We start from the raw sequence: 41,339 nt of genomic DNA, 5'->3' as shown, positions 1-41,339 counted from the left end.
AATTGCTTAGTAAGCTGCTTTGCCGTGTCAGTGGGTGCGCATTATAGGGAGATTTGAGATTAGCGCAAGGGCTTTTTAAAGAAAAAAAGCATTTATTTTCACTTTATTTATTAAGCACAACTTCCTAACGATTTACCCCCTAAGTTATCCACAAAGCGCCCTGTAAACGCAGATTTAATCGACAATTGGGAATAATCACTATATACAGATTTGCAGATAGATACCTTTTAATAGCGATTTGATTAAAATAGGTGGTCATTCAATAGAAAATCACAATACGATATACAAACCATAAAGTGATAATTCATTCAGGATCAAAAAAGCCAACCTAAATGAGGTTGGCTTTTTCATTATATCAACACAAGCTAAATGTCTATTTAGGTCAATTTGCCATGACACTGTTTGTATTTACGGCCTGATCCGCAAGGACAAGGATCATTACGACCCACCTTATCACCAGAACGAACAATAGGCGTATGAGCAGCATCCGCTTCAGTTTCATTACTACCAACCAATGCATCTGCAGCCGCATGTTGGTAATCACGCTGAATTTTCGCTTCTTCTTGTCTACGCTGGGCTTCCATTTCTTCAACATCAGCTTGCGCTTGCACCTGAACTTTAGACAAAATAGCAATCACGTCTTGTTTTAAAGATTCCAACATATCTTGAAACAGCTGAAATGATTCACGCTTATATTCTTGCTTAGGGTTCTTTTGAGCATAACCACGTAAATGAATACCTTGACGTAAATGATCCATGGCAGACAAATGCTCTTTCCAAAGACCATCAAGCGTCTGCAACATCACTGCCTTCTCAAACTGACGTAATACTTGCTCACCGACCATCTCTTCTTTTGCTTTATAAGCAGTCACCCAAGAATCAACAATGCGCTCACGTAATGTTTCTTCATGAAGATCATCTTCTTTATCTAGCCATTCTTGTACTGGTAAAGATAAACCATATTCATGATCTAAGCGTTTTTCAAGACCTGGTACATCCCATAGCTCTTCGACAGATTGTGGTGGAATATATTGATCAACAATATCATTAACAACATCACCTTGAATGTTCGTAATAGTGTCTTGAATACTTTCTGCATCCATTAATGCGTTACGTTGGTTATAAACGACTTGGCGTTGATCATTAGCCACATCATCAAACTCAAGTAATTGCTTACGAATATCGAAGTTTCTCGCTTCCACTTTACGTTGCGCATTTTCAATTGCACGAGACACCCAAGGATGTTCAATCGCTTCACCTTCTTCCATACCAAGTTTTTTCATCATTGAAGAAACACGTTCTGAAGCGAAAATACGCATCAAGCTATCTTCCATAGAAAGATAAAAACGAGAAGAACCGGCATCACCTTGACGACCAGAACGACCTCGTAACTGGTTATCAATACGACGTGATTCGTGACGCTCAGTACCTAAAATATGCAATCCGCCTAACCCAACAACTTCATCATGACGTACTTGCCAATCCGCTTTCACCTTGGCTTTTTGCTCGTCACTTGGATCTTTGAGTGCATCAATTTCCATATTCCAGTTACCGCCGAGCACAATATCCGTTCCTCGACCTGCCATATTAGTTGCAATGGTCACAGCCCCTTTACGGCCTGCTTGAGCAACAATATCCGCTTCACGTTCATGGAATTTCGCATTGAGTACTTCATGAGGAATTTTTTCTTTCTTCATTAAGCTATGCAATAATTCTGACTGCTCAATCGATACCGTACCCACCAACACAGGTTGCCCTCTTTCACGGCAATCTCGAATGTCGTCAATAATGGCAGTGTATTTTTCAGCAGCCGTTAGATAGACTAAATCAGCTTTGTCTGCACGAACCATTGGTTTATTTGTTGGTACAACAACGGTATCTAAACTATAGATATGTTGAAATTCAAACGCCTCGGTATCCGCCGTCCCTGTCATTCCCGCCAACTTTTCGTATTGGCGGAAGAAATTTTGAAAGGTAATCGATGCCAGTGTTTGGTTTTCATTCTGAATTTTGGCGTTTTCTTTCGCCTCTACCGCTTGATGTAAACCTTCTGACCAACGACGACCCGGCATGGTCCTGCCGGTATGCTCATCAACAATGATAACTTCATCGTCTTGTACAATATAATCGACATCTTTCTCAAAAAGAGTGTGCGCACGTAAAGCCGCATTAACATGATGAAGTAAAGAAATGTTAGTTGCAGAATACAAGGAATCGCCTTCAGCTAACATGCCACGCTCAGTCAGCAATAACTCCACTTTTTCTTGACCACGCTCAGTCATATGAACTTGCTTGGCTTTCTCATCAATCGAATAATCACCAGTACCGGTATATTCATCACTGTCTTCTTTATCTTGACGAACAAGATTAGGAATTAAGGTATTAATCTTAATATAGAGCTCTGAACTATCTTCAGCTGCACCAGAAATAATAAGGGGGGTTCGAGCTTCATCAATTAAAATGGAATCGACTTCATCAATAAGAGCATAATGTAATGGACGTTGAACGCGCTCAGCAGGCGAAAAAGCCATGTTGTCACGCAAATAATCAAAGCCAAATTCATTATTTGTCCCGTAGGTGATGTCTGCATCATAAGCCGCTTTCTTTTCTGCTTGAGCAAGACCGGCCACATTGATCCCAACACTTAAACCTAAAAATTCAAATAAAGGACGATTGAATTCAGCATCACGAGCAGCAAGGTAATCATTCACAGTAATAACATGAACACCTTTTCCCGTTAAGCCATTAAGGTATGCGGGCAATGTCGCGGTGAGCGTTTTACCTTCACCGGTCCGCATTTCAGCAATACGATTACTGTTTAAAATCATGCCACCAATAAGCTGAACATCAAAATGGCGCATTTCAAACACACGTACAGAGGCTTCACGAACAACAGCAAACGCTTCAGGCATGATACTTTCTAAACTTTCATCTTTCTCTAAGCGCTCACGAAAGGAAGCCGTCTTCGCCTTGAGCTCAGCATCGGTCAGCTTTTGATACGCTTCTTCTAGCTCATTCACTTGCGAAGCTATTTTTTTGAACCCTTTGAGCGTACGCTCATTTCGACTACCAAATATTTTTGTCAGTAATTTACCAAACATCTGAACCACTTATTATGTTGTTGGCCAAGTCCCTTTGCGAGTCTGAAAGCCTATTGATATGATTAACCCGCTTTGCGATAAACAAATGTTTTTGGGTCGATTTGTTTTCCATCACGTAGCACTTCATAATGCACATGGGGCCCAGTTGAACGACCAGTACTCCCCATTACAGCTATATCCTCGCCTTTCGCGACAACATCACCAACATGAACAAGTAACGCTTTATTATGACCGTATCGAGTGCGTAAACCATTGCCATGATCTATCTCGACTAATTCTCCATAACCAAACCGCGGACCTGCCCATGTGACAACACCACCACCGGTTGAGACAACTTCGGATCCATCCTTACCGGCAAAATCAATTCCTTTATGAAACGCTCTACGCCCATTAAAGGGATCAGTTCTAAATCCGAAATGGGATGATAACCAACCTTTGGTGATTGGTCGACCTGAAATATAACGTTCTTTATCTATATGGAGATTCGATGACACAGTTTCAAGTAATGAAAGCTGAACATTGTTCTTATCAATACGTGATACCAAACTATCCATATCGGCAAGCAGCTGCTCTATCTCAATATTCGCGCCAATATCACTTAATCCACCTACGCCCACTTCATCTGAGAAATCAAATTGATCGTCTAATTTATTATTCTGTGCGACTTGCTGGCCCAACGCTTCTAAACGGGTTAATTTAGCCTGCATTCGAGCAACATGGGTTGCCAACATAGAAAGTTGGGATGCGGTAGCATTTTTAAGTTCGACTAATTCTTTTTGTTGTTCTTGTCGAGCGGCTTTTTCGCCATCAACATTCACTTGCTGCTGCCGGTATTGCTGTTCATTATGTTCATAAACACCAATACCGGCAGCAATTAAAAGTGCAGGTAATAATAACCAACGCTTTCCGGGCTGCCAACGTTTCGCACCATTTCGACTTTGAATAAAAACTGTTACACTCATAACCTAACCAAGCCATTTTATTATCATATGAAAAAGCTCCCTCTGGATCTTAGCCAACTGCTTCATCAACAAGGCGGCATGCCACAATTAGCTGAAAAAGCAGAACTCCTATTGCATCTAAATCATCATGTAAAATGTGTACTTAAAGGCCCAGTTGCAGAACAATTAAAAGTCGCAAACTTACGTCAAGGGACACTCGTGATTGAAACGAGTACTTCAGTCTGGGCTACTAGAATTAACTTCCAAAAAATACAAATATTACAACAATTGCAAGCAGAAATGTTGCCTATGCTTACTGCTATTGAAGTTAAAGTCAACCCAAGGTTGCACTCTCAACCTTCAACAGTCACATCAAAAAAGAGACAGATAAGCCAGACTGCTGCATCACATATTGAAGCGATTGCGGAGCAAACCGATGGTTCTCTTGCTCAGAAACTAAAACGGCTGGCTGCATTAGCCAGCCGTTCAAGGCAATCTTAACATCAATAATTAAGCGAAAACGGCTCCGGCGGGTACCGTAAAGTTAACAGGGGCGTCAGCTTCTTCAAAGCTCACAATCTCCCAAGCTTCCTGCTGTGCTAACATTGCTCTAACCAATTGGTTATTTAATGCATGGCCCGTTTTATATGCGCTAAACTCACCCACAATTGCGTGTCCTGCTACATATAAATCACCAAATGCATCTAAAATCTTATGTTTTACAAACTCGTCATCATAACGCAGTCCGTCTGGGTTCAATACTCGATATTCATCTAATACTACGGCATTTTCCATGCTGCCACCCAAAGCTAAATTATTGGCTCTTAAATATTCAATATCGCGCATAAAACCAAACGTTCTAGCTCGGCTAATTTCTTTAATGAAAGCAGCCGAAGAGAAATCCATTATCACGTGTTGTTGGCTACGAGCAATTTCAGGATGATTAAAATCAATAGCAAAATTAACTCTAAAACCTTTGAAAGGTTTTAGTTCAGCCCATTTTTCACCATCTTCCACACGGATAGGTTTGGTAATTCGAATATATTTTTTTACAGCACTTTGATCCGCAATGCCAACTGATTGCAATAAAAAAACAAAAGGACTAGCACTGCCATCCATAATTGGGATCTCAGGTGCATCGACCTCAATGATGGCGTTATCAATTCCTAGACCCGCGAGCGCTGCAAATAAATGCTCAATCGTTGAAATACGCACACCATCATCATTCACTAATGCTGTACACATTGTCGTTTCACGAACCTGATCAGCGACAGCCGGGATCTCAACTGCTGGCGTTAAATCTGTGCGCACAAGCACTATCCCTGTATTGATCGGGGCAGGCCTGATGATCAAAGTGACCTTGTTGCCAGAATGTAATCCAACACCAGTGGTTTTTACCATTTCTTTGACTGTTCTTTGAAAAATCATTTAAACACCTGTCATTTCGCCACAAAAGCATGTACAAAACACAAAAATAGTCCTACTGAGCCAAATAGACTCGGCGAATGATTCTAGCATAGCTTTACCAATTAACCAAAATAAGTAGACATACCTAGCCTCACCAAGTATAGGCGACAATTATTCCAATTAACTTCAGCCAGTTAAAATATTAGTCAGCTTGCTTACGTAAAAAAGCTGGAATATCGAGATAATCTAACTCGTTTTTCTTCTCAGGAGTTGGTACGACAACTTGCTGTTGAGGTACTGGTGCAGCATTTCCTTGAGGAATATTTGGCGTTATCATATCTTCAGCAACAAAGCTTTCTGTACGAGGCTGCTCTGTGGTTGTCACAGCAGGCTCAGCACGTGGTGTAGGCTTAGTCACTAATTGAATATCAGGCTTTTTCTCTGCCCCAATACCTGTGGCAACAACGGTAACACGTAGCTCATCACTCATTTCAGGATCAATAACAGCACCAACAACAACAGTGGCATTATCAGAAGCATAAGCCTTGACATGGTTACCCACAGTCTCAAATTCTTCAATGCTCATGTCCATACCGGCAGTAATATTAACCAACACGCCACGAGCACCTGCTAAGTCAATATCTTCCAGTAATGGGCTTGCAACTGCCGCTTCTGCTGCTTCTTCAGCTCGATCTTCGCCGCTGGCAACACCAGTACCCATCATTGCATTGCCCATTTCGGACATGACGGTTTTCACATCCGCGAAATCGACGTTAATCAGACCTGGACGAGTGATCAGCTCAGCAATACCTTGCACTGCACCTAAAAGCACATTATTTGCCGCAGCAAATGCATCCAGTAGTGAGGTACCACGACCTAACACTTTAAGCAGCTTTTCATTTGGAATAGTGATCAGTGAATCAACATGTTTAGCAAGCTGCTCTATACCAAGCTCAGCAAACCCCATGCGCTTTTTCCCTTCAAAAGGAAAAGGCTTAGTCACTACTGCGACCGTTAAAATACCTTCTTCACGAGCCACTTCAGCAACAACCGGCGCTGCGCCTGTTCCTGTGCCTCCGCCCATACCTGCAGCAATAAAGATCATGTCCGACCCTTTAATTGCATTACGGATACTTTCTTTATCTTCTTCGGCAGCTAAACGGCCAATTTCAGGATTTGCTCCTGCACCCAATCCTTTGGTGACATCTCGTCCCAATTGAATTGTCGTACTCGCAGCCGATTTACGTAATGCTTGTGCATCCGTATTTGTTGCAACAAACTCAACACCTTCGATGTTGTGTTTCACCATATGTTCTACGGCATTACCACCGCCACCACCAACGCCGATGACCTTAATCACCGCTTCGTCTGTATGACTGTCCATGATCTCAAACATGGCCTTCTCTCCGTTATGCATGCGTTAAAAACTAAAACTCACCTTTAAACCAGCTTTGGATTCGAGCCCAAAAACTGGAAACCCCTTGGCGTTCTGGACGCTCGAACTGACGTTCAATTATCCGACGTGCGCCATAATGCAACAAACCAACTCCAGTTGAATAGATAGGGTCATCAACATATTCATACAAGCCTTTTACCGGTAATGGCTGCGCCATGCGCACCGGCATACCAAATGTGGCTTCAGCAATGTCTACCGCCCCTTCTATTGATGCCGTCCCTCCTGTTAACACGATCCCCGCTGCAACCTGATCTTCCAGGCCTGAGTCTCGTAACTGTGTTAATACCAATTCAAACAACTCTTGGTATCTCGGCTCTACTACTTCTGCTAAGGTATGTCTCGACATACTGCGTGAAGGACGTCCTCCCACTGAAGGGACTTCAATGCTGTCTTCTCGACTCACCATGGAACTTCTTGCACTTGCATGTTTAACTTTAATTTGTTCGGCATGAGATAAAGGTGTTCTAAATATTTTAGCGATATCATTGGTCACTTGATTTCCTGCAACAGGAACCACAGCACAGTGACGTAGGGCGCCATTAGTGTAAACCGCAATATCGGTTGTTCCGCCCCCCATATCGACTAAACATACCCCTAAATCTTTCTCATCATCCGTTAATACCGCATCAGCTGAAGCGATTGCAGTAAAGACTAAATCATCGACTTTTAATCCACAGCGTTCGACACTTTTTATAATGTTCTTTGCCATATCGTTAGCACAAGTCACAATATGCACTTTGGCTTCCATCCGCATTCCAGACATGCCAATGGGGCTTCTTATTCCGTCTTGTACGTCAATGGCATACTCCTGGGGAAGCACATGTAAAATACGCCTTTCTGTGGGAATTTTGACAGAACGAGCGGTATGGATCACATTGTCAACATCGTCTTGTGTCACTTCTTCATCATTAATAGACACCATGCCATTTTCATTTTGGCATTCAATATGCTTACCTGAGATGCCTAAATAAACTGAAGAAACCTGGCAATCAGCCATTAATTCAGCTTGATCGAGCGCTCTTTGTACACTACGCACAATAGAGTCAAGATCATTCACACCTCCTTTGTCCATTCCTCTGGAAACATGACTTCCTAGACCCACAATGCTAATTTCACCATCAGGTAAGACTTCGCCGATAATAACTGCGACCTTTGATGTCCCTATGTCTAATCCAACGATCAGATTTCTATCTTGATTTTTGGTCATTAATTCACGGCTCTCTTATGTGCATCTTCCCACCCCACGGCCAGTCCTGTGTCGTAACGTAAATCAACAGTTGCCACTTGCTTAACTTTCTCAGCTAATTTCGGAAATACATCAATAAACCTTTGTATTCTCGCCATTTTATCTTCTCTTCCCAGCTCTAGCTTTATACCGTTATCTAACACAGCATGCCAAGCATGCCTTGGATTCAAGCTCAAATCTGTTAAAAAAAAGCCATTAATACTTAATAATTTACTAACTTGTTGATACGCTTCTAACACTTCTTTAGCTTCATCATTTGGGCCAGTTAATTGCGGTAATGCTGTCATTCCATCCTTTTTAGGAGCTTCAAACACATCACCTTGACTATTCAGCCAAGCCGTTTTATTCCAATGTGCGACGGCTTTTTGTTCAATAAGATATACCTTCAATTTTGAAGGCCACTCTCGCCTAACAGATGCTTGGTAAACCCAAGGTAACGCCTCTAATGCACTCTGAACTTGATTCACATCAGCAGAAAAAAAACTTCGCTGCATTAAATTCTCCAAAGCGGTTTGGATCTCCTTATCACTGGTAAAATGCCGCTCACCTTTAATCGCCACCGCCTCAATAGGCAACGCACTTGCATCATGGATAACAGTATTTAATTTTACTGCTGCAATGCCTAATCCGACCAAAATACTGAATAGAAAAAATACGCCAAATGTGAAATACCAATTGACTTGTTTTACATATTGATCAAATGCTTGCTTTTTATTTATCCATGACACTGAAAATAATCCTTTTTCACTGTGCTAGTATAAAACCGCTTATTATATAGTCCCTTAAGAATGAATCAAAGGGTGATCGATAAGCGGCGCCTCTAAACATGTCCTGAAACATTAACTCATCGTCTTCATTGTTTCAGCAGACGCTAATAATTGATGTACTAAATCTCGAGAAATCGCACCAATATTACCTGCACCTTGTGTTAATAACAGATCCCCATCTGCTAACATTTCGAGTAACAAAGTCTCTAGCATGGCTTTATCTGAAATAAAAACCGGTTCTAATTGCCCACGTTGGCGTATCGAGCGGCAAAGAGAACGACTATCGGCCCCTGCAATGGGGGATTCACCAGCACTGTACACATCAAGTAATAATAAACAGTCGACTTGCGATAACACATCCACAAAATCTTCATACAAATCACGGGTCCGACTAAACCTATGAGGTTGATAAATCATGACAATTCTTTTTTCTGGCCAACCTAGTTTCGCGGCTTTAATTGTTGCTGCAACTTCACTAGGATGATGACCATAATCATCAACCAACTTAATCAAACCTTTATTCGTTTCAAATTCACCGACTTGTTCAAAACGCCTGCCAATACCTTGAAACTCAGCAAGCGCCTTATGAATTGCACTATCTTCAATATCATCCTCACAAGCCACAGCTATTGTAGCTAATGCATTAAGGACATTATGCTGGCCTGGCAAATTGACACTTAAAGACACATCATTATAACCTTGCCTACGTACAGTGAATTGACTTTGATAGCCTTTCTGGCTAAAGTTAATTCCCTGAACATCCGCATCCTCACTAAACCCATAAGTCACCACTTTACGACCAAATCTAGGTAAGAGATCTCGCACGATAGGATCATCGATACACGCCACAACCACACCGTAAAAAGGTAAATTATGAACAAATTCAACGAATGTATTTTTCAATTTTTCTACATCTCCGTCATAAGTATCCATATGATCGGCTTCAATATTGGTAATAACACTCACCATAGGTTGAAGGTGTAAAAAACTGGCATCGCTTTCATCGGCTTCAGCGATAAGATAGCGACTACTGCCTAATCGCGCATTCGTTCCAGCACTATTGAGCAATCCACCAATAACAAAAGTCGGATCACGCTGAGCCTGAGCATACACACTGGCAATCAAACTTGTCGTAGTGGTTTTTCCATGGGTACCTGCAACCGCAACACCATGACGATAACGCATCAACTCAGCCAGCATTTCTGCACGTCGTACAATGGGGATCCTTAATGCCTTAGCCGCAATAATTTCAGGATTTTCCATATCAATTGCAGTAGAAACCACGACAACGTCAGCACCTTCAACTTGCTTGGCCGCATGACCAATATGTACAATCACGCCAAGTGATTCTAATCGAGTCGTTACTGGATTTTTAGCAATATCCGACCCACTCAATTGGTAACCTTCATTCACTAAGACTTCTGCAATCCCTCCCATTCCAGCACCGCCAATACCAACGAAATAAATATGCTTAACTCGTCGCATTTCAGGGATCATGCTTCTTAATTGTGAAGACTTCTGTTCTTTACTACTCATATCAAACCTTTTCCGCCAGCTTAATGCACACATTCGCCACTTGCTCTGTTGCATCAACAACCGCGACATCTCTCGCTCTTTGCCCCATTTGATTTAAGGCTTGTCTTTGCGTCGCGAGTAATACTAATTTACTGGTTAATTTTTCAACTGTCACTATCGGTTGAGGCAATAAAAACGCTGCCCCCGCTTTAACCAACACTTGGGCATTTTTTGTTTGATGATCGTCAACAGCATGGGGGTAAGGAACTAACAAACTCGGTAACCCAACGGCCGCAAGCTCTGACACCGTTAATGCCCCTGCTCGACAAACCACGACATCGGCCCAAGCATAAGCTGCTTCCATATCATCAATAAACTCAGTAACTTTAACGCTACCTTCTAACCCTAGTTGCTGGTATTCATGATGAACGGTTTTTAAATTATTACGTCCTACTTGATGCCACAATGTCATCGAGTGTGTTTTACCTATGTTATCCAGTACACTCGGCATGACATCATTAAACACTTTTGCACCTAGGCTGCCACCGACCACTAGTAACTTCAATGAATCATCTGATGCATATTGTTTATTTTCACCCAATACCACTAATTCACGTCGAATGGGATTACCCACAGTCATCGCTTCAGTCGTTTTAAATGTCCCTTCAAAAGCACAAAGCACTTGGGTAGCAATTTTTGACAATAGTTTATTTGTCATACCCGCTATAGCATTTTGTTCATGTAACACTAAAGGAATACCTGACAACTTTGCCGCTATGCCACCGGGACCACTTGCAAACCCTCCCATACCTAACACAACATCAGGTTTAAAGTGACGAATAACTCTGTGAGCCTGTAAAATAGAACGCATAATTTTAAATGGTGCCGCTAACTTGCGAATAATACCATTGCCTCTTACACCTTTAATATCAATAAACTCAATATCGAATCCATGTTGGGGCACTAATTGCGCCTCCATACGCTCAGCTGTCCCTAACCACTTCACTTGCCAGCCTTGCAAAGCCAGATACTTCGCAACAGCAAGCGCAGGAAAAACATGGCCCCCAGTTCCACCGGCCATGATCAAAATACGCTTTATCGATGTTGCCGACATCACCCTTTTCTCCCTTGTACAGCTTGAATCGAACTCAAACGTCTTTCATAATCAATACGAATTAATATCATCGCGGCGGCTGTCATGACCCAAAGGCTACTGCCTCCATAGCTAATAAAAGGCAAAGTTAACCCTTTCGTTGGTAATATGCCGATACTCGCGCCCACATTGACTACGGTTTGAAAACAAAACCAGATCCCAATCCCATAAGCCAAATAACCATCAAATGCTCTATCTATCATTAGGCATAAATTACCTAATTTAATGGCCTTCAACGCCACAAATAACAACACAGATAAAACAATAACTATGCCAATAAATCCTAACTCTTCCCCGATGACTGCAAAAATAAAATCGGTATGTGCTTCGGGTAAATATTCCAGCTTCTGAATACTGTTACCTAAACCTTGCCCTAACCAATCTCCACGCCCATAAGCCATAAGAGATTGAGTTAACTGGTAACCACTACCAAAAGGATCTTGCCAAGGATCTAAAAATGACGTTACTCGCCTCATACGGTACGGCTCTAATAAAACTAATGCCACAAACGCTAAGATCCCAGTTAAAATAAGGGCGAAAAAGTCCAATAGTCGCGCGCCCGCGAGAAATAATAGGCCAACTGTCCCCACAAATAACACAACAACAGTTCCCAAATCGGGCTGCATTAATATTAAAAAAGCATAAACGGCAAAGACTGCAATGGGCTTATAAAAACCCTTCGCATTTTCTCTTATTTCTTGGTGCCGTCTAACTAGGTAACCCGCCATGTAAATGGCAAAAGCTAACTTTGCTAACTCCGCAACTTGAATTCTTATAGGGCCTACTGATAACCAGCGAGTTGCCCCATTAACCGTTGTGCCTACCACTAGCACTGACACCAGCATGATCCCAACAAGCATCAACAACCAAGGGCTCACACGTTGCCAATACTGCATTTCAATTTGCAATATTACCGTAGCAATAATCACACAACCCAATAGATAAATCATTTGTCTCACGACAAAATGAAATGGATCACCTGTGAGTGTCCTTGCTTCTGGCATTGAAGCTGACATCACCATGACAAAACCAAACCCTAATAACCCAATAATGGCGAACAGCAAACCTCTATCGTATAAACAGTTATTATCATTATTGTCACGCAATAAATTCCATTTAGGCCAATGGAGATTTTGCCCCAATAAATGCATACCTTTAACGACGCTACGCATCTTGCTTCTCTGTAAAAAGTGCACTGTTTGTCATACTTTGCTCATCCAAATTAAGCACTCGCTCTTTAAAATCATCCCCTCGAGCCATAAAATTTTCATACATATCCAAACTCGCACACGCAGGCGATAACAAAACAATATCACCCGGCTGGGCAAGTTCACTGGCTTTTGTAACGGCTTCTTGCATCGATGAACAGGAATGATAACCCGCTTTTAATCGACCAATTTCATCTCCATCTCGGCCTAAGGTAATAAGGCTTTTCACCCTCGCCAACCCTTTCGATAAAGGCGTAAAGTCAGCGCCTTTCCCCTCTCCACCAGCAATCAAAATAACATGGCCATCAAGAGACACTAACCCTTCTAATGCAGCTAATGTTGCTCCCACATTCGTCGCTTTAGAATCATTGATATAGCGCACACCATTAATAAGGCCGACTTGCTCACAGCGATGAGTCACCCCTAAAAATGTTTTCGCAACCTGTTTCATTGCACCATATTCAATTCCAGCCCTATCAGCTAATGCCATGGCTGCAATAATATTTGCTTGATTGTGCTTTCCCACTAACGCAAAATCGCTCACTGGTATAATGGGTGTGTCGCCTTTAACCACATATCCTTCTCTCAATCCCCAATTATCACCTTGTGGTTTATCTAAGCCAAAACTGTTGAGGTCGCCCCATTCATTAGTGAATGTTAATATATCATTTCGATTAAAAAAAGCAGCTTTACTTTGTGCATACAAACTCAGCTTCACTTGTCTATATGCTTCAATCGATGAATATCTATCCATATGATCTTCAGATATATTTAAACAAGTCGCAGCAATGCATCGTAAACTATGGGTGGTTTCTAATTGGAAACTTGAAAGTTCTAAAATATATAAATCAGCAGGCTCAATGAGTAAATCCAGCACTGGAATGCCAATATTCCCCCCAACACAGTAACTCATCCCCGCTGCTCTAGCCATTTCAGCGACTAAGGTCGTCACCGTTGTTTTCCCGTTTGAGCCAGTAATGCCAATGACGCAAGCAGGTTGATGATTAAGCGCTCGAGCAAAGAGTTCGACATCCCCCACCACCTCAACACCAGCCTTAATAGCGCGAGCGATTGCAGGTGTACTTAAGGCAATGCCAGGGCTAATAATAATTTGCTCAGCTTGCATGAGCACCCCAGCATCAAATTCACCTGTGATCAAATCCACATTGGGATACTCTTTAGCGAGTACACTCTCACTGGGCGGTGTTAAACGAGAATCCATGACTAAGGGCACCACACCTTGCGTGCACAAGTAACGCACAACCGATAACCCTGTTGCGCCTAACCCTAATACTATGTGTGAATACGGCTTACTCATATTGTCATGTTTACCTTAACTTTAATGTCGCTAAACCCAGTAAGACTAAAAACAAGGAAATAATCCAAAAGCGCACGATCACTCTCGGTTCTGGCCAACCTTTCAATTCATAATGATGGTGAATAGGCGCCATACGGAAAATACGCTGCCCACGTAATTTATAAGAGCCCACTTGCAAAATGACAGAAATGGTTTCAACAACAAATACTCCCCCCATAATAACAAGTAAAATTTCCTGACGGACCAAAATGGCAATCACACCTAATGCCGCACCCAAAGCGAGTGAACCAACATCCCCCATAAAGACTTGTGCGGGATAGGTATTAAACCACAAGAACCCTAGACCTGCGCCCACAATTGCCGTGCATACAATCACCAACTCAGCCGAACCGGGTAAGTAAGGAATATGCAAATAATTAGCAAATTGAGCATGGCCAGATAAATAAGCAATTAACGCAAAAGCTGCAGAAACCATCACTGTAGGCATGATAGCTAAGCCGTCAAGCCCATCAGTTAAATTCACCGCATTACTGGATCCAACAATGGTAAAATAGGCGAGTAGAATGAAAAAACCACCTAATTGTGGCATCACATCTTTGAAAAAAGGCAATACGAGTTGTGTCTCACCAACAGTTTCAGCCGAGCCATATAAGTAAACTGCTACCAGTAAAGCCGCTAAAGATTGGAAAAAGTATTTCCATCTTGCAATTAGACCTTTAGGATCTTTACGAACAACTTTTCTATAATCATCCACAAAGCCAATCAGACCGAAACTGCCTAAAACAAATAATAATGTCCATACATAACGACTCGATAAATCCCCCCATAGCAGCACACTGATAAAAATACTGCCTAAAATGAGTAATCCACCCATTGTTGGCGTACCGCGTTTACTAAAGTGGGATTCTGGTCCGTCATTGCGAACAACTTGACCAATTTGCATTAACTGTAGGCGCTCGATCATTTTCGGCCCCCACCATAAACTGAATAATAATGCGGTTAACAAGCCCAATATGGCTCGAAAGGTGACATAAGAGAAAACATTGAACCCACTGTAAAACTGGGTTAAATACTCAGTCAAATAGACTAGCATTAAACAAACTCCCCGTGCCCATAGGCAACTGTTAAGGCTTCAACAACACGCTCCATTTGAGCGCTACGAGAGCCTTTAACTAATACAGTCACCTCATCTGGCAACTTATTAATATAATTGATTAAATTATGTGATAGCTGATGAATGTTCAGACAATGTTCACTACCAAACGCTCGACTCGTTTCTTGGGTGAGCTCCCCCACACATAATACGTTTTGAATTCCACGTTCTTTCGCAAGTAATCCAATTTGCTCATGTAAAGCCGATGCATTGTCCCCTAATTCAGCCAAATCGCCCAGAACTAAACACGTATTTCCACCAATTTCTTCTAGCCAGTTTACTGCAGCAGTGACCGAACTGGGGTTCGCATTATAACTGTCATCAATGACACGTACTCTTCCTAAAGTTTTTGGCTGCATTCTCCCTTTAACAGGAGAAAGCAAAAGTAACCCCTCCTTAATATCATTTAAGGATAAACCTAATGCTAAACAAATCGCACTCGCACCCAATGCATTACTGACTTGATGACGCCCCGCTAACGGCAAGGAAATATCACAGATATCTCCGTTATAATGAAGTTCAAAGCGATAACAACCTAAATGATCTGACACCAAAGATTTCGCCATCACATCTGCAGCATGTGCAATACCAAATGTCAGCTGCTGATGATTTTCTGAGGCTGTGTGCATCACCTGAGCAAAATCATCATCGGCATTGATCACCGCAATCCCATCAGGCTCAAGATGATTGAAAATTTCTGATTTCGCTGCTGCAACACCGGCTAATGAGCCAAAGCCTTCTAAATGTGCTGAAGCCACATTGTTTACCATAGCAATACTTGGCTTAACCAATGCTGAGGTATAATCAATTTCACCCTTATGATTTGCCCCTAATTCAAAAACGCCGAATTCATCTCCCATTTCAAGCCGTAACAAGGTTAAAGGTACGCCAATTTCATTATTAAAATTACCAGCTGTATACCTCACACTATGATGCTGAGATAGAATCGTTGCCACCATTTCTTTAACGCTTGTTTTACCATTTGAACCGGTAATTGCCACACTTGTCGGTCCCACAAACTCTCGAACAAAAGCCGCTATTTCCCCCATGGCCGTTTGGGTATCTGGCACCACAATTTGAGGAACATTAATGGGCAGTCTTTTCTCGACTAATAAAGCCACCGCACCATTATCAACCGCAGATTGAGCAAATTGGTGACCATCAAAATTGTCACCTTTCAAGGCGACGAACATACCATATTTAGGAATATGACGACTATCTGTGGTCAATTGATAAATATAGATATCAGAACCTTGTAGCTGAATAGCATCTAACTCATAAGGCTTACTGCAATGCGAACTTTCCCGTAAATGTTCACAAATTTGAGATAAAGTTAACACTATCATGAGGTCCCCTCCGTTAATGCATAAGCTAACTGACGCTCATCGTAATCGTATTTAATCCCTTTCACTTCTTGGTAAGTTTCATGCCCTTTACCCGCTAATAAAATTAAATCGCCTGGTTGCGCCTTCATCGCAACCTGCCTTATGGCTTGCTCTCGGTTAACTTCCACCAATACTTGAGAGGACTCACTTAATCCAGTTAACATGTCTTCGATAATATTATGAGGATCTTCACCTCGAGAATTATCACTGGTTAACATGACATGATCAGCCCCATTCTCAGCCGCTTGAGCCATTAAAGGACGCTTGCCTTTGTCTCTGTCACCCCCACAGCCGATAACGCACCATAACTTTCCATCACAATGCACACGCAGTGCTGACAATGCTTGAGTCACAGCATCGGGAGTATGAGCGTAATCAACCACCAAAGTAACACCATCATGTCGTGTAAAGCGCTCCATTCGCCCAGCGACAGGCGTCAATTGAGGCACTAATGATAACAAGGTCAACATATCCTCATTTAGCCCATATAACGCTGTGAGTGCGGCTAATAAGTTCGATAAATTAAACGCACCTAATAACGGTGATTGAAATTCCGCTTCACCTTCAGGCCATACAAGAGTAGCATTCACACCGAATGCACTAAATCTGATATGTTTTGCATACACCGCGGCATTTTCATCGCCGACTGCACTAAAGTTTAATAAATTTAGTGACTTGCTATTGTCTTGTGCTAACGCCTCTAGCCAAGTTCGACCTAATGCATCATCTTGATTAATCACTGCCGTTTGCACACTAGGAAACTGAAACAATCTCTTTTTCGCAGCGCCGTACTCATCCATACTGCCATGATAATCAAGATGATCTCGGCTTAAATTTGTAAAAATGGCTAAATCAAAAGGCACCGCTTGCACGCGTGCTTGCACTAAACCATGGCTTGACACCTCCATGGCACATAAGTCGGCTCCTTGACGATCAAAATGCTGTAATTGCTGCATTAATGTCACAGCATCTGCCGTCGTATTTTGACTTTGTACTAACTCACCAAATAATCCATTACCTAAGGTCCCCATGACCGCTGATTTTTTACCTTTCAAATGCAAAAGCTGTGCTATAAATTGGCTCACCGATGTCTTACCATTGGTGCCAGTGATCCCTACTATTCTTAATCGCTCACTAGACAGAGGATAAGCGTGAGACGCTAAAGCTGATAACTGATTATTGAGCTGAAAGAATGAAATAATCAGTTGCCCATCATTCAGTACTTTTCCGTGCTCTGTGGGATCATCTGTATGCATCAACACCGCTACAGCCCCAAGGTGAAATGCTGCTTGTATGTAATTTCGACCATCAACAACATGACCTGGGATCGCGATAAAGAGATCCCCCTTTGAAATATGACGGCTGTCTAAAGTCATATTGTTAATATTTTCCGCACCCGAATAATGAAACCAAGGCGCTAATAAATCTTGCAATAACATCTTATTAATTTGTCCTAGCTAAAGTTGCAATTTTCACTTTATCTTTTGATGTAACAGGCTCAACATTTAACATTTGTAAAGAGCCTGACATTACTTTGGCAAAAGGCGGCCCTGCAATATCACCGCCGTAATAACGATCGCCCTTTGGTTCATTAATCATCACAGCAATGGCAAGCCTAGGGTTATTAACCGGTGCAACCCCAGCAAAAGAAGCGACATAATCATCACCATAACCTCCAGCGACCGCTTTACGGCTGGTTCCCGTTTTACCTGCAACGGGGTATCCCTCAATATGGGCTCTTACGGCGGTACCTTCTGCTTGTGTCACGCCTTGTAGCATATTCATCACTTTCCTAGCGACATCTGCCGATAAGACTTGAGTCCCTTGCGGTTTTTTCTTTAATTTCACTATCGATGTGGGGTATAAAACGCCTTCACTGCCTAAGGTCGCGTACATTCTCGCGAGCTGGAGTGCAGTAATCGTCAAACCATAGCCAAAAGATAAGGTTGCCCGTTCAAAATCAGACCACCTATGACTGTCCCTCACCACACCAGTACTTTCACCAATCAAATCAATACCACTGTAAGTCCCTAATCCCAGCGCGGCATAAGTCCCCAACAATTGCTCTATCGGCATAGATAAAGCTACCTTAGAAATACCAACGTTACTTGAATGAACTAAGATATCGGTAAGTGAGATATCACCGTAATTCCTACCATCTCTAACACGCCTTCCACCAAGACGCATCCAGCCCGGTGAAGTATCAATTAATTGATTTTCTTTAATTGTGCCGGCTTCTAATGCCGCCGCCATAACAAAAGGCTTAATCACAGAGCCTGGCTCAAAGGTATCGGTCAACGCTCTGTTACGCATGCGAAATGCTTGTAATTTATCACTTGAATTAGGGTTATAAGACGGCGTATTCGCCATCGCCAGAACTTCACCCGTTCGAATATCTATCACCACGATAGAACCTGAAGTTGCACGATTAATTTCAGTGGCTTTTTTCAATTCTCGATAAGCTAACTGCTGCAAACGTTGATCGATACTCAGTACTAAATCATTTGAGTTTTCGCCTTCTTGCACCATATCAAGGCGTTCAACAACATTCCCATCGCGAGATTTACGCACTTTTTGTTTACTTGGTGTCCCCGTTAGCCAAGTATCATAGGTTTTTTCAATGCCTTCGATACCAAGGCCATCGATATTAGTAATGCCAATTAATTGAGAATCAATTTCGCCTGCGGGGTAATAACGACGTGATTCTGATTTTAAATAAACACCGGGGAGGTTTAACTGCTTGATATAATCAGCAACTGCGGGAGTCACTTGCCTCTTCAAATAGGCAAAGCGTTTTTTGGGATGATTCTGTACACGAGAAAGAATTTTACTTAACGGTTCATGTAATACATCGGCTAATGCTTGCCAACGACGCATATCCTTAAACCCATCACGATCATAAACACGCTTAGGATCCACCCATACGGCTCGAACAGGAACGCTGACTGCTAACATTTCGCCATTACGATCGGTTATCAGTCCCCGCTGAACTTCTCGACTGGTGGTGCGTAACGTCCGCATATCACTTTCATAGCGAAGTTTATCAGGTTCAATGATTTGAATGTAAGCTGCGCGACCCACCAAACTGATAAATAACAGACTCACAAAAACGACAACGACGTATAAACGCCAGTGGATCAGTTGTGGTTTTTGAACTCGCTTTGCTTGTTTATTCATTTCACCCTCACAACCACCTCTTCATTGGGTAATGGACGCTTCATATTCAGATCTTTAGTCGCAATGCGGGTAATTTTGCTATGCTCCGACTGTGACTGTTCTTCTAGTAATAAATTACGCCATTCTATATCTAGCCTATCTCTCTCTTGCAACATTTGATCCCACTGATTGGTATAGCTACGGCTCATGTAACTGGTATATACCACTGCAATAGCATTAAACATCACCAAAGTCGCTAACAATAAAACCCATTTGTACCGCCAAAGATCTTGCAAGATAATACGCGTTAAATCTGACCGTGATTGTGCCACCTTTTATCTCCTTGCATTCTCTTAAAGCACAAATAATAGTAAGCTAACTTAATAATCGTTCGGCAATTCTTAATACTGAGCTTCGCGCCCTCGTGTTTCTCTCTATTTCTTCATTCGATGGCTTTATCGCCTTTCCAATAGGCTTTAATTTACGGGTTTTATTGATTTCATCTTCTGTTATTGGCAATCCATGTGGGACACTTTCCCCTTGACTATGACGACGAATAAAACGTTTCACCATTCTGTCTTCTAAGGAATGAAAACTGATCACCGAAATGCGTCCCTTAGGCGCCAAAACAGCCAGTGCCCCTTCTAACGCTTGGTCAATTTGTTCCAATTCGCTATTGATATAAATTCTAATGGCTTGAAATACTCGAGTCGCTGGGTGTTTATTTCGCTCTTTGCTTTTACTTACTCGAGCAATTAAATCTGCCAATTCTTTTGTTCTTAAAAAAGGGGTTTTCTCTCGATCTGCTGCAATACATCGTGCAATATGGCGTGAATTTTTCTCTTCGCCATAGGTTTTAAATACCCAAGCCATATCCTCAATGTCAGCGCGAGCAATCCACTGTGCCGCTGTTTCGCCCTGAGAGTTATCCATTCTCATATCAAGAGGACCGTCCCTTAAAAAACTAAACCCACGTTCGGCATCATCCAGTTGAGGCGAAGACACACCAAAATCTAGTAGCACACCATCAATTTTGTGCGTCAATCCTAATTCATTAACATAACTGGCTAACTGACCAAAACCGCCATGCACAATTTGAAAACGAGGATCATCTTTAAATTGTTCAGCCGCTTTAATCGCTTGAGGATCCCTATCAATCGCAATTAGTCGCCCCTTAGGACCTAATTGTTTTAGCACTTCTCGAGAATGACCACCTCGGCCAAAAGTACCATCAATATAGACACCTTCGGCGTGTATATTTAATCCTGCAACCGTTTCAGTTAATAAAACGGATAAGTGTGAAAATGCTTCGTTCATTGTGCTCTTCTTCGGTTAATCTCACTATTAAAGAGAGAAATCAGCTAAACCTGGGTTTGCTGCTAAGTCTTCATTTTGAATCGCATCAAGACTGGAAGCGATTTCTTGCTCCCAAGTCACTTCATTCCACAATTCAAATTTATTTAATTGTCCCACTAACATGGCGCGCTTTTCTAAAGCAGCATATTGTCTTAAGGGAGGAGGTAATAATAATCGACCATTAGCATCAAGCTCACATTCATGGGCATAGCCCAAAAGTAAGCGCTTGATTGCTCTTTGTGGAGGCTGAGTGTCGGATAGCACCTGCAATTTTGCTTCTATTTTACGCCATTCTTGCTTGGGGTAAACTAATAAACAAGGCGACTGTATATCGACGGTAATCACTAATTCATTACTATGTTCCACATGCAAGGGCTCTCGGTATCGCTTTGGTATCGCGATCCGACCTTTCACATCAAGGTTAATAGCACTTGCTCCACAAAACACTAAATTCTTCCCTGTTTATTTATATAAGCCAATAAAGCCCACTTATATCCACAATTACCCACTAGACATAAGTTTAGGGATAGAATACAAGTCTTGTCAAGGGATCCAGTAATTTAACAAATCCAGTAACCAAGCGGGTTAGCAAGGAATTTACTCTGTGTGAATAAAATGGGAAGAAGGGGATTTTTGTGGAGATTAACCCCTAAAAACTAACAAAAACAGAAGGAAGTAAGCATTATATACTTATTGATAGTGCATAAAAGTGGAGTAATAATACCTTAGAGGGGGGTGTTTAGTCCCTAAAATGATTTTCAATTGTGGCCCTTTTGATTATTAATAACAAACAATCAAAGTCAATCGGTTTATTTTTCCATATTACCATCATATTAATGCACTAATACAAAAGTCCAGCGTGCTCATCGCCCAATGACTCGAAATGACAATACACTTTCATGAAGCTGTACTGTCATGACATAGATTATCCCTACAACTTATAACTTACCTGTAATCCCACTAACCACACATGACCACTGGCTTCAGCTTGATAATTAATTTGCGCTAAATCCAATAGTGTCATTTTCTCATTAATTGGGGCATCACCTATCGCTTTAATATAGGTTACAGCAAAATCAATCGCGAGTTTAGACGTCACTTGATATTCAGTACCGGTACTAAACCATAATCGATTCGAATCAGGGATCGTCGCCGTTCGATATTCATCATCCGCAGCCGTTTTATCCAGCGCTATTCCCGTACGTAAAGACCAAACATCATTGAATTGATAGGTACTTCCCAGAGCAAAACGCCAATTATCTTTAAAATTTTCTTCTTTCACTAAATCAGCTTCTAACTCGCCTACAGGCTTCACTTCATTGGGAAAGTAAGCAACTAATTCATCAAACACCTTCCATTGTGTCCAATTGATACTGGCCTGCAATGCCCAATTTTCACTTACCTGATGATTCGATGCCAACTCGGCTGTTGCAGGCAATTCTAATAGCAGATATCCTTCAATATTAACCTGTTGTCCACCTGTATAGCTTATTCCTGATGCATTACCTTCCAGTTTAAGATCCACACCACTGTGGTATGCTAACCCCAAACGATGATCTGTATTAAGCTGCCAACTGGCCCCGACTTTCCATCCATAGCCAATATCATCACCTTCCATTCCCTTTAATTCTCTGCCAGAAGCAGGTAATTAATGACTCATACTGGCAGGCAAAGGCAATGCCCCGAGCCAAGAGGGAGTCGATGCACTGATTTTTCCTTCACCATAAACAAGACGTAAGCCAGCTCCGACACTAAAAGTATCATTCACTTTGTAAGCGAGATTAGGATTCAACTCGACAGTTGTAATCGATGTTTCACTGCCAAAAATAGCCGCATTATGATCAACTGATATTTGTGTTTTTAACCCGTAATTAGAATTAATCGCCAGTCCCAATGTCCAATGTTCATTCAATTGACTCGATAAGTAAAAATTAGGTACCACAGCATTATCGGCGACATCAATGGCATCGGCATGAAATTGATAATCTGTTATTCCTAATGTGGGCGCAGATATAGATACATCCCCTTTAACATCCACATCAGGCATCACATAAATTGCCCCAAAAGAGATTTGAGTTCCTTTTAACATGCTCATCATCGCAGGATTTCTCCCCTGCGCTGATGCATTATTGGCCGTCACCGCCTCTCCAGCAAATGCCCGTGATAATCCTGTTGCAGAGTATTCTGCGAGTTGAAATCCTGCTGCATTGACTTGCGTAACAACTCCTGCCATAGCAGCACTCACTGCCACAGTTAACATACGCTTCTTCATTGTGATTCTCTACTGTAACGATACCGTTAACAAAAGTTGTAGAGCTAAAGCTCCATTTTATTGAGGAGCCGCAGTGTACTTATCACAAAAGACTTTACAAGCCATTCAATGAAAACAGAGTAAATAACTATAAAATTAACTTGTTACAGATAATAAATGTAGAATATATTTTTATCTCTACTGTGTTTGGCATAAAAAACAACCCATCTATTATATAGAATGAGATAATCAACTCCTGTCAAAAAGCAAAATTGATTGGTTATTCAATAAAATAAAAACACTGAAAAACAACACAAACGTAAATTTAGTATTACAAACCTTTCCAGCATAAATCACTACCAACACAGTAAATGTTAAGTTTTATCTAAGAGTATTAAATTTAATTTATATATAACAGTGTGTTACACTGGGTGTTTTTTAAGCGAGGAGAAAGAAAGGGCTCACTGGGTGAGCGACGTATTCAGGTAAATAAATGATGTCACAGGTGTACGCTAAACATTATCATTGAAACTCATATTTATTCTGAGCTCCGCCCAAATGAAGACAACTTAACATGACTACTGATATCAGCAGCCATGCTAAAACTGAGAGAAATCAACAGACCCTAGTTAACTGACTTTATGTAGCCAATCAGGCAATTTATCTTCATGGGCTTCGATATGCTCAAGTTCAGATAACGTCAACCCAATTGAATCTAAACCATTAAGTAAATTGTGACGAGAAGCGCTATTAATTTCAAAACTAAAAACAGCCCCTTTAGGTGAGGTTACCGTCAACTGCTCTAAATCAACTGACACATCCCCACCTTCAACCTCTTCTATTTCATCCATTAACTGCTGTACTTGCGCCGCAGTTAACTTAACCGGTAATAATCCATTATTGATGGAATTACCATAAAAAATATCAGCAAAACTTGGGGCGATAATCACTTTAAGACCAAAATCTGCCAATGCCCAAGGCGCATGCTCACGACTTGAACCACAACCAAAATTCTCCTGAGCCACAAGGACCGAAGCCCCATGGTAACGAGGATGATTTAACGTAAAGTCGGGATCATGTTCTTCACCAGCATCATCTAAATAACGCCAATCATGAAATAAATGAACACCAAATCCCTCTCTAGTGACTTTAGATAAAAACTGTTTTGGAATAATTTGATCTGTATCGATATTCGCACTATCGATCATGACGGCTAAGCCGGTATGTACTGTAAAAGGCTCCATGGTTTTCCCCTTAAAATGGATAGCGAATATCAACAAAATGCCCAGCTACCGCTGCAGCAGATGCCATAGCAGGACTGACTAAATGTGTACGGCTGCCTCGCCCTTGACGACCTTCGAAATTACGGTTACTCGTCGAAGCGCAGCGATCACCAACTTCTAATCTATCATCGTTCATTGCAAGGCACATAGAGCACCCAGGTAAACGCCATTCAAAACCGGCGTCAATAAAGATTTTATCTAAACCTTCCTTTTCTGCTTGCTCTTTTACCAATCCAGAACCCGGTACCACGATTGCCGTCACACCATCAGCCACTTTACGTCCTTTAGCATGGACTGCTGCAGCCCGTAAATCTTCTATACGAGAATTCGTGCAAGAACCAATAAAGACTTTATTAATGCTCACATCCGTCATGTTTGTTCCTGCCTTAAGATCAATATAATTTAAGGCTTTTTCAATACTGTCTCTCACCGTTGGGTTGGGCTCATCTTCAGGTGCAGGAACAGGTTTATCAATCGCCACTACTTGGCCAGGATTGGTTCCCCAAGTTAACTGTGGTGCTATTTCTGTCGCATCTAGGAGCACTTCAGCATCAAAAACGGCATCATCATCAGTTTTAAGCTCTTTCCAGTGACTAATGGCCTCTTCCCAAGCTTCACCTTTAGGGGCAAACTCACGTCCTTTTAGATAAGCAAAAGTCGTGTCATCCGGTGCAATCATACCGGCTTTAGCCCCCATTTCGATAGCCATATTACACACAGTCATACGCCCTTCCATAGAGAGCGCTTGAATCGCTTCACCACAAAATTCAACCACATGACCCGTACCGCCATCCATGCCTGTTTTACCGATAATCGCCAACACAATATCTTTTGCTGTGATCCCTTCCGCCACTTGACCACGAACTTCGATTTTCATGGTTTTAGCTTTCGTTTGACGTAACGTTTGTGTGGCCATGACATGCTCAACTTCTGAGGTGCCAATACCAAATGCTAGTGCACCAAACGCGCCATGCGTTGCGGTATGTGAATCACCGCAAACAATCACTGTACCTGGCACAGTAATGCCTAACTCTGGCCCCATCACATGTACAATACCTTGATTTTTGTGTGTAATATCATATAGTTTTACACCAAACTCTTCACAGTTTTCCTTAAGCGTATCCACTTGAATACGCGCCATTGGACTTAAGGCATCTAAGCTTGCACTGCGAGTCGACGTATTGTGATCCATAGTAGCAAAGGTTTTTTCCGGTGCTCTGAGTTGACGACCCGCCGTTCGCAAACCACTAAATGCCTGTGGTGAAGTCACTTCGTGAACTAAATGTCGCCCCACATAGAGAATGGGAGTTTGCCCCTCAACCTCTCTGACCACATGGCTATCCCATACTTTTTCATATAGTGTCTTACCCATTACGCACCTTCCTTTACAGCTTGAGCAATATAATCGCCCATTTCACTTGTCGATTTAGCTTGATCCCGCAGATCGCTAGCCAATAGCTCACCAGTTAAATAACCATTACGTAAAGCTTTTGAAACGGCGACTTCAATCGCAGCGGCTGCAGCTTCCTCTTTTAAACTGTGACGCAGTAGCAAAGCTGCGGATAAGATTTGCGCAACAGGGTTCGCAATACCAAGGCCTGCAATATCTGGGGCACTACCGCCTGCGGGTTCATATAAGCCAAAGCCTTCACTGTTCATGCTCACCGATGACAGTAACCCCATCGAACCCGTTAACATTGCCACTTCATCAGAAATAATATCGCCAAATAAGTTTGAACAAAGCATGACATCAAATTCATTGGGTCGACGTAAAAGCTGCATTGTCGCATTATCAATATAGATATGCTCCAGCTCAACATCAGGGTATTGTGTCGCCACCTCTTCAACAACTTCACGCCACAAAACCGAACAAGCCAATACGTTTGCCTTGTCAACTGATGTCACTTTTTTGCGGCGCCCTTGGGCGGCTTCAAAAGCAATATGCGCAATACGCTCAATCTCCTTACGGCTATAGCGCATGGTATCAAATGCTTCTTCATTCTCACCTTCACCTTGACGCCCTTTCGGTTTACCAAAGTAAATACCGCCTGTGAGTTCGCGTACACAAAGCACGTCAAAGCCTTTCTCTGAAATATCGTTACGCAGCGGTGACATATGCTCTAGGCCCTGATGTAACTTCGCAGGACGAATATTACAAAACAGCTCAAAATGTCCACGCAGTGGTAATAATGCGCCTCGCTCAGGCTGAGAATTAGGGGGTAAATGCTCCCATTTTGGGCCACCTACAGAGCCGAATAAAATCGCATCAGCAGCCTCACAACCTTTTAATGTTGCCTCTGGAAGTGGACAACCATGATTATCAATTGCAGCCCCTCCAACATCAAAAGATGTATATTCAATTGCAAGCGAGAAACGCTCTTCCACGGCACTGAGCACCTTACGTGCTTCAGCCATCACTTCTGGACCTATACCATCTCCTGCCAACACTGCTACTCGATAACTCATACGCTTTCTCGGCTCCACTTACTCTATTTTAGGGTCTTTGTCTGTCGTACTCTATTAACAACATGCTTCATTTATACTGTGGTAAAATCACGACTCTGCTGTCTTTTTTGTTTATTATCAGCCACTTTATCGGCTCTGCGCGCTAGGTTCATCACATGGATCAGCGCTTGTACCGATGCTTCAACCACATCCGTTGCCAATCCAACACCATGAAACCGTTGCTCATTGTAGCTTGCGGTGATATCGACTTGGCCTAGGGCATTTTGTCCCTCACCTTTCGCGCTCAATTGATAACTGGTAATATCAATTTTACAATCACTGGCTTGAGAAATAGCTTGATAAGCCGCATCTACAGGGCCATTTCCCGTTGCCGTTTGTGTTTTTTCCTGCCCATCAACATTTAATGTCACCGTCGCACTTGCCTTTCCAGCAACCGAATCTGACTGCACTGCCAATGCTTGCAAGTTAAAGTAATCATCTTGTTCTGATTGCGCTTCAATAAACACCAATGCTTCAAGATCATAATCAAACACTTGGCCTTTTTTATCGGCTAAATCAAGAAATGCATCATAAAGTACATCCAGATCATAATCTTGATCCGTATAACCCATTTCCATCATACGATGCTTAATAACATGCCTACCTGAACGTGATGTCATATTCAAATTATTGCGATTTAAACCAATACTTTCAGGTGTCATAATTTCATAGGTATTTTGCGATTTCAGCATACCATCTTGATGGATCCCCGATGAATGCGTAAAGGCATTCGATCCCACAATCGCTTTATTAGCTTGCACTGGCATGTTACATAAATTGCTCACCAATGCTGAAGTACGATGAATTTCTTTCGCGTTGATCCCTGTCTCAAGACCAAGCTCACTCTTACGCGTCTCCAAGATCATGGCAATTTCTTCTAGAGAACAATTACCCGCCCGCTCACCAATACCGTTGATAGTACATTCAATTTGACGTGCGCCATGCTGCACTGCCGTAATCGAATTAGCCACAGATAAACCTAAATCATCATGACAATGAACCGAGATCACCGCTTGATCGATATTAGGCACACGATTAAACAATGTTTGAATAATACTGCCAAATTCACTGGGTAAAGTGTAACCAACTGTATCAGGAATATTAATGGTTCGCGCTCCCGCTTTAATCGCTTCTTCAACCATTCTGCACAAGTGATCAATTGGCGTGCGGCCCGCATCTTCACAAGAAAACTCAACATCGTCAGTAAACCGACGTGCATACTTCACCGCGCCAACAGCCATCTCTAACACTTGATCAAAAGAGCGTTTTAGCTTGCTTTCAACATGAATGGTTGAGGTTGAAATAAAGGTATGGATCCTAAACTGTTCTGCCACCGATAATGCTTGTGCCGCCGCATCAATGTCTTTTTCTAGCGCACGGGATAATGCACACACTCGACTATTTTTCACTGTTTGCGCAATCGTTTGTACCGACTGAAAATCCCCCGGCGAGGAAACCGGAAAACCCACTTCCATCACATCTACGCCTAGACGCTCAAGTGCTAACGCAATTTGCAGCTTCTCTTTTACTGTTAAACTTGCCGCTAAAGCTTGTTCACCATCACGCAATGTGGTGTCAAATATCATCACTTGGTTAGACATTTTCATTTCTCCATCGAAAACTTAATTCGATTTATCGGCCACTCAATCAATTGAGCACGTTTAAATAGCAAAAACCCCGCGACTAAGAGCGCGGGGTTTGTGAATGTTGGGTATGCTATCTAGCATTGATGCAACACTAACGCCTCCGCGCAATAACTGCGAGAATGAGGAGGAGGTTAAGGAGTGCATTACGCTGGTTCATCATTATTTATTCAAAAATCCTAGATAACTATATTTAAAACGAGACACTATTAAAGGCGAAATTTATCGCTACAACTAGTTTTTAACCCGTCCACGCTCTGGTGTCAACTGCATTTTTTTCCATAGCCACCAGGTCGTACCAGAATAAAAACTCTCATAAAATAACGTTAAAACATACACTCACATTAATTAACATCGTTCACATTTTAATCTAATTTAATTTAAGCTTATTCAACTAAAAACCCTTCATTTTGAATTACCTTATTTTTTATGCGTTTTTTATGCAAAAGTCAGTATAATTCGCAGCAAATAGCGATAAATAGTATTAAATAAGTGCGGGCATAATAAAAATGGACTTTCGTTACATTTTGTTCAGTCTCATATGTTGGTTAATGCCCATAGAGATCAATAGTGAAGAAATCAACTCTACTCGAAATAGTGCCTTATCTTCAGAACCCGATCGTATCATTCATACCATCAATACCTTCTTGTATAATAAACCTGAAGAGCCACTCAACCGCTTTAATACCTTGCTATATCAATATCCCAATCAAGTCTTAGCAACTGTCGAACACTTAGAAAAAAAATTAAGCCAAAATAGTCTCTCCGATAATGTTCAATTGCGGATCAATTTGCTTAAATGCAATGCATACTTACAAGTCGGGGAAAATGAAGCCGCATTAAACTTAGCCAAATTAAGCGATACCAAAATTAAAAGCCTTAAACATGAGCAAGCAAAACCTTATTTTATGCTATGCATGGCTGAAGCCTATGCCAACCTCAATAACATTCAGCTAGCCTTACCCTTATTGTATTCGGCCATCACTTTAGCTCAACAAGATGAGCAACCCCAAGCACTCATCAGCGGTCTATGGTTGCGAAGTCGGCTTGATTCTCGTATTGAGAATTTCGATCCCGCAAAGGATGATTTAACACTTGCATTAGATCTTTACTCAGAAATAGAACAGCAACACAATCCATGGAGTTGGCCACCCAAAGCCTATTTATATGCCAGTATGGCTAAATTACATCAAAAAACAGGCCAGACAGAAAAAGCAGAAGCCTTCATGCTTCAAGCGCTTAATAGCCCACATGTCACCGGAAAAATAGCCCTTAATTTAGCCTTAGACATGGCTAAAATTACACTTGAAAATAAACAGGAAAAGAAACAAAGAAGTGCATTAAAACAAGCAAGGCTATTATTACCAGAGCTGGGTAGTGAATTAGAACTTGCTTATGCCTATAGCCAGATAGCGTATATTGATTTTCACACTCGCCGTTTTGACAGTGCCACTCAACTGCTCAATTTGAGTATTAAAACCTTTACTAAACGACATAAAACCATTGAAAACATGCGAGCTAAGTGTTTGCTAGCTCAAGTAAAACTCACACGAGGGATTAAAAGCGAAGGCATCAAATTGATGTTAGAGACCATTAATATGGGAATTCAACATCAATTTTACCAAGATCTCGAGCAGGCCTACCGCGTTCTGAGTCAATATTATGCAGAAAACGGCCAGTTCGAACGCGCTTTTTACTATCAAGAACAACGCTTTGAGACACAAAAAAATGAAAATGACTATATTAAACGTATTTGGTTATTACAACTCAAAACAGATGTCAGCCGACAAGAAGCACTAAATGCCAGTAAGACACCACAACCCATAAAATACCTAAAAACGTCTTTCATCTTGCCTCAATCGGGCTATATCATCACTGTCATTCTTTTATTGATACTGCTTCCGATAATAATCTATAAATACTTTTCAAAAACATCTTATATTGCACCCAATATTCAGACTCCAGAAAAATCCCTAACGGCATTATCCGTCATGGAACAAATATTAAGTCTTAGTAAACAAGATAATACACCTTTATCCTTGCTATTATTTAACCCCAGTCATATTCACAAACAACAAGCACCTAATCTAACAACCATATTAAAACAACTCTTAAGAGAACAAGATAAAGTCATTCAACACAATCATCACCAATTACTGATTATGTTACCTCATACTTCAGAAAAAGGAGCACTCAATGTGATCCAGCAATTAACCGATCTTCTCAGCCCTTGGCAAGAAAATCACAAAGTGCATATCGGTCTCAGTACTATGCAACAATTTGATAATTTGGAGTCGATGATAAAACGCGCCAGTATTAATTTACTGAGTAAAATCAAATCTAATTGATGTCCAAGGGGCTATAGAACTCATCATCAAAGCTCAATCGCCCTTACGATTGGGTCAAATACTGAGTAATTTCATCTAAAAACTCTCCCCCAAAGCGCTCTAGTTTGCGCTCCCCCACGCCATTAACAGCCAACAATTCACCAGGACTGGTGGGCAAAATAGCCGCCATTTCCGCCAAGGTTGCATCATTGAATACCAAGTACGGAGGTACATCCAGTTCTTCAGCCAATGAGCGGCGCAGTAATTTTAACTTAGCAAAAAGTTTACGATCATAATCCAGGCGAGTTTTACTCCCTGTACTTCGCCGTCTCGTCGTAGGTAACACCATTCTTGGCTCAGCCAATTGTAATGAAATGTCTCCTTTTAATACGGCTCTCGCAGATGGATTTAAGATCACTGACGACCCTCGAGTAATATCTTGACTGGCGAGTCCTAGATGGATCAATTGACGCGTTACACTCAGCCAATATTCATGACTATTATCTTTACCCACTCCCCAAGTGGATAATTTGTTGTGGCCTCTATCGAGCACATTGGCTGCTTTTGAGCCACGTAAAACATCAATCAGATGATTCACTCCAAAGCCTTGCTTTAAACGGTAAATACATGACAATACTTTTTGCGCATCTTCTATGCCATCGTAACGTTTTGGCGGATCGAGACAAATATCACAGTTCCCACAAGGTTTAAGCGCACTTTCATCAAAATAATGCAGTAACACTTGCCTGCGGCAGGTTTGCGCTTCAGCAAAAGCGGCCATGGTATTCAGTTTATGAAATTCCACTTGCTGTTGCGGCCCCGGCTCTGATTGCTCAATTAAATGCCGAACGCGCCCAATATCATTAGGATCAAACAAAAGTAACGCTTCAGAATCTAGGCCATCTCGTCCTGCTCGTCCTGTTTCTTGATAATAGGCTTCAACGCTTTTAGGAATATCATAATGCACCACATAACGGACATTTGACTTATTAATGCCCATACCAAAAGCCACCGTTGCCACCACAATATCCAACTGATCTTTCAGAAATTTATCTTGAACCTCGGCTCTTTCTTCTTGGGTTTTACCAGCATGGTAAGCTTCGGCTTTAAAGCCTTGCAAGGTTAATCGCTCCGCCACTTCATCGACTCGCCTTCGACTACTGCAATACACAATCCCGCTGTTACCGTTTTGCTGTTCAATAAACTGCCTCAATTGATTCGCAGCACTGAGTTTTTCCGCCACGGTATATCGAATGTTAGGCCTATCAAAACTGGTTAACAGTGAATACGGCGTGATTGTTAATCGCTGACAAATATCATGACGTGTCGCCTGATCCGCTGTTGCCGTCAATGCCATAATAGGAACATGAGCAAAATGCTCACGCAATTTCCCTAATGCTGCATATTCTGGTCTAAAGTCGTGTCCCCACTGAGAAATACAGTGAGCCTCATCAATAGCAAATAATGAAATAGAAAGTGATTTCAAGCGCTCTATAAACTGCCCTTGCAGTAATCGCTCCGGTGATACATAAAGTAGCTTCAATTCTCCATTGTGCATTTGCTGCAGTACTTTTGCACTTTCTTCCCAAGGTAGAGAAGAGTTCAAATAAGCCGCGGCCACTCCCATTTGTGTAAGGCTATCAACTTGATCTTTCATTAAAGAAATTAAGGGGGACACCACTAATGTCAATCCAGGCAAAAGTAAAGCCGGTAGCTGATAGCATAAACTTTTCCCTCCCCCCGTTGGCATGATCACTAAGCAATCTTGGCCGCTACAGATCTGCTCTACGACATCTCGCTGCCCCTCTCTAAAGGCACGATAACCAAAAACGGATTGAAGACAAGATAAAAATTCATCTTGGGGAGTATCGAGAAGTGCTTGTTCCATGTTCTGCCAACGTCAAAAAATGAACTGCTCATTCTAATAGAGGCGTCCGCTCTTGTCTCTGCTTCAGTTTAAAATTAACCGGAAAAATGACATTTATCATTTTACGTTTACGTCAGAAAGAGAAAATAAGTAGACTTTTTACTCTAATTTAGTCATTTTAATGATAATTAGCCAAACTGAATATGTCCCCTAAGGACAACTATGCACTCAAACATCAAAATGGAAACATTACGTCAATTAGCTGAAGTTGTTGATACTCACATCCCTTTTCATAATTTATTAGGAATGCGAGTCTCGAAATACGACTTAGACGGCCTAGAAATGACCGTCAACATGCGCACCGAGCTCGTCGGTAATATTCACCAAAATATTCTTCATGGCGGTGTCGCGGCAGCCGTTTTGGATGTGGTGGGAGGGTTTACTGCGTTTGCAGGCTTAATCGATAGCCGTGATAATTGGAGCATTGATGAACTCAAAGACAGGGTCAAAACCCTCAGTACTATCGATTTACGCATTGACTATTTGCGCCCCGGTCGAGGAGAAATATTCACGGGGACAGGCAGTGTCATCAGAGCGGGCAACCGTGTCTCTGTGTGTCGCATGGAGTTGCATAACGAAAAAGGCGATCATATTGCTTTTGGCACAGGAACTTATATGGTGGGCTAAGCATCATGTGCATTATGCATGGCCCCATGTTTCATCACATTCATCAAAAAGATCGCAAAGATAAAATCAGTAAATGATTGAGTCAACAAGAATAGAGGCATACAATCTGCGTTTCTATTCTCTTTTTGGTTAAATCATATGCATGATACTGAATACCGCAAAGGCATTTTCTATGCCATTGTGGCCTATACGTTGTGGGGAATTGCACCCCTGTATTTTAAATTACTCAGTGATGTGCCTGCCACCGAAATTCTGCTGCATCGGGTCATATGGTCATTTATTTTTGTCACGTTATTAATCAGTTTCTCTGGCAACTTTTCTCGGTTACGTGCTGTTTTAAAAAAGCCCAAGCAGCTGGGGATCTTATGCGCCACTTCAATCTTAATTGCCGCCAATTGGCTAGTGTTCATCTGGGCTGTTAATAATGATCACATGCTCGATGCCAGTTTAGGCTACTTCATTAATCCCTTGGTCAATGTGTTATTAGGCATGTTATTTCTTGGAGAACGATTACGAAAACTGCAATGGCTAGCCTTGTTATTTGCAGCCACAGGGGTATTACTACAACTGATTTCATTTGGCTCAATCCCAACAATTTCATTAGTCTTAGCCCTCACCTTTGCTTTTTATGGTTTGCTGCGCAAAAAAGTCAATGTTGACGCGCAAACTGGGTTATTGATTGAAACGGCGATCCTCGCCCCAATTGCCCTGTTTTATTTATTGCAAAATATCGATGGTTCACTCATCCATTTCATCGAGAGTGATGTCTCTCGTCAATTCCTGCTGATGAGTGCAGGCATTATCACCACAGTGCCCTTACTGTGCTTTGCCGCTTCAGCTGTTAGGATCCCTTTATCTTTATTAGGCTTTTTCCAGTATATCGGTCCTAGCATCATGTTTATTATGGCCATAAGCTTATTTAACGAACCTTTTCATTTAGAAGACGCCACGACCTTTGGCTTTATTTGGGCAGGATTAATCTTATTCACCTTAGATATTTTTTATAAGCGAAAAAAGTCACATTAACCCATTAAAAAGGCCGCAATACGCGGCCTTTAGTGGAAAATGGAAACAAAGGGTTATAATTCCAACAGCAAAATTTTAGATTTACGTTGATAATTATAAAGTTGTTTCTTTTTCTCTGGTAATTCATTCACTTCAACTATCTGAAAACCGTGCTCTAAAAACCAGTGAATACTGCGCGTTGTCAGCGCAAAAAGCCTTGAATAGCCTCTCACCCTCGCCTGACCAATAATGTTATTTAATAATAAACTGCCTCTATCGGCATCACGGTATTCAGGATGCACCACTAAACAAGCAAACTCCCCTGCATTATCTTCTTCAAAGGGATAAAATGCTGCACAGCCTATCACTAAACTGTCTCGCTCAATCAGCATGAATTGCTCAATTTCCATTTCAAGCTGTTCACGTGAACGTCTCACTAAAATACCTTGCTCTTCAAGGGGACGGATCAGATCTAGAATACCGCCGATATCTCGAATCGATGCTCGACGTAAACGTTCGGCACTTTCAGTGACAATTTGCGTCCCAACACCATCACGTGAAAACATTTCTTGTAATAGCGCACCATTATCGAGGTAACTAATAAAATGACATCGCGCCACACCATTACGGCACGCATCAATACTGGCTTGTAAGAATTTCCTTGTGCCAATGCCCATGCCACTGTCATCATCAGCATTGACTAACAGGGTATGAACATCGGTCGGCATCAATTCTGCAAGGACTTCTCCTTGTTCATTTAAAATGCCTTTTTCACCGCTAAAACCTATCATTTTATCCGCTTTTAATTTCACCGCTATTTGTGTCGCCACTTCTTCAGCTGTTAAATTAAAGCTTTCCCCTGTCACAGAAGCCGCAATCGGCCCTAATAACACTATGCCATTATGCTCAAGTTGGCGCGCTAACCCTTGCGTGTCTATGCGCCTCACTTTACCGCTTAAGCAGAAATCGACCCCATCATCGATACCCAACGGCTGGGAAATCACAAAATTTCCGCTCACAACGTTAATTTGTGCTCCTTGTAGAGGAGTATTACTTAAACTCATGGATAAACGTGCGGTAATGTCTAATTGTAATCCCCCCACCACTTGTTTAATCACTTTCAATGAGGCTTCATCCGTGATCCTGACTCCACGATGATACAAAGGCTTAATGTCATGAGTTGATAGCGCCTCATCGATTTGAGGCCGCGCACCATGCACCAGTACAATTTTAATCCCCAAACTATGCAATAAAGCAACATCATTGATAATAGAGTGGAACTGTGTTTGTGCTAAAGCTTCCCCTCCTAACATCACCACGAAAGTTTTCCCCCTATGTGCATTCACATAAGAAGCTGATTGACGAAACCCGTTCACTAATTCTGTGGTACGCACGCTAATATTTCACCTTTAAATATCTATTGCCTGATAATATTCTCAAGAGCATGTTCATTTTTAGACACTCAAATTCACTCAATATAATGAGAAGTAAATGTAATGAAAAGTATAAGACAAACTTTGTCATTCATATGCTCTTCAAAGCATAATATTGCATTTTAATTCATTTAAAAAGCATTTATTTTCACTTTCTCGCAATTAATATCAGCCATCGACATAAAACCTTATAGCGAGATCTATAATTAAAAAAATGAATAATACTGAGAAAATAATGAGGTTAGAAGATTTGAGGCAAAAAAAAAAGCCCCTTAACAAGGAGCTTTTTTCAAAACTAGATTCAAATAATTATTTGATTTTAGCTTCTTTATACATAACGTGCTGACGAATAACTGGATCAAATTTCTTGATTTCCATTTTTTCAGGCATATTACGCTTATTCTTTTCAGTCGTGTAGAAATGACCTGTTTTAGCGCTAGAAACTAGCTTGATCTTCTCACGATTACCTTTAGATTTAGCCATCGTTTATTACACCTTTTCGCCGCGGGCACGAAGTTCTGCAACAACAGTTTCGATGCCTTTTTTATCAATGATACGAATACCTTTAGTTGATACACGTAGCTGTACGAAGCGTTTTTCATCTTCTAACCAGAAACGGTGGTTCTGTAGGTTAGGTAAAAAACGACGACGAGTCGCGTTTTTCGCGTGCGAACGGTTGTTACCAACCATAGGTCGCTTGCCAGTTACTTGGCATACTCTTGACATGTCAATCTTCTCCAAAAACAGTTTTAACGCTCAAGCATTAATGTACCCCGTAAGGCCGTCGCCCGAGGCACACAAAGAGGGCGCATTTTATACAGGATCTTAAATCAAAGATCAAGGAATAGATCAATCTATCCATCCCCGTTCAGCGAAAGAAACACAGTGGTTATCACCAATAACTATATGATCTAATAAAGAAACATCGATAGTTAATAGGGCGTGTTTTAATCGCTCAGTTATTCGCCGATCTGCTTGACTTGGCTCAGCAATCCCAGAAGGATGGTTGTGGCACACAATCACGGCAGCGGCTTTCTTTTCAAGCACTAGGCTAACCACTTCTCGTGGATAGACAGACGCAGAATCTATGGTGCCACGGAATAACTCAACAAACTGAATCACTCTGTGCTGATTATCTAGCAATAAAACGCCAAAGACCTCATAGGCACGATCTGCTAATTGTCTCATTAAATAGTCTCGAGTTAAATCAGGATTTGATAAAATTTTCCCTCTTTTTAGATTTTCTTTAGAAATACGACGACTTAATTCCATAGCAGCCTGCAATTGAGCATATTTTACAGGCCCCATTCCCTTTAATTCACACATCTGTTGTTCTGAAGCAGAAAATAATGCACGTAAACTTCCAAAGTGAGACAAGACTTCGCGACTCAAAGACACTGCACTTTGTCCTTTTAGTCCCACTCTAAGCAAAACCGCCAATAATTCAGCATCAGATAAACTGCTCGCTCCTTTTAGAAGAAGTTTGTCTCTGGGCCCCTCACCCACAGGCCAATCCGATATTCCCATTCATCACTCCATTGGTTAGCCGTCTCTCCTCTCTTTAGTATGGCTGCTCGGCTAAAAATGCTCCAAAATGAAATCGATTATCCTCCCAATAGACTTTTTATGTTATCTTATCGGGTTAAGAAATTTAGTGAATGCTTGGCGATAGATCATGAGTCTGACAAATAAAAATATCCTTTTAGGCATTGGCGGAGGAATTGCCGCTTATAAATCCGCTGAATTAGTACGTCGATTAAAAGAGGACGGGGCCAATGTAAGAATTGTAATGAGCCAAGGCGCTCAGGCGTTTATTACTCCTCTCACATTACAAGCTTTATCAGGACACCCTGTGGCAACCGATTTGCTCGATCCGGCTGCTGAAGCCGCCATGGGACACATAGAACTCGCACGCTGGGCTGACTTAGTGATTATCGCCCCAGCTACCGCCAATTTGCTCGCGCGTATTAATGCGGGCATGGCAGATGAACTGATCACCACCAGCTGTTTAGCGACTAATGCCCCCGTGGTAGTATGCCCAGCCATGAATCAGCAAATGTATCAAAACCAAGCAACACAGGATAATTTACAACAATTACAACGCAAAGGGATCACTATCTGGGGACCAGACAGTGGCAGTCAAGCTTGTGGAGAAATCGGGCCCGGTCGCCTGCTAGAAGCCAATGATATTACTCAGCGAGCCAGTGATTTTTTCGCCCCTAAATTGCTTGACAATATTAACCTCTTGCTTACCGCAGGGCCCACTAGAGAAGCCATTGATCCCGTACGCTATATTTCTAATCACAGCTCAGGAAAAATGGGTTTTGCCCTTGCCAAAGCCGCACGTCACCTTGGGGCTAATGTCACTTTAGTGTCAGGACCGGTTAATCTCAGTACGCCACAAGGCATCACACGTATCGATGTCAATAGTGCAGCAGATATGCAAGCTGCTGTCATGCAGCATATCAATGAACAAGACATTTTTATTGGTTGCGCTGCTGTCGCTGATTACCGTGTCACACACGTTGCCAATGACAAAATTAAAAAAACGTCAGATTCTAATACCATGACCCTCGATTTAATCAAAAACCCCGATATTCTCGCTGCGGTAGCTCAACTGAAAAATAAACCTTTTACGGTGGGGTTCGCAGCCGAAACGCAAGATGTGATCCATTACGCTAAAGACAAACTTATCCGTAAAAAACTCGATATGATTGCAGCAAATGATGTGTCCCAAGCCGAACTAGGGTTTAATGCCGACAGCAATGCACTCAATGTACTTTGGAGTGATGGTCAGCAAAATCTTCCCGCTACAGACAAATACACGCTTGCCAAGCAGCTATTATCGCTTATCGCAAAAAGAAGGCTCAATGAATAAACGTCGAATGACTTAACCATTCTCCCTATTTTAAACATTATTTAAAGAGCTGCGATGAGGCCAATCTTAGGCCTGCAGAACTAGCGATATAATCACGACTATATCCGCTCTAATTCGTGCTCAGTTGTAATCGAGTAAAGGATATTTACATGGCTGTCAGTCCAAAAATAAACCGTCGCGAACACATATTGCAATCATTAGCGACCATGTTAGAAACCCGTCCAGGGCAACGCATTACCACAGCAAAATTAGCCGCTGAAGTGGGCGTATCCGAAGCGGCACTTTATCGACATTTCCCCAGTAAAGCACGTATGTTTGAAGGGTTAATCGAATTTATTGAAGAGTCATTACTGTCACGCATTAATCTCATCATGGAAGAAGAGAAAGATACCATGAAACGCTGCCAGCAATTATTGCAATTATTACTGGTCTTTGCGGAGCGTAACCCGGGGATCTCCAGAGTGCTCAATGGCGATGCACTATTAGGTGAAAATGAGCGCCTTAGAAGCCGAATCAGCCAACTGTTTGCCAAAATAGAAACCCATTTAAAGCAAATTTTACGGGAAAAATCGTTACGAGAAGCCTCCGGCTTCACCTTAGACGAATCCGTATTAGCTAACTTACTCCTCGCCATAGCCGAAGGTCGAATTGCCCAATTTGTTCGTAGTGAGTTTAAAATAAAACCCACTCATAATTTTACTGAGCAGTGGCACTTTATTCAGCAACAACTGCTGCGAAGTTAATGAGGATTTAAAGTAAACATATTCATCCGTATTCGATTGAATCAATATACAGAACTTACATACAAACTCACCAATACTGAAGACAAGGAAGTTGCATGAACCTACTTAAAACGTTCAGTTTTATGACGCTACTCTTATGCGTGACAGCAATTGCTGATCCCGCAGTCGATAGTACACCAATTGATCCTGCCAATCTTTTTAGCCTCTCGAGTGAATATAGCCAAGTTAAAATTTCCCCCAAAGGCGACTACATCAGCGCCATTAAAGTGTTTGAAGGGAAAAAATTACTCGTCACGCTTGACGCAAAAACAAAAAAACTCCTGCATGCAGTCCATTTTCCAGATAATGCCCAAGTCGGGGATTACGCTTGGGCTAATCACGAACGTTTAGTATTACAAAAAGAATACCTTAAAGGCTGGAGTGATACCCCTGAATATCACGGCGAACTCTACGCGGTGAACGCCGATGGAAAAAAAGCGCTCTACCTCTTTGGCTACCAAAGTAACGAAATGCAAACAGGCTCACACATTAAGAAACAAACCCCAATCCGCGCCACTGCATCCATTCTTGATCCTCTGCCTAATGATAATCGCTATATGCTTGTCTCGGCCATTCCTTGGTCTGGCTCCACAGGAAGAACATTAAATACCGAAACCAATAAAATCGTTTATAGTGTCGATATTTACAAAGGATTACGTAAAAAAATCGCACGCTCCCCTATCAATAACGCTCACTTTTTAACGGATAATGAGGGTCAGATTCGCTTCGTCACAGGCACGAAAAACTATATTGATTCCACTCTTTTTTATCGACAAGAGGGTAAGTGGATAGATACCAAACAGTTTAATTTTGGTTTACATGACTTAAAACCCGTCGCCTTTGGTGATAATAACAATCAAGTCTATGTCCTTGGACGAGAGACGGGTCAAACCCGCGGTATTTATCAGCTTAATGTGAAAACCGGTGATAAACAAAAAATCAGTCAAGATACCACGGTCGATCCCACTAACGTGTGGATCAATAATATCAATAAAAAACTCTACGCCGTAGAATATGAAAATGGTTACCCAGAGTATGAATTTGTCGATAAAAATGACATTTACGCCAAATACACCAAACAGCTATTAGCCTCGTTACCCGGCCACCAAATTCGCCTCGTCAGCCAAACCAGTGATAGTCATCTATTAATTATTGACGCGTTCAATGATAGAAATCCCGGTGATTATTATTTATTTGATACCGAAGCCGTCAAACTGGAATACTTATTCTCAAAAAAACCTTGGCTCGATCCTGAGCAAATGGCTGACGTTAAACCCATTAGCTTCACCGCCCGCGATGGAAAAACCATTCACGGTTTTTTAACCTTACCTTTCGGCGTGGATGCTAAAAGCTTACCCCTTGTGGTTAACCCTCATGGCGGCCCTCACGGCCCGAGAGATTGGTGGCGGTTTGACCCACAAAATCAACTCTTCGCTCAACAAGGTATCGCAGTATTACAAGTGAACTTTCGCGGCTCTGGTGGCTACGGCAGCGCTTTTGAAGCATTAGGCCATCA

The 41,339-nt window shown here is 41.8% G+C and carries 32 protein-coding genes and 2 pseudogenes; 7 read left to right on the top strand and 27 right to left on the bottom strand.

All coding sequences use genetic code 11. The features are described 5' to 3' along the window. Positions 1 to 377 precede the first annotated feature (377 nt). A complete protein-coding gene (secA, locus tag Q0976_RS21985; protein WP_299496559.1) occupies positions 378 to 3,101 on the bottom strand; it encodes a preprotein translocase subunit SecA in 2,724 nt (907 codons plus the stop codon). Between the two features lie 62 nt (positions 3,102 to 3,163). Then, the gene (locus Q0976_RS21980; RefSeq protein ID WP_299496557.1) at positions 3,164 to 4,063 is read right to left on the bottom strand and encodes a peptidoglycan DD-metalloendopeptidase family protein; all 900 of its coding nucleotides are present in this window, start codon (positions 4,061 to 4,063) and stop codon (positions 3,164 to 3,166) included. Positions 4,064 to 4,090: 27 nt separating this feature from the next. Between Q0976_RS21980 and Q0976_RS21975 the strand changes: the two genes are divergently transcribed. Further along, complete coding sequence (locus Q0976_RS21975) at positions 4,091 to 4,543, top strand: DciA family protein (protein WP_299496555.1); 453 nt, start codon at positions 4,091 to 4,093, stop codon at positions 4,541 to 4,543. Between the two features lie 9 nt (positions 4,544 to 4,552). On the opposite strand, the gene lpxC is transcribed toward Q0976_RS21975, so the two are convergent. The 20 genes and pseudogenes from lpxC to leuA all read right to left on the bottom strand — a co-directional run bounded on the left by lpxC (position 4,553) and on the right by leuA (position 28,802). Next, positions 4,553 to 5,470, bottom strand: coding sequence for a UDP-3-O-acyl-N-acetylglucosamine deacetylase (gene lpxC, locus Q0976_RS21970; RefSeq protein ID WP_299496553.1), 918 nt, complete (start codon positions 5,468 to 5,470; stop codon positions 4,553 to 4,555). Between the two features lie 181 nt (positions 5,471 to 5,651). Continuing rightward, complete coding sequence (gene ftsZ / locus Q0976_RS21965; protein WP_299496552.1) at positions 5,652 to 6,845, bottom strand: cell division protein FtsZ; 1,194 nt, start codon at positions 6,843 to 6,845, stop codon at positions 5,652 to 5,654. 31 nt (positions 6,846 to 6,876) lie between these two features. Further along, on the bottom strand, positions 6,877 to 8,112 hold the full coding sequence (gene ftsA, locus Q0976_RS21960; RefSeq protein WP_299496549.1) for a cell division protein FtsA: 1,236 nt from the start codon (positions 8,110 to 8,112) through the stop codon (positions 6,877 to 6,879). Between the two features lie 4 nt (positions 8,113 to 8,116). After that, positions 8,117 to 8,879 (bottom strand): annotated as a pseudogene (locus Q0976_RS21955) (cell division protein FtsQ/DivIB). A gap of 111 nt (positions 8,880 to 8,990) precedes the next feature. Then, complete coding sequence (gene murC / locus Q0976_RS21950; RefSeq protein WP_299496545.1) at positions 8,991 to 10,454, bottom strand: UDP-N-acetylmuramate--L-alanine ligase; 1,464 nt, start codon at positions 10,452 to 10,454, stop codon at positions 8,991 to 8,993. A gap of 1 nt (position 10,455) precedes the next feature. Then, positions 10,456 to 11,547: an undecaprenyldiphospho-muramoylpentapeptide beta-N-acetylglucosaminyltransferase gene (gene murG, locus Q0976_RS21945; protein ID WP_299496561.1), complete on the bottom strand. Its 1,092-nt coding sequence runs from the start codon at positions 11,545 to 11,547 to the stop codon at positions 10,456 to 10,458. Then, a complete protein-coding gene (gene ftsW / locus Q0976_RS21940) occupies positions 11,547 to 12,758 on the bottom strand; it encodes a cell division protein FtsW (protein WP_299496542.1) in 1,212 nt (403 codons plus the stop codon). The genes murG and ftsW overlap by 1 nt, the downstream gene beginning before the upstream one ends. Further along, complete coding sequence (gene murD, locus Q0976_RS21935; protein ID WP_299496539.1) at positions 12,751 to 14,112, bottom strand: UDP-N-acetylmuramoyl-L-alanine--D-glutamate ligase; 1,362 nt, start codon at positions 14,110 to 14,112, stop codon at positions 12,751 to 12,753. The genes ftsW and murD overlap by 8 nt, the downstream gene beginning before the upstream one ends. 10 nt (positions 14,113 to 14,122) lie before the next feature. Then, positions 14,123 to 15,205 (bottom strand): phospho-N-acetylmuramoyl-pentapeptide-transferase, encoded by a 1,083-nt coding sequence (gene mraY, locus Q0976_RS21930; protein WP_299496536.1) that lies wholly within the window; start codon positions 15,203 to 15,205, stop codon positions 14,123 to 14,125. Beyond that, positions 15,205 to 16,611, bottom strand: a complete 1,407-nt coding sequence (gene murF, locus Q0976_RS21925; protein WP_299496533.1) for a UDP-N-acetylmuramoyl-tripeptide--D-alanyl-D-alanine ligase — start codon at positions 16,609 to 16,611, stop codon at positions 15,205 to 15,207. The genes mraY and murF overlap by 1 nt, the downstream gene beginning before the upstream one ends. Further along, positions 16,608 to 18,089, bottom strand: a complete 1,482-nt coding sequence (murE, locus tag Q0976_RS21920; protein WP_299496530.1) for a UDP-N-acetylmuramoyl-L-alanyl-D-glutamate--2,6-diaminopimelate ligase — start codon at positions 18,087 to 18,089, stop codon at positions 16,608 to 16,610. Before murE ends, murF begins: the two co-directional genes overlap by 4 nt. A gap of 4 nt (positions 18,090 to 18,093) precedes the next feature. Next, on the bottom strand, positions 18,094 to 19,827 hold the full coding sequence (locus Q0976_RS21915) for a penicillin-binding transpeptidase domain-containing protein (RefSeq protein ID WP_299496527.1): 1,734 nt from the start codon (positions 19,825 to 19,827) through the stop codon (positions 18,094 to 18,096). Further along, positions 19,824 to 20,138 carry a cell division protein FtsL gene (ftsL, locus tag Q0976_RS21910; RefSeq protein ID WP_299496524.1) on the bottom strand — a complete coding sequence of 105 codons (315 nt, stop codon included), beginning with the start codon at positions 20,136 to 20,138 and terminating at the stop codon, positions 19,824 to 19,826. The genes Q0976_RS21915 and ftsL overlap by 4 nt, the downstream gene beginning before the upstream one ends. A gap of 43 nt (positions 20,139 to 20,181) precedes the next feature. After that, entirely contained in the window at positions 20,182 to 21,123 is a 942-nt protein-coding gene (gene rsmH / locus Q0976_RS21905) for a 16S rRNA (cytosine(1402)-N(4))-methyltransferase RsmH (RefSeq protein ID WP_299496522.1), read from the bottom strand. Between the two features lie 27 nt (positions 21,124 to 21,150). After that, positions 21,151 to 21,609: a division/cell wall cluster transcriptional repressor MraZ gene (gene mraZ / locus Q0976_RS21900; RefSeq protein WP_299496520.1), complete on the bottom strand. Its 459-nt coding sequence runs from the start codon at positions 21,607 to 21,609 to the stop codon at positions 21,151 to 21,153. A gap of 484 nt (positions 21,610 to 22,093) precedes the next feature. Further along, a pseudogene (locus Q0976_RS21895) lies at positions 22,094 to 23,434 on the bottom strand (outer membrane protein transport protein). Positions 23,435 to 24,042: 608 nt separating this feature from the next. After that, positions 24,043 to 24,657, bottom strand: coding sequence for a 3-isopropylmalate dehydratase small subunit (leuD, locus tag Q0976_RS21890; RefSeq protein WP_299496518.1), 615 nt, complete (start codon positions 24,655 to 24,657; stop codon positions 24,043 to 24,045). Positions 24,658 to 24,667: 10 nt separating this feature from the next. After that, the gene (gene leuC, locus Q0976_RS21885; RefSeq protein WP_299496516.1) at positions 24,668 to 26,068 is read right to left on the bottom strand and encodes a 3-isopropylmalate dehydratase large subunit; all 1,401 of its coding nucleotides are present in this window, start codon (positions 26,066 to 26,068) and stop codon (positions 24,668 to 24,670) included. Next, positions 26,068 to 27,162, bottom strand: a complete 1,095-nt coding sequence (gene leuB / locus Q0976_RS21880) for a 3-isopropylmalate dehydrogenase (protein WP_299496514.1) — start codon at positions 27,160 to 27,162, stop codon at positions 26,068 to 26,070. Before leuB ends, leuC begins: the two co-directional genes overlap by 1 nt. Positions 27,163 to 27,233: 71 nt before the next feature. Next, the gene (leuA, locus tag Q0976_RS21875) at positions 27,234 to 28,802 is read right to left on the bottom strand and encodes a 2-isopropylmalate synthase (protein ID WP_299496512.1); all 1,569 of its coding nucleotides are present in this window, start codon (positions 28,800 to 28,802) and stop codon (positions 27,234 to 27,236) included. 593 nt (positions 28,803 to 29,395) lie between these two features. On the opposite strand from leuA, the gene Q0976_RS21870 reads away from it, so the two are divergent. Then, positions 29,396 to 31,192 carry a histidine kinase gene (locus Q0976_RS21870; RefSeq protein WP_299496509.1) on the top strand — a complete coding sequence of 599 codons (1,797 nt, stop codon included), beginning with the start codon at positions 29,396 to 29,398 and terminating at the stop codon, positions 31,190 to 31,192. Positions 31,193 to 31,235: 43 nt separating this feature from the next. Here Q0976_RS21870 and recQ read toward each other — a convergent pair whose 3' ends face one another. Next, entirely contained in the window at positions 31,236 to 33,059 is a 1,824-nt protein-coding gene (recQ, locus tag Q0976_RS21865; protein ID WP_299496506.1) for a DNA helicase RecQ, read from the bottom strand. Between the two features lie 201 nt (positions 33,060 to 33,260). Here recQ and Q0976_RS21860 point away from each other — a divergent pair, with 201 nt between their 5' ends. Together Q0976_RS21860 and rarD are read left to right on the top strand one after the other, a co-directional pair. Then, positions 33,261 to 33,725 (top strand): thioesterase family protein, encoded by a 465-nt coding sequence (locus tag Q0976_RS21860; RefSeq protein WP_299496504.1) that lies wholly within the window; start codon positions 33,261 to 33,263, stop codon positions 33,723 to 33,725. Between the two features lie 138 nt (positions 33,726 to 33,863). Then, positions 33,864 to 34,751 carry an EamA family transporter RarD gene (gene rarD, locus Q0976_RS21855; RefSeq protein WP_299496501.1) on the top strand — a complete coding sequence of 296 codons (888 nt, stop codon included), beginning with the start codon at positions 33,864 to 33,866 and terminating at the stop codon, positions 34,749 to 34,751. Between the two features lie 53 nt (positions 34,752 to 34,804). Here the strand turns inward: rarD and argA are convergent, their stop codons facing one another. The 4 genes from argA to radC all read right to left on the bottom strand — a co-directional run bounded on the left by argA (position 34,805) and on the right by radC (position 37,690). Next, the gene (gene argA, locus Q0976_RS21850) at positions 34,805 to 36,124 is read right to left on the bottom strand and encodes an amino-acid N-acetyltransferase (protein WP_299496498.1); all 1,320 of its coding nucleotides are present in this window, start codon (positions 36,122 to 36,124) and stop codon (positions 34,805 to 34,807) included. Between the two features lie 348 nt (positions 36,125 to 36,472). Beyond that, a complete protein-coding gene (gene rpmG, locus Q0976_RS21845; protein WP_011494790.1) occupies positions 36,473 to 36,646 on the bottom strand; it encodes a 50S ribosomal protein L33 in 174 nt (57 codons plus the stop codon). A 6-nt stretch (positions 36,647 to 36,652) separates the two neighbouring features. Continuing rightward, the gene (gene rpmB, locus Q0976_RS21840; protein ID WP_298771253.1) at positions 36,653 to 36,889 is read right to left on the bottom strand and encodes a 50S ribosomal protein L28; all 237 of its coding nucleotides are present in this window, start codon (positions 36,887 to 36,889) and stop codon (positions 36,653 to 36,655) included. A 123-nt stretch (positions 36,890 to 37,012) separates the two neighbouring features. After that, on the bottom strand, positions 37,013 to 37,690 hold the full coding sequence (gene radC, locus Q0976_RS21835) for a DNA repair protein RadC (RefSeq protein ID WP_299496494.1): 678 nt from the start codon (positions 37,688 to 37,690) through the stop codon (positions 37,013 to 37,015). Between the two features lie 148 nt (positions 37,691 to 37,838). Between radC and coaBC the strand changes: the two genes are divergently transcribed. From coaBC to Q0976_RS21820, 3 genes are all read left to right on the top strand, one after another. Beyond that, the gene (gene coaBC / locus Q0976_RS21830) at positions 37,839 to 39,041 is read left to right on the top strand and encodes a bifunctional phosphopantothenoylcysteine decarboxylase/phosphopantothenate--cysteine ligase CoaBC (RefSeq protein WP_299496491.1); all 1,203 of its coding nucleotides are present in this window, start codon (positions 37,839 to 37,841) and stop codon (positions 39,039 to 39,041) included. 149 nt (positions 39,042 to 39,190) lie between these two features. Further along, positions 39,191 to 39,784 carry a nucleoid occlusion factor SlmA gene (gene slmA / locus Q0976_RS21825; RefSeq protein WP_299496488.1) on the top strand — a complete coding sequence of 198 codons (594 nt, stop codon included), beginning with the start codon at positions 39,191 to 39,193 and terminating at the stop codon, positions 39,782 to 39,784. A 95-nt stretch (positions 39,785 to 39,879) separates the two neighbouring features. Continuing rightward, positions 39,880 to 41,339 (top strand): prolyl oligopeptidase family serine peptidase (locus Q0976_RS21820; protein ID WP_299496486.1); only part of this gene is annotated, 1,460 nt, incomplete at its 3' end.

This window comes from uncultured Shewanella sp., from assembly GCF_947501665.1.
In the GTDB taxonomy this organism is placed as follows: Bacteria; Pseudomonadota; Gammaproteobacteria; order Enterobacterales; family Shewanellaceae; genus Shewanella.
The sequence above is the reverse complement of the archived record's forward strand: the minus strand, read 5'-3'. Positions and strand labels throughout refer to the sequence as shown.

Excerpts from the sequence above, each read along its gene's own strand:
- secA (WP_299496559.1), bottom strand. The coding sequence starts at position 3,101 with ATGTTTGGTAAATTACTGACAAAAATATTTGGTAGTCGAAATGAGCGT.
- Q0976_RS21980 (WP_299496557.1), bottom strand. The coding sequence starts at position 4,063 with ATGAGTGTAACAGTTTTTATTCAAAGTCGAAATGGTGCGAAACGTTGG.
- Q0976_RS21975 (WP_299496555.1), top strand. The coding sequence starts at position 4,091 with ATGAAAAAGCTCCCTCTGGATCTTAGCCAACTGCTTCATCAACAAGGC.
- lpxC (WP_299496553.1), bottom strand. The coding sequence starts at position 5,470 with ATGATTTTTCAAAGAACAGTCAAAGAAATGGTAAAAACCACTGGTGTT.
- ftsZ (WP_299496552.1), bottom strand. The coding sequence starts at position 6,845 with ATGTTTGAGATCATGGACAGTCATACAGACGAAGCGGTGATTAAGGTC.
- ftsA (WP_299496549.1), bottom strand. The coding sequence starts at position 8,112 with ATGACCAAAAATCAAGATAGAAATCTGATCGTTGGATTAGACATAGGG.
- murC (WP_299496545.1), bottom strand. The coding sequence starts at position 10,454 with ATGAGTAGTAAAGAACAGAAGTCTTCACAATTAAGAAGCATGATCCCT.
- murG (WP_299496561.1), bottom strand. The coding sequence starts at position 11,547 with ATGTCGGCAACATCGATAAAGCGTATTTTGATCATGGCCGGTGGAACT.
- ftsW (WP_299496542.1), bottom strand. The coding sequence starts at position 12,758 with ATGCGTAGCGTCGTTAAAGGTATGCATTTATTGGGGCAAAATCTCCAT.
- murD (WP_299496539.1), bottom strand. The coding sequence starts at position 14,112 with ATGAGTAAGCCGTATTCACACATAGTATTAGGGTTAGGCGCAACAGGG.
- mraY (WP_299496536.1), bottom strand. The coding sequence starts at position 15,205 with ATGCTAGTCTATTTGACTGAGTATTTAACCCAGTTTTACAGTGGGTTC.
- murF (WP_299496533.1), bottom strand. The coding sequence starts at position 16,611 with ATGATAGTGTTAACTTTATCTCAAATTTGTGAACATTTACGGGAAAGT.
- murE (WP_299496530.1), bottom strand. The coding sequence starts at position 18,089 with ATGTTATTGCAAGATTTATTAGCGCCTTGGTTTCATTATTCGGGTGCG.
- Q0976_RS21915 (WP_299496527.1), bottom strand. The coding sequence starts at position 19,827 with ATGAATAAACAAGCAAAGCGAGTTCAAAAACCACAACTGATCCACTGG.
- rsmH (WP_299496522.1), bottom strand. The coding sequence starts at position 21,123 with ATGAACGAAGCATTTTCACACTTATCCGTTTTATTAACTGAAACGGTT.
- leuD (WP_299496518.1), bottom strand. The coding sequence starts at position 24,657 with ATGGAGCCTTTTACAGTACATACCGGCTTAGCCGTCATGATCGATAGT.
- leuC (WP_299496516.1), bottom strand. The coding sequence starts at position 26,068 with ATGGGTAAGACACTATATGAAAAAGTATGGGATAGCCATGTGGTCAGA.
- leuB (WP_299496514.1), bottom strand. The coding sequence starts at position 27,162 with ATGAGTTATCGAGTAGCAGTGTTGGCAGGAGATGGTATAGGTCCAGAA.
- leuA (WP_299496512.1), bottom strand. The coding sequence starts at position 28,802 with ATGTCTAACCAAGTGATGATATTTGACACCACATTGCGTGATGGTGAA.
- Q0976_RS21870 (WP_299496509.1), top strand. The coding sequence starts at position 29,396 with ATGCCCATAGAGATCAATAGTGAAGAAATCAACTCTACTCGAAATAGT.
- recQ (WP_299496506.1), bottom strand. The coding sequence starts at position 33,059 with ATGGAACAAGCACTTCTCGATACTCCCCAAGATGAATTTTTATCTTGT.
- Q0976_RS21860 (WP_299496504.1), top strand. The coding sequence starts at position 33,261 with ATGCACTCAAACATCAAAATGGAAACATTACGTCAATTAGCTGAAGTT.
- rarD (WP_299496501.1), top strand. The coding sequence starts at position 33,864 with ATGCATGATACTGAATACCGCAAAGGCATTTTCTATGCCATTGTGGCC.
- rpmG (WP_011494790.1), bottom strand. The coding sequence starts at position 36,646 with ATGGCTAAATCTAAAGGTAATCGTGAGAAGATCAAGCTAGTTTCTAGC.
- rpmB (WP_298771253.1), bottom strand. The coding sequence starts at position 36,889 with ATGTCAAGAGTATGCCAAGTAACTGGCAAGCGACCTATGGTTGGTAAC.
- radC (WP_299496494.1), bottom strand. The coding sequence starts at position 37,690 with ATGGGAATATCGGATTGGCCTGTGGGTGAGGGGCCCAGAGACAAACTT.
- coaBC (WP_299496491.1), top strand. The coding sequence starts at position 37,839 with ATGAGTCTGACAAATAAAAATATCCTTTTAGGCATTGGCGGAGGAATT.
- slmA (WP_299496488.1), top strand. The coding sequence starts at position 39,191 with ATGGCTGTCAGTCCAAAAATAAACCGTCGCGAACACATATTGCAATCA.